Raw genomic sequence first — 57,671 nt, forward strand, 5'->3', positions numbered from 1 at the left:
GGCGTCCCATAGGGGGTTCGAACCCCTGTTACCGCCGTGAAAGGGCGGTGTCCTAGACCTCTAGACGAATGGGACGCAACAAGCTTCACCAGCTCATTAAAGCGGGGGAAATAATACTGATCTAACATTAAAAATACAAGTATTTTATTTGATTATTTACCTATAAAATCAGAGCTGTTTCCGATAGTGTAAAGTGATTAGAAATAGGACACTTTCATGAGCCCAACTTACATAGCAGTTATTATTCTTTGTGGCGTTGCTCTCATGGCCTGTATAGCCTTTGTCATACAGGATATTGAAAACAAAAAGCGTGAACGTAAGCTTCGCTTAATCAGTTTAAAGTCTGGCATTCGTAGGGCATCTCATCTACTGGATGCCTTCCCCCCCATTCTAATGACTACCGAAATCCGTTCCCTACTTTGCAAATATTTAGAAGCTCGCTGGACAGCAGTTGTCGAATTAGATTCGAGCGAAAGCAATAAACAACAAAGAGCCACCTTTCAAGCTCAAGCAGCTATTTTGCCAGAACCAGTAGCTCATCCATCCGGCTCCATGACCATATTTAAAAGCCATACAGAAGCAGCCAGAGCAATGGGAATCATAAAAGAGCTCGCTCAATTCATTACCGACATAAAAAATAAAGGCGAAATCAACCACGACATTGCTGATAACTTAACAAAAGGTGCGAAACAGACCTATGCACGTATAGAGGTCGATGTAGAACTACTAAATGCAATGGAAACGGAGAAGTCTAGAGGCCCTGAAGTTGTTATACATCATTACCGTAGCTGTTTTAGCAAACTGCAAAATCTCAATCACCACCAAACACTCGATCGGCAGCTATACGAAATTCGCACACACGTCGGCCAACTGGCAGAAAAAATAGATGCGGCAACAGAAGAAAAAGCAAAAGAGAAAGCAGAGGAACAAGACTCAGGTAAAAAGTTTAACTTCTAACCACTGAAAGTTATTGCTTCCGATCAACAAAAGTATCGGTCAGACCTGCCCCAGCCCACATAGAAGCCAAAGCAATCCAAGCCGTAATAGAAAACGCAGAACCTCCAGTTAATCCTGCACCCACGGCACAGCCACCAGCCAGCATCCCTCCCATCCCCATTAGGCATGCACCCATAATGTAGCGCACCATACTACTACCATCTTTAAACCCCTCAAGCTTCAACGTACGGGAAAAGAAAGCAGCTAAGAACGAACCGATAAAAACACCAGGCACGAGCCCAACATCAAAATCCATTGGCGCCCCACCCGGCGTCAGAAAGTACATCAAGGTATCAGCAGAAGGTCCTGTAAACGTCATGCTCTCAACTTGTGTAGATTCGAATGTTTGATAAGACATATGATAAGTAAACCACCAGCCGCCTACGACCATAGATCCAACACCCATAGAACCAATCCAAGCCCACGGCGTCAGTTTATTTTTTATACCATAGATCACAGCCACTACAGCACAGGCGATACTGATATATATGCCGGCATAATCACCTAAGCCAAGAAAACCTAATAATTCCAGCCCCCCATCTTCATGTAGTAAAACAGAATGGGCAACAGCATCCCTAGCCGGTGCAAAAATACCCCGTAAACTCGCTTGCGCTATAGCAGCAAACAATAAGCCTGAAAACAGAGCACGAAGGTTTCCTGTGGCTGCTAGCACAAGCAAGCGTGCTCCGCAGCCTCTCGCCAAAATCATACCCGCACCAAACATGAGTCCGCCAAGCACTGCACCCGATAAACTTCCATAAGATGCCAGCATTCTAGAATCAGTAATATCCAGCTCACCCATCAGAATAAGCGCTTGAGTCCCGCCTACCGCAGCAGAAAAAGTTAACAGCCAAATAGCCACCTTAGGCCCCATATTTCCACGCACAAATTCAACAACCGCGGCTCGTAAACAGAACTGACTTCGCTGGGCAAACACACCAAACATTAGCCCTAACATCAGTCCACCTAAGGCTGTTGCGCCATCTTCACCTAAGCTATCAATTAAAAAATCGAAATCCATAATGGCTAAACCTATACATAAACGTTAAAGCTAATAGGTACGGTAATCCTCCCATTTTTAACTGGCGCTAAAAGTAGAAGTTATGCCACCATTAACGGTGATTTACCGCCATTGGCTTTGTGCGGCCGCTCATGATTGTAAAACCATAACCAGCGTGTTGCATAGTCCTGTACTTCCTCCAGTGTTTCGAATAGGTGCTTGCTAACCCAGCTATATCTGAGTGTGCGGTTGTGACGCTCAATATAGGCATTTTGTTGTGGGTTGCCTGGCTGAATATATTCGATGCGTATTTTGTACTTCAGCGCCCACTCTGTGAATTCATGACTGATAAACTCTGGGCCATTATCACAGCGAATAATCTGTGGCTTACCTCGCCATTCAATCAACTGATTAAGCGATCGTATGACTCGTATTGAGGGTAATGAGAAGCCTGCGTCTATCGCTAACCCTTCGCGCTTGAAGTCGTCTATCACATTAAACAGGCGGTATTTCCGGCCGTCAGATAACTGATCATGCATGAAGTCGATGGACCACACCTGATTTCTGCGTAAGGGCTGTTTCAAGGGTTCTGGTTTATGTCTCTTCAGTCGCCTACGTGGCCGTATCCTGAGATTGAGCGACAACGCGCAGTAAATACGGTAGACCCGCTTATGGTTCCAATGAAAACCTTTCACGTTACGCAGATACTCAAAGCACAGACCAAAGCCCCAATCAGACTCTTTATCTGTCAGCTTGATTAGCCAATCAGCGATTTCGGCATTCTCTGAATCCAGCTGCGGCTGATAACGATAACAGCTTTCGCTGATGCCAAAGGCTACGCATGCCAATCTGATGCTAGATCCTTGGGTGGCAACGGCCTGTTGCGCCATCTCTTTTCGCTGAGACGGCTTTACCACTTTTTTTGTAAAGCCTCTTGGACAATCTCAGCCTTGAGGCGTTCTTCGGCATACATCTTTTTGAGACGCCGGTTCTCTTCTTCCAGCTCTTTCATACGGGCCATTAATGAAGCATCCATGCCGCCGTACTTTGCACGCCATTTGTAGAATGTTGCTGAACTCATGCCGTGTTCACGGCACAACTCAGGCACTGGCGTGCCTGCTTCAGCTTGCTTAAGGATTGCCATGATCTGGCTGTCGGTATAACGTGATTTTTTCATGAGAATCTCCTGTGTCTAGATTACGAGAAAATTCTACTTTTGAGGACCGTTAATTTTCGGGGGGATTACCGCACCGCGCACAAAAAAAGAGACTCACAATCTCACGCTCAATTGAGAAAGGAATGACCACTGAGGGCTATTAGATTATTTCTGGATGGAATAATAACAAAACAAATTAGTATATAAATTGACCTATACCAACAGGCGAGCAACTTTATTAACATTAACTAATAAAGACAATTGTCGGATGTAGTTGGTACTGGAACTGAGTTCCAACTTAGCTGGATTGCCTAGACCTCTTGTATAGCAAGGCGTTCAAGTGATTTCATATCCTCTTATCTAGCATACATAATCCAGTTGAAGATGGAACTCGTAAAACTAGATCTTGCAATTCCACTATCTAGGAATGATTACCGAGCATTGGGGTAAATACATGAGATTATTTTTTACTATAGACAGCTAGTCACAAGAAGCCGTAATCAGCGGAAAGCTCGATTGCCCTCCCTTTTGCTTTAAAAGCCCCCTTAAAGCTCTCATCCTTTAATAGAGAAATATTCATAGGTTCGTTTACATCTAATATTTCAGTCTGAATGAGTATTAGTGCATCTACATCTAAGAGTGCTAAAACAGAACTATCTACACCATACTCTGGGGTATTAATCATCTCTGTAGCAGTAGCAATGGGAAGCCTTTTGTACCATTCTTTGAAAAAATCGGGCACTTTATCTAACAGCCTCTGTACTCTTTGACCGCCTATTGGCTCTCTCACAATATCGAATCTTATTCTGTCTTCGTAAACATCGAGATCTGTATAAATTGTTTTACCAAGCAGTCCCTCATCAAGCCGAAGAAACACACAGTTTTTGGACCGCATATCTATAGCGAATGTTTCGCTTACAGGGTAACACCCAGAAAGAATCTCTCTTCTGTCATCATCTATTACGTTTCGAATAAAGATATAAGTTCTTAGCTGCGGAGAACCAGGCATAGCTCAGGTCAATAGCTTGAAAGTGCAAGCTAATCGATTTATGTAATGATTGGTAACTGAAAAGGCCAATAACCCCTAAAGCCAAACCAAAGACAAAGGTTTTTAATTTTTTCACTTTAACAAACACCTCCACACTTAATAAATCAATAGTTTACTAGTGAAAGACTAACCATTAGTATTGCCTTGTTGCCACTTAGGCATTTCTCCAGTCTTATACACTCGACGTAGCTTATTACATTGGGTAATGAGGCTACCTGTGGCGGGCACAGGTACAATATGGAGATTGCTCATGTTGAAAGTTGTTGATGTACGTCAGTACACTCGCTTCAGACTAGGCAAGCTTGAGATAGTGTGTAAGCACCGTCGAAGGCTACCTAAGCGATAAACCCCAATGCCTTTGTGGTGACAACCTCATTCCAACATTCTCTGGTAATGGTTTAGATCATCCATTTTGTCAAATACCATCTTGAACCTTTCTAAGTAAATTTCTGGCTGAACATCCATCATAAAGCCCATATTAGTAGGATCAGAATGTGACTCCCTGTTCACATAGCGATAGAAAGACTTAAACCCCTGATTAGGCTCTTCGTCAGCTAATTCATTAAGGATGATACCCAGTTTTTCTTTCTTATGAACAAAACCAAAGTAATGCTCAAGTATATTTCTCATTACATTAGGTAAAACCACGGGATCAGTGTTCGAATCCCTGACATCCTTCAGTATCTGCCAAAGCGACTGATAGTCATTTTTTATATCACCAGACTCAATAGGGCTTATCTTTGAAAATTTATTCTTGCTAATTCTGAATAAAGAATAGTTATTATTAAACCTTTCTTTATTGTTCGGAGATAGCTTTATAAGCTCGTGATAGAAAAATAAGCTATGCGTAAGAACAAGCACTCTTTTAAATCTAGCTCCTCTAATCAACTCATTATGAATTAGGGAAGCAACATCGTAGACATAATTCTGCGATAGACTAGAAATAGGGTCATCAATCACTATGAACTTTTCAGAATCATTAACATCCCCGTCTTTTCTATCACTACCATTACACAGCTCAATAAAGTACAAAAATGCAATTAAAGTTTTCTCCCCCTCACTCAAGCTTCTAAACACATTATCTTCGCCTATTTCTCTACTAATTTTAAAAAAGTTATCTTCCTCACCTTTCTTATATTTTTCTATTTGAAAACCAACCAAACCAAGGGATAATAAGTTAGCATTTATACGTTCAATCGTTTCATCAATATTAGACGACTTCTTTCTCAATAAAAGAATTCTATCTCTAACCTTCCTACCAACCTTTTCAACCCTATCTAAATGAGCAACCTTTTCATCTATTTTAACACCTAGCTTTCTTTTCCCCTCAATCTCAAGGCGAATTATATCGTCAACCTGACCTCTTAAAACGCCCCACATTCTTTCTTTTAAATCTTCTTTGCTTTCTTTTATTTTAGCCGTCTTAGAATTAACAGCTCGAACTTCCTTATTGATCTCAATCGCTACCGAGGCTAGATCAGAAACTTTATCATTACAAAATCCAGCCTCTACAATTCTATTAAGATCTTTGCTCTTCAAAGAAATCTCTTTTAAATTATCATTCAGATAAGATTCAACAAGTTCAATCAACGGTGATACTTTATGTACACCATCATTAAAAAGAGCACAATCTAAAAATGCGGAATTCAATCCATCAATATAAGTCTTTATGCTATTCTTGTACTTATATTCAATTTGAATTATTCTTTCTAACCTCTGTTCATATGATTTGTCAAAAAGTTTTCTAAGCTCATCATGAAAGTCTATAGAGATAGTATTACTCTGACAGAAAGGGCATTTTTCCTGACCTTCTCTCAAGTACAAATCTCTTCCTTCTTTAACCCAGCTCAAACCATCAATCTCTTCAATAAAACTGGAAAGCTGGCTATTATCAGATCCTACAATAGGCTCCTTCAATATCAACCTTTCTTCATCTGTTAGGTCTCCAAAAACAGGCAGCACAACTTCCTTTAAAGAAACACCATCAAATTCAATGAGCGAATCCATTTCACTGACCAAGTCAGACAGCATGGTTTCTTCTAGTGGCTGATAGCTTTTAACTTTATTATAGAAACTAGATTTAGGTCGAATAAAGCCCTTCAAGAATTGTTCTAAAGAGGTCCCCTCCACCCCTTTCTTTTTCTCATAAACTTCAGAAATTCCCTTCTCATTAATTCGAGTTATCTCGAGTTCAAAATCAGTTTTCTCTCCCTTTAAACACTTATACTTTTCGCCAAGCCTTTTCCTTAGTTTTTCTTTGGAGGCAATCTGTCTTTCAATATCCCCATTATTCTTACTGAGTGTGAAAACTCCTTTCTGCTCCTCTCTATTAAAAAAGTTATCATCAATAAACTGATGATTATAAACTAGAGGAACACATTCGCCGTCTAATTCAAAGCCACACTCAGAGTATTCATGAGTCTCATTATAGATATACCTTGATATTGTGGACTTCCCTGTTCCATTAAGACCAAACACAAAGATATTATTCTTTGATAAGTCCAGCCGCTGTTCTTCGTCAGGGTGATAACTGGCCACTCCCTTAATACTTATATAATTACTCATAAAAATCCCTCTTAATAAATCAATTTTCTATGTATAGCTCTGTGATTTTCTGGAGAATAGATTTTTTAGAAGATTCAGAATTATTCAACAGATCAAAGGTCAAACTACTAAAGAAAAGTTTAGTCACTGGCTGCTCTAACGGAGCAAGCTTGTTACCTTCTCTATCAAACACTAGAACGTTCCTTGTCAGGCGCTGCTTATCCATCGTTTCCTGAGCGGGTTGCTGCTTCGTCACAAAGTACCTTGCACCATCAGTGCCACAATCCTGGATAAAGGTCCTGTATCTAGTTCCTTTTGAGCTGTAGGTCAGATAGTAAGGTAAGGGAGTCTCTTCTACTTTATTCGTCCTTGAGATCCCATCTGCAGATCGACTTCGCTCAACATTGTCGAATACTGTGTTACCAATGACGTTTGGCACTCTTGCTGAATGATAGGAATTAAGAATCTGTCCCGAATCTTTATCATGGATGAAGAAATGGTTATCCCTTAGACCTTCGAAAATTGAGTCCGCCCATGGCATAGTAACTGGCTGTAAGAAATCGTACTCAAAGCTGAAGCGACCTGCAGTCTTGTCGTCATACCTTTTATGAGAATTAATCTTTACTCCTGACTCCCCAGTGGTGACATCTACCACGGAGACGTAAGTACGATATCTGCGCCCCAAATTGAACCTACGAACATAGAACAACTCAAGATTCGCTTCAGGAAGAGAAAAGCCTGTAACCAGCTTCTTACGAAATACTGACTCTTTTAGCCATATCTCATTTCGTACTTTCTTGATGATATTCTTATTGAATTTCTTCAGTTCTAATGACGAATCAGCTACATCCCCACCAGCAGACTTTACTTTCTTTGATACCTTGAAGACATCAACACCCTGTATCACACAAGGAATCTCTTTGGATAGTCTCTCTAACTTTGCTTCAGTGTAATAATCCAATTCAATATCACATTGAGAAGCCTTCTTAGCAAGCGCTTTAGAGAATGACTTCAGTTCTTTACCATCTTTCTGGGTACGGATACTCGTACCCTTTGATCTATTTAGCTGATTCACCACTAAATAGTTCTTTTCATTCTTTCCTATAGTTTCAATACTTGGAGCATCCTTTAGCGGAATAACTGAAGAAGCACTGAATTCAGTCATCAGATGATCATGAAAAGCGTCTTTGATTTCATCTGTCTCATAGCAATTCAGCCCATCAACAATTACTAGTTCATCGCTATAAGATTGGTCAGGCTTAACAAACACCTCACAAACATGATCCGCACAGAACACTAATGGTTCGTATCTAATATGAGCTTCTATGAGGAGACTGATTATCTTGTTCTGGATATCTGTTTGGTGAAAGTTAATCGAGTTGTCATAGCGCGAAAGAAGCTTTTTCTCTTCTTCCTCACGTGACTTCAAGGTCAGTCCCATATAAACGCGCTGAGACTCTTTAGTGGAGTTTAAGGACTTGTTGACCCTGTATTTGCTCTTCTTGGAGCGAAAAACAATAGCCCCTTGATCACCTTCGGCCACAAAAGTATCTATAAGAGAGCAGTCAAAAACTTCTCGATGGAGAGACAGTGATATCTCATCAAAGTCTGAGTAATAGATCTCATAGCTAAGTGCTTCAATGATGACATTCCCATCAGGCTTTGTATCTCGAATGAATGCCCCCACGAACATCTCATCGTTATACAGCACAGGCTGAATATCATAAATTTCAGCAGCCTCTTCAAGGTAATCAAGCTTTATAAATAACGAAAGAAGAACCTGGGCTGCCTTTTGAGTTGAAATACTATTTTCTTCTAACTCAGTCAGCAGATCTTCTGATTTGGAAGATTTTGTCCCCAGATAAAAGAAAACCGCTTTCGAGTTTGAGATTCTTCCACGCGAATACTTAACTTCATCCTTGGAATTTAAACCTAGCTCATTTCGAATGTACTGTTTAATGGCACGATCAAAGCGCTGGAAGTACTTCTCTGTATCTTCTCCTGACGCTTTTTGGCAGATCATAATACCGTAACAAACTTTCCCCAGAGGGCGATCTATCAACATCAACCGATCAATTACACTATCAATTGATTCAATGACACTAAGCATGTTGGTCCGTGCTACAGGTGCGCCCTCAACCTTCTTAAAAATGCTTTCCATGGAAGTATTACCCTTTCAAAAGCTCAATAACAGTCTGGTTAATATTGATCATCTGCTTTACTACAGAATCATTAGTCCTCTGCCCATCTCTAGCCTTCTTGTCATAGTAGCGATGAACGATTTTAAAGAGATTCAAAAAGTACTGAGTACCCCCATCATGATCCTCTCTTCTTATAAACAACTCATTCTCATCATAGTGTGCATTCACATAGATGAAGACAGGAGTAATGCCCTTGGCCTTCAATGCCTGTGATACTTGGTCCATTTTTCTTTTTGATTTAGCAAATGCTTCTCTGGAGTTCGTTTCCTGATCAAATCTACTAGACCAGCTTTTCACATCTACGCACAACATTCGATCATCTGACTTGATGTAGAAATCAAATAGCTCATATGAAAATGATCCTATCTGCTCAAAGCTTTCTTCTACAGTGAGTGGTTCTAGCTCTAGCTTGTCTAGGCACTTCTGGAATATGTACTCACCCACATTACCCTTAAAGAGGGGAATAACCGCTGGATTTGGAAGCCAGCCCTGATCCTCGGTGTCACTGAGATCAAATAGATATCCCAATATGCTAGAAGCCGTACCATCTTCATTTTTGGAAGCTTTGTGATAACCAGGAATAATTGACTCATATGGTCGGTATACGACCGTTCCCCCCTTCATGTCTGAAAGATGGTTTTGGCCTTTATTAGTTCGACATATAACTATATCCGTTTCAGTATCTTCAGGCTTAATGTAGAGAGCATTGATGATCGAGGAGAGATAGCTATCCTTCTTAGCTTCAGGCAACGCTAGTAACCTATCGATATATCCCTTGGGGTTAACAACACAGTCAATATGTCTAAAAGCTTCGTTCAGCTTAACTGCAGTTAGATCTGAAGTACGTCTTACATCATTCAACCTGCGCCCTTTGAAATCACTCTTAAAGTACTCATCTATTGATCGAGCTTGCTTTCTTATATGCGCTTCAAACTGCTCTCGCGCTTTAACGTCACTGAAAGATCGTTGATCAATGAAGTTCATGCAAAAACTCATGAGTTTATGATTCAACAAAGACATACTTTCAATACTGAGCTCGTTGCCTTGCTTCTCCAGCTGCTGGAACTGAATTGCTATATCCTCAATAAGATCTTCTGGAAGATAAATCTCAGTACTGATCCTGGTATCTCTTCTTTCAACACGGCCTACAGCCTGCATAATTTGACTAAGGATAGCCATTCGATGCTCGTTCATGAGTATCTTGTAGTTATCCCCTTTAGTCAGATTCACATCGAACTCTTTGAGCTGTATAAGTTTGCCTGAGCTGGCATAGTGCTTAAGAAGCAGGACGTAATTTGAAATGCTGTTCAGTCCAGAATCAGTCTTTATAGATGAATAAAATGGACCGTTCGCAAGAACCAGCCTTTCAAAGTCTTCAGTAATCTCTGACCCCTTGTAACGAACAAACAAGTTAAGCCCTGTTCCTGCGCTCTTATATGAAGAAACAAAAGCGATTTTTAAGTTTGGATCATCTACTTCTAGCCACTCATCCATCTGGCTTGTTTTTGGCAAATCAGCATCAAACAAAACCAACCTGATTGCCGTCCTGTCTTTGAAAGGAGTAAGCTCAATTACCTTCTGCGTTTCATCAAGAACATTAATGGATGCAATCCTGTCTGCAGCAGAAGTTTTTAGATACTCTCTGAAAGCCTTAGAGAAGTTATTCGTAAGTGAAAGAGTAAGTGTATTTTTCCCTTCATAAGCAGCGAGAAGTACTGACTCTAACACTCTGGATAACTCTTTACGGTGGTACTTATTCTTACTGCGAAGGTGCTTCTGCAGCGGTGTATAAAAAGCTTTGAATACCTTTTTAAATAAAGCATCTTCTCTAGAGCCGTTTATGACATCATTTTCGGAATCTTCAAAAGCTCTGATATCTATATTTCTATACAGCTCTCTCTTTTCTCGAACTTCAACAAGCCTAGCTATATCCGAAGACGTTCTTGAGTACACTTTGTACCCCAGATTCCTTCTCGCATCTTCACCAAATAGAGCCATGGGCTTACGTGCGTAATTTCCGCTATAGATGTCACTAAATCCGCTCGTAGCACTGAGAGTAATCACCGAGTTTCGAGTGCCATACAGTACCCGCTGCAATGTCACTTCAGGTAACTCTTCAAATAGATCAAGCTTAAAGTTAACGAATATTTTGTCTTTTAATTCAGGAGCCTGGTACGGCAAAGAATCAATTTTAGTAATGGAGAAGACGATCTTAGGAGTAAAGTAGGTAAAGAACTCATCAATATAAAGACTGTCATCTTCCACTCGATCAAACAACGAAGAGAGGCTTACACGCGATTTCTTAGCCCTCATAATGAACTGCTTGAGAGGCGTATTCTGATTGTATTCGTTACCATCACTGATCATCGATTCAAAGTGTTCATCTTTGATCCTTGAACATGCGTAGAAACAACAAATAATCACCTGCATGATGTCATACATAGTGGGATTAGGATCGTGCTCTTCTCTCTCATAATAGATCTGACAAACAGTATCATTGTAGAGAGATTTTAAACGTATCTTCTTCAATGCCTGTTCATTAAAGAACCTTTTAGGTGTAAGGCTAAAGACGTTCTTACATATTTGGATAACCTGCTCAACCTCAGAGCTGTCGATGAAAATATGCTCGACACTACTGCGGAATAAACTGAGTATTTCAATCAGAGTGTTGTCAGATACGACATTGCACTTGGAACCAAAGGTGGAGATCAGATCATCCCTGAACTTCCTTTTGGTGTCATAAAACGTTATTTCATCAGTGCTTTCTTTGGTGCCTTCAATGGTGGACACAATCCTGTATACGGCAGAGAGGATATGGTCCATTTTGAAGTTGTTATCAAAAAGCTGCTTGTCACAACTATTGAAGAAGAGCTCGTAAGCTACATGCTCTTCATCCACAATCAGGGTGAAATCGATACTGTTCTTTCTGAAGAAGTTGTCAGGGTCTAAGACAAAATAATTATGCTTTATAAACTCCACTTGCTGCTCGAACGCCTGACCGTTCATATCTGCCAGCGTCTCTTCTTCTAGTTTCTTTTTTTGACCCAAGATGTAATCGAAAGGCCTAGAAGTAATTGCTACTTCATTGTCGTCGTTTGTTACAGCTATATGGATGTTGTAATCAAATTTACTTGAGGTAGCTAGTAGAATACAAGGAAAGTACTTCGCTCGTTCAAACGGAAGAACAAAGTCCAGAATCTCAGCATAGTAGGCATACACATTTTTAGGCTTACCATTTTTCAAAATTTCTTTTGAAAAAATAGCCTCGGATGTGAGTCGTTTGTCCTTTCCAGCTTCTATGTTAAGAATCTCTTTTGCTATATCTGATAGCGTCTTAACCATAATGTTGGAGTTTTTCTGGAAGCTTTCTCTAGCCTCCTTCAGGTCTTCAATTATGCCATAGCTTTCAAGTTTCTCAATCCTATCCGTCAAGTACTGAGCGTTATTCACCTGATACTTAAGGCTGCTGATCAACTTCTTAACTTTTGCTGCACCTGGTCCATCAGCACTAAAGAAGTTTATCCAGCGTTCAAAGACGTATCTGTTCTCTTCATTAGTAATCCAGTTTTTAAATTCCAGCCCAGACATATCAGGACGTGCCAGAAAGCTGAGAATATGTATACCCTTAGTACGAGCGTTCTCAATAAGCTCTGGATCAATATCAATCTGAGCCTTAAGGGGAGTAATAAAGAGAAGATTACGGTGCCCATCTTGTTCACATGAGGGATCTGTCTCATCAATGTACTGAGCTATAACGCTGTAAGACTTACCTGTTCCAGTACCATCATTAGAGTAGGTAATAGAAGGGTTGAGCTTGAAGTATGAGTCATAGAGCTTGCCTAACTTCGCTCTTGCACCGTTTATTTCTTTCTTCTCATCTTCAGGAATAAGCTTGTTTTCTAGTTGATTAGAGTCTGTTTGTTTAAAAGCCATTGTGTATGATCCGTCATGTTCAGGTCTGATCAAACGTTCATCTATAGCGACTTTCTTAACCAGCAAGAATGGGAGTTTAGATGAACAGGTAAGACGAATTGCTTGATCGATATCGCTGACACTTTCAGCATGCTTACGGAATGACTCTAAAAGGCGCTGTTTCTGATCATCAGATATAGCTGAAAAGTTTGGATTAACGGTCAAACGAGAAATTTCAGTTTCTGTAACACGCTTTATCCCAAACTTCTTCGTGCTGTGACTGTGTTGGTAGTGAAATAAAAAACCCATCTTTGCCATTTGATATAGAATGGCTGCTTCATCCCTTTCTAAACTTACAGATTCAGATGATGCAAACTCTTTATGAATCCTGATAAGGACTGGGGAATTGAGATCAATCTCCTTACCACAAGATCGCAAGCCATCCAGATTTTCACAAACAATCTTAAATAGCGTTTCTCGTTCTAAATTAGTCCATATAGCCACAAGTACATCCTTTAAACTTGTTTAGGCCTACTGGGAAAAGAGTTACAGGAATACTGAAGTATTCCGAGGTAAAAGAAGGGAAAAAGAGCTTTACAATAATCCCTGTAAAAACCTGACCACAATCCCAGTGCCAGTTTCGTAACGAATATATCTTTAATATCAGTTAATTGGGTAATAGTCTAATGACATCCCTCTGGGATGTAGTTGATCTGGAACAGGGTAGTAGTTGAATCCAATTCAACTTGTTGCCTAATGAGGAACTAAGATATTACTTCTGTTTGCTCAATCGGGCTAAAACTTCCCGATCAGACAGAATTCCATTTGATGCCAGAGAGATTAAGTCAACCGGCTCATCCTTCAGATCAAAACCTCAAAGGTTTATATTGCCCTTCACAATACTTAAAAGCGCATCGACAGGAAGGTCAGATGAAATCATGGGCGATAACCTTTAAAGGAGGGATAACTCTAAGCCCATATATCTAGCGACGTAACCGCTCCTTTCTGTATTCGGCTAAGAAAAACCTCAGAGCCAATCACTACCGATCAAAAAACTAGGCTAGGTCTTGTGATGTATTAATATTTTTTAATGCAGAGGACTTTGCATCCATTTCCACAAAATAGATAGGAAACTGCTTATACCATTTATAAACAGCTCGCTCACCGCTGGAAAGCCAATGGGTTAATTCAGTGCCAAATCTTATAGGTATAACCGCATGAAGAAACTGCGGTTGATCACCCGTTTTTAACACCACAACCTTATCTCGATGCTCTTTGGCGGCCAGTAATAAACGCTCTATGACATTTTCATCCAACAGAGGCGTATCACAAGGTAACACCATTAAATGGGTATAAGCATCCAGTTGACGCATCGCCGCATGAATACCTGCCAGCGGCCCCTGATAACCATTGGTCTGGTCTTTTACTAAGGTACAGCCAAAAGACTCATACTGATCAAAATTACGGTTACAACTAATAACCACGGTTTCTAACAAAGGCTTTAAACAATCCAATGTCCAGCAAACCATAGGCTTCCCATCATAGAGCACTAAGCCTTTATCTTGATCTCCCATTCGACTCCCCTGCCCTCCAGCCAAAACGACCGCAGCAATCTTTAACGGGGAATGCTGTGTCAAAGTATGGGACATAAACAACCTAAATAGTAGATACGTTAAAAATCTACATACCGATAAAATGAAAGGATTACTCCGACACCGCAATATTATCTAAAGCAGTCACCAATTTTTCAAAATCAATCGGTTTCCAGAGAATCTCTTTAACATTCCCAGCATCAAGAATATTCTTAATCTCACGCCTTTCTGCTTGCCCAGTGATCACGATACAGGGTTGCTCTGGAAATTTCTGACTGATGTAATTAACCACCTGATCACCAGTCAAAAGTGGCATTTTCACATCGGTGATAAAAGCATAACAATCACCTTTTTCCAATTCAGCCAAAGCCGCTTTAATCGAACTAAAACAGTGCGGTTCATAGTCCAAGTTTTCTGACTTAATACGACGCTCCAAGCTTTTGAGCATCATCTTTTCATCATCAAGAATGATAATTTTACGCATCTCAACACCGCTCAGTTTTCAACAACCCCTTATATTAGGAGCTATACACTTTTATAACGCTTTAATTATAAACCACAAATTAAAAAACAGATCGACTCAATTTCTCTTTGCACTCACTATAGCCAACCAAGGTTGCTGTTGGCGCGGCATTCCCTCTGGACGGTAATAATGATGTAGCACCTCAAACCCAGCGTCACTCCAGAAACGTTGACTCACATCAAACTCCATATAATGGCCATAACGCTGCCCATTCCAACCCTCATCATTCCCTCGAGGATTAGAACTAAACAAAATACCACCCTCTCTAAGCGCTCGATGGCATGCATTTAAAACACTCGGTAATAACTGACTAGGCACATGAAACAGGGAAGCATTTGCGTAAATACCATCAAAACATTGCTCGCCTAAATCCAACTCAGCAAAACTTTGATTCAAAACATCGCAACCACTATGCTCCTGCGCCATCTTACAAAAAGTCTGACTACCATCTAAACCAACTGCTCGATGACCAAGCCCTTTAAAATAATGAAGATCGCGACCGGGTCCACAGCCTAAGTCCAAAAGGTCTAATCCTTCACGCTGCGGAAGCGCTTTTAAAAACGCCTCAATATTTTGACTAACATCATGATCACGTGTTCCCTGCCAAAACGCTTCTGCATTCGTTTCATAATGACCTAAAGTAATACGTTCAATCTCTTCAACTGCATCATCGGTGTGTTTCTTTGTCATACCTACCTTCCAATTTATATCTTTTACTAAATATTCGAACCGAGATTGAGGCCGTTTTATTTGATTTACATCCAAGCTTAAAACTAAATGACGGAGTAAAGTAGCTTTTTTCAACTAAGAGGTGGTTGTTATGAGTGAAATCTACGATGTCTTAATAATTGGTGCCGGCCCTGCAGGGCTGAGTTTTGCTCGTTCCTTAGCAGACCTGCCGCTTAATATCGCTATCGTAGAACGATCATCAGAAACAACACTGGCAGAACCTCCCGAAGATGGCCGAGAAATAGCTCTCACCCATCAATCCGTAGAGATCATGAAAGCTTGTGGCGCATGGCAAAGACTACCCGCGGAGTCGATCTCACCTATCAAAGCAGCCAAAGTGTTTGATGGTGAATCAAGCTACAGCTTAAATTTTGATAACTATATTCAAGATTTAGAAGCCTTAGGCTACCTAGTCCCCAACCACCAGATCCGTAAAGCTTACTACGCAGAACTCATATCTCACCCTCAGATAGACGTTTTAACTGAAACCCTTGTGGAAACAGTGACAACAGATGAATACAACGGCACAGCAATTCTCAGCAATGGCAAGGAACTAAAAGCTAAGCTAATTATTGCTGCGGATACGCGTTTTTCTGAGATGCGTCGTAAAATGGGGTTATCTGCAACCATGAAGGACTTTTCAAGAAGCGCAATCGTCTGCCGAATGGAACATGAAAAGTCACACCAGCAAACTGCATTTGAATGCTTTCATTATGGTCGTACAACCGCAATCTTACCCATGAACGGAAACCGCTCATCCATTGTAGTTACTGTTAATAGCCGTGAAGCACAGCACTATGCTGAAATGAAAGAAACTGACTTTAACCAGACGATAGAACAGCAGCTAACTGGCTTACTTGGTGGGATGCAACTGACCGGTATACGTCATATCTATCCATTAGTTGCTGTACACGCTAATCAATTTGTAGGATGTCGCTTCGCCTTAATCGGTGATGCCGCTGTAGGTATGCACCCCGTCACAGCTCACGGTTTTAATCTTGGACTTAAAGGACAAGCAACCTTAACTAAATTAATAGCACAAGCTGTGGCCGATGGAGAAGAGATTGCTAGTGAAACACTGTTAGCCAACTACGAATCAGAGATGATGCGCACTACTCGTATCCTCTACCACGGCACAAACTTAGTGGTAGGCCTATTCACAAACGACACTTTGGCAGCAAAAATAGCACGTAAAGCGACCCTACGTTTGGCAAATAATATTACCCCGATAAAGCAGCTTATTACCCAATCTCTGACTGAAAAAGAATTAGATCAAGCAAACCCACTACAGGTATTAAAAAATTACCTACCGCCCCAACCAGCTTCCCTACCTATAAATAAGGTAAAACAGAACTTAGAAAAGAAGATATTGAACAAATTTAATCCGGCGGCGTTCTTTAGTTCTAACTAAATTATCCCTTATAGGGGCAAATGAGTGTTGAAGATCATTCTGCCGAAATTGCAGCAGAGCGGTAATTTAAAACCAAAATTCATCAACAAGCGTTTGGCACGCCTACCTTAGACGTGCCCTTTTTCCAAAACCTTACCTAATTCAGCCTCACAGCTAGGTAATGAATCCCCTGACCTGATAGCTGAGGCAAAAAGTAAATATCTCTATATTGAAAATACTGCTGTCCATTGATGGTGACCGACGCTGCGCCTTGGGGCAAAGCGCTATAACTGTTACCCAACTGAAAGTTGCTACTCCGGGTAGGTAAAATAGTCGTACTACGGATAATCGTGCCACTCGGTGCTTCAACTACACGGTAATAGCCATTATCAAACACATAGTAAATGCCTTGAACAGCATAATAGGAGCGCCCCTTTACTATGACCTTTTCATGTCCATTGGGTAGATAACGAATTTTTAAACCCAACGGTGGACGAACAACCGTATAGCCTTGATGACCATAGCGATAATAGAACCCGTCATTAAAGACAAATGACACACCTCCAAAATTAATGGATATTCCCTTCGCTGGTGCTTTATGAACAACCGCACCGGTTTTATAAACCTTCCGCTGCGGAACGCTATGCTGGCGATATACAATTGTCTTGTGCGATACAACTTTAACCGGAGCACCCTTATGATGACCCGGACTCTTTTTCGTTTCCTTGCCCTTAGATTGTTTATTCTGATTCTTTTTATTTTGACCTTCTATAGATTTAGTCTCTTTATAGTGTGCATCTTTATACTGTGAGTCTTTTCCTTGAGCGGCACCCGTCGTTGGCAGCACAATCAAACTCATAACAAGGGGTAATAGGATAGTTAATTTCATCGCGTTACCTATCTAAACCAATTAAGTTAATAACCATACTACGCGGAAAAAATAACAAAAAACTCGACTTAGCATAGCTTTACACTACCTTTGCACTTCTTGACGGCCCTTAACATTTAACGATGAACTGGTGCACCTTCATAGACACATTGATTTCTTTCTAACCAAATAAGCCAGATAAAAAAGGCACAAATAATACGCGTACTAAGCTATACCAAGATAGAAATAGCATTCAGGGAATAGGCATAAAAACGTTAAGCTAGGATCTCTTTAGGGAAGGTAATCCGAAATCTGAACCTCATCAATCTGATCAGGGCTCATGTATTCTTGCGCATAAACCAGATAGGCCTTTGACTCTAAAAATAAGCGAAAGATATCAGGATCAATATGTTGGTTATCTACCATAAAAGACAGAATTTTAATGGATTCAGAGAGCATTTTTCCTTTTTTATAGGGTCGATCAATCGCAGTCAGCGCTTCAAATATATCAGCAACAGCCATCATTCGAGCGACAGGAGACATCTCTTCTCTCATTAAACGTTTAGGGTACCCTGTACCGTCCATCTTCTCATGATGCCCACCAGCAAGCTCGGGAACCATGCGTAAATGTTTAGGGAACGGGAGGTTATCAAGCATTTTTATGGTCTGAACAATATGTTCATTAATTTTATAACGGTCTTCTGGTGTTAGTGTTCCCCGTTGTATTGACAGATTATGTATCTCACCACGGTTATAGAGAAGTTCAGGAACATCCATTTTAAAGCCCCAAGGATTGCCTTCTGGAAGTTTTTCCGATTCTGGCCTCTCAAAAATATGCTCAAGCCTATCAGCGAGTAAAGGCTCTTTTACTGGTAGTTTAGGGGCAACAATCTTATTTTTCCTTTCTAGCTCCTCATGGGATATACCAATGCGATCATCCAGCGTTCGAGTCCAAGTTTTTTGAGCGATAGTATTCATACGATCTTGCTTGCTCTCGTCTAAATACTCCCCCCCTTGATTAAGCTTAGCGATAAAGGCGAAGTCATCATCAAGCTGGGAAAGCTCTTCATGCAATGCCATATCATCACAGGTAACACCGGCTGCACTAAGAGCACTGCGCAAGAAACGAATCTCTGCTTCGCGCTTCATCACCTCTACACGCATGCGAATCTCATGAATTCTATCGTAGAGGGTTTCGAGTTTTGTTGCCTTATCGACTATGAATTCCGGTGTTGTGATCTTGCCACAGTCATGCAACCAAGATGCAACATGAATCGCCTCCCAGTTATCACGAGACAAATTAAAATCTTTAAAGGGACCTTCATCTGCCTCATTCGCCGCTTTTGCGAGCAACTTAGTCAGCTCAGGTACCCTTGCACAATGCCCTCCTGTATAAGGACTTTTCGCATCAATAGCGCCCGCTATAAGCTGAATAAAACTCTCAAATAGATCACGCTGGGCCGCAATAAGTCGTCTCGCTTCAACTGAAACAGCAGCCGACCCCGAAAGAGCCTCAGTAAAACGCACTAAAGCGGGGTCAATATTTGTTTCTTCAAAAAGCAGTATTACCCCAACAAGTTCGTTACTTCTATTAAATAGAGGGGCTGCCAATAGGTGTGACGGCGTAACATCCAAAACCGTTCCGAACGTTTCCAATCCCATACGCTCGAGCTCTTCACTCGAAGCTTTCGCATTCTCTGCATTTTTGTTTTCAGCAACACGAACAACTAAAGCCTCATCTAGCGAAAGCGGCACCGAAGGTATACTAATGTCAAGTGTTTGCTCACTGTCGATACGCGAGACAAATGGAACTAACGCAGTTTCTTCATTATCAGTTAGATAAAGAACACCAGCTTGGGTCTCGGTGGTGGCGATTATTTCGTCCAAAAGCTTCACAAGCAGTGTATTGAAGTCTTCTTCTGCCGCAATCGTTCGATTGATCTCTAAGAAGCGAGAAACAGTAACGCGCAACCGATCAATCGTATCGGCTAATTCCGAAGCCTCCCTAACCCTAGAACCCACACTGACCGGCTGAGTGAAATCGAAAGATGCAAGTTTTTGAACGTCCTTAGAGAGTTGGCTCAAAGGCTTAGTGATTTGGCGAATTATAAAAATGCCAAAAGGAATTGAAAGGCACAAAATAATCAAAATCACTATGCTTTGATCTCGAATAATTTGTCGTGTTGAGGCAAATAAATTATCCGCAGGTACAGCCAACAAGAGACGTGCTTCGGCCCCCATTCCAAAATCTAGAGGCCGGCTAGATACTACCCACTCCCTTCCCTCTGATTCGATAACACCATGTTTATATGATCCAGACAGGCCCATTTCTACAGCAGCTTTACTTAAAATCGGTGATTCAAGGCCAGATATATTCTGACGCACAATTTTACCGGAATCCGCACGCCTAGCTATTTGAGTAAGGTCAGGGTGAGCAATCAATGTACCATCACTTTCTGTGATAGCAATTTCAGAATCTGATGATAACTGAAGGCTTTTAACTTCCGCCGCCAACTGACCAATAGTCGCATCAAATCCAACAACAGCAGAAGCGTTCACGGAACGCTGCGATATAGTCACGCCAATTTTATCCGTCGTAAAAAATGCATAGGGCGCACTCGTAACTGAACCAGACTTTCCCTCACTAGCCTGAAACCATGAACGATCACGAGGGTCATAAGTATAATCCGACTTTACCTTCACCGCTTGTAAACGAAGGTTTTCATCATATAACCGATACTCCCCAACTCGATTACCGTTCACATCGATAGTTATGCTTTGCACAAGAAATGATGTCGTTTTATCTAACTGAAATAACGACCTAAGCTCATCATTATCTATTTTTTTAGCAAGAAAAAACTCACCATTCACATAACCTACATAGATATTACGAATGGTCGGATTGTTTTTAAGCGCTTCGGCTAGTACCGGCAATCTAGAAAGCCGTGTACTTAAATCTGAAGCAACTGTAATTTGATCATAAATCAGTATGCTCAGTTGAGATTGCACAGGCTCGACTAGCCGACGAGCACGTTCTTGGATCATCATACCGAGTGTATCAAACTGCTCCTCCAAAGCGGCCCTTAATCCATTGTTCGCACCAGTATAGCCAAGCACTAAAACCGTACTACCGAGCGTCAATGCAAGCGCAAAACTCGCTGCAATAAGCAACGTTTGAACAGATATGAGATTTTTTTGGGGTCTAGCGTGTGGCATAAGAAAACAACTCCATTGCATACAAAACATTCCATTTATGCCACTTAGAAACCGGCGAGACTACACTCTCTTTTAGCTCAATATACACAAAATAATCAATAGCGTTTGACTATTTTTTCGAATAATCTGGCTTAAAATCATCTAGAAATTTTTAGACTTAGAGGTCTCATTTTGCAGCCAATCGTTTTAGCCCTAGCATTATTTATCACACTAACATTAGATGCTTCAGCTGACAGCATTGACCCATACGGCTGTAAGGACAAAGAAATTTCTGTTGGTATTACTAAGTCTGGTGTCATGTATCATGACGGGCATGGCATAGACCCTGATTTACTTGCACTCTTAAGTGACATAACCCATTGCCAATTCCATTTAATCCCTATTGCCAGGAATGACGCATTCAATTTGGTAGAGCAAGGTAAAATAGACTTTGTTCCCAGCGTAACTCGCGAGCCGCACCGCGAAGCATTTGCATGGTTTATTCCTTATTACCAAGTTAAATTTTTACTATTGGCAAATACAAATAAATTACCGCTTATCTCTGATTTAGAGCAGTTAAAGAAAAAACAAAACATCAGCATTGCTCGCTCAGAAGGCAGTGGATACGGCACTTATTATAACTACCACTTATCTGAAATGAACTCACTCGGGATGCTTAAACTTTATCCTGATTATGGCGCAACCGTCGCCGCACTATTAGACGGAGAAGTCGATGCAGCACTTAGCCTACCCCTTATTTACCGTTTATTCTTTGCAGAAGGCGAAGAACCGATCCCCCTAAGTTTTACAGACCTATCTCCCGCCAATCCAATAACTGTTTCACTTATGCTCGGAAAACACCGCTTTTCAAGCTCACACGCTGCTAACTGGCTACGCGTAATTGAAACCTTACGTTTAGATGGCCGCTTACAAACAATAATGGAACATTACGTATCCGAAGATGAAGCTAATGCGATGATGCTAGGCACCTCCGCCCATCACTCCAATTGAAATCGGCCAGTCGCCCAAATATACAGATTGCTGAATAGACTTAAAAAAGCTGCCCACAAAAAGCCAATAACAGTTTTATTTCAGATAGTGGCTATCAATCAGCCAATCAGCTGATCAAATTTACCCTAGGGAGTACTTCCTGTTCTGTTATTACAGGGAATAGATCTCTCTACGCATCTATTAAACAAGCCAACATTTTACGTTCAACCTTTTCCCAATCTAGCTCAAACGGGCTAATAATTTCGACTCGAGAATCGCGGCGGTAAGCGACCTTATCAAAATCAGATCCGTCCTGAACCCTATTGAACAAAACCCAATCACTACTAATTCGGATTACGCCCTTAATTCGATTAATGCCCCGAATACCATTAAGCACCTCTTCCAACTTCCAATAGTCGAAGCAATCACTCCGATGAAAAATCCAACCACAACTGTAAAAACCACTCCCATTACCTATTTTTTTGATAGGAGTTCTTGGTTCTGGCCATACGTCTGGATCGGAATGATTATGGTGATGATGAGGATGCCCATGGGAACCGGGCAATTGATTACAAAACTTACCCTCTCGCACTACATCAAGCAGCTTAAGATCAATCAGTCCCCGAGTCGTTCTACCAACATGTTGTTTTGGAGGGAACATATTGTTGAGACTTGTTTCAGCTATTTCTATAAACTCTTCAGCAGCAAGATCACATTTATTGATGAGAACAATATCCGACATGCTCAGCTGATCCTGGGATCCAGCAAACACACTGTCGCCCGTACATCCAGGATATCTTTAAAAGAACGATTCATAAGGGTATCCATAATACCTTCCGGATGCCCTAGACCTGTAGGTTCAATAATTAGACGGTCAGGGCTGGCATGCTCAATGAGCACTGAGAGCGTTTTTGACAATGAAGCTCCCATAGAACAACACATACATCCACCAGCAACCTCATTTTACATAAACGCCATCATTGTCAGGCAACATTTCCTGATCTATCCCGACCTGACCAAATTCATTAACTAAAATAGCCCAGGATTCACTTTCAGGTTTACTAGCTAACATTGCATTTATTGCTGTGGTTTTCCCGACACCCAAAAATCCAGTGATAATATTTGTAGGGATCTTTCGTTTCTGATCATTCATTAATTTTCTTCGCTATATTGTGAAGCAGGATACATCATCGAGGCTAAGTAACTTGAAACGCTTCAACGTGACACAAGATTCATAGATAACTGGTAGGTATGGCCGTTCTCAAAGGTAACGGCCATATTACAGGGCTATAACTTAAAAACTCATAGCGGAAGCGCAGCAAAGTTCTTAGCATCCGTTCTAGGAGTTTATTTTAATTTCTCTAGAGAGATAATAGCCTTTCCATAAAAACATCTTTTACACACAGGTAATAATAAAACCCCAGATAAAGCAGGTCTTTAATCCTTGCTGATGAAAAATGGACACCCCATGATTTACGCAGAACGGTGTCTAAAGCACCTAGAAGAAAATCAGGTGAAACGGACTTACCAACGGTATAGCTACCACAATGAAATGAAAGAAGCTTGGAAGTTACTGGAGGAACAGATTGAGCTATCAATACTTCAAGCTGCAAGCAAAGTAATAACAGCTGATTTATCACCTATGTGACTTTCGCTTTCAAGCGTCCCTGATTATTACTTACTCCGAGCCTTAATTGTCCCACCAACTCCCTTAAATTTCTCAACAAAAACCGATATTTTCTGAAATACAGACTGCTTTTTCGTTTTGTATTGTGGGTTCAATGGGCTCATCTTCGGCAGAGCCTCATTGAGCGCTGTGCCGTTTTCACTGGCGTATTCGCGCTTTAATGATGAAACGATATAGCGCTTAGCAGCATCTTCGTTTAAACCTTCTGACTCAATCAGCTCTTTGGCTTCTCTCTGCAACTCTGCTTGAGCAAAAGTGAAGAAAGCATCAATAATACTGGCTTTATCATTTATTTCGTCAAGGTTTGTCTGATTGATAAAATCGACCACTAAGCCCTCTTTTGCTCTATTACCTAAACTAGCGCGTATTAAACGGCGGACTTCTTCGATCAAGGCCTCTTTGCTCTTGTTCTTCTTATTGTGATCAAAAATCAGCTCAAGAATGTAATCGAGGTTTATTTCTTGTGATTTAAGCAAATCAACTTCAAAGACCACATCGTCCCAGTCTACCGTTGACTTATCTTTGTTCTGACCTTCCTTATCGCGTCGTAACCAGTCGCGGGTATCGTTGTAAGTAGAGCGATAATCTTGGATAGCACGTTCGCTTGGCATATCGATGGTTTGCATTGCCTCGATGTCAGCATCGTCCAGATAGTGCTTTGACTTAAACTCTTCGACGGCTTGTTCATCACTGGTATCTAAGCTTTGCAGTGCTTTTAATCCAGCAAACTCATCGTAGTTTTGTAAAATATTTTCTACTTTTAGGTATTCACCAAACAGCTTTGCAAATTCTTTTTTATCTTGTTCTTTTTCAATATTTTCTGGGTTTGGAAAGCGTTCTTGCAGTTCTTTTACGATATCAACAAAACCTCGACGCGCTTGGCCAGTGGCAATATCGTTAAAGCCTTCCATGTATTCTTTGTAGCTCTTCTCCAACACCACGTTTTTGGTGTTTTTGTCACCAAACAAGGTGATGGCATCAATGGTTGCCTGTTCCAAGTCCCGGAAGGTAACAATATTGCCAAAGGTCTTCGTCGCATCATAAATGCGATTAGTTCGAGAAAACGCCTGCATCAAGCCGTGATAGCGCAAATTCTTATCGACAAACAAGGTGTTAAGCGTAGGCGCATCAAAGCCCGTTAAAAACATACCGACTACGATAAGCAGGTCTATTTCTTGATTCTTCACGCGCTGGGCAAGGTCACGGTAGTAGTTCTGAAAGCCATTACTGTCCACGCCATAGTTAGATTTAAACATAGCGTTGTAATCAGTGATCGCGGCGCTCAAAAACTCTTTTGCGCTGCTGTTCATGGCACTGACTTCAAAGCTCTCATCTACAATATCACCAATGGCGTCCTGCTCTTCATTGGCCGCAAATGAGAAGATAGTCGCAATACGCAACTGCTTTTTATACTCGTTCCCACGCTCCTGCGTGGGAACGCCGACGCCATTTTGTATCTGCTTAAAGCTTTCATAATACGCTTTAGCTGCATCAACACTACTGACCGCAAACATGGCGTTAAACCCTTTGGCACCAGAATAGGCTCGATGCGTTTTCTGGTTAAAATGGTTCAGAATATACTGCGAGATTTCACCAATGCGCATTGGATGTAAGAACGCTTTCTTGTTCTCCGCCGCACTAAGCTTCTTATCATCCTGCTCAGTCTCAATGCTCTTAAATTGCGGACGAACATCGTTATAGTCCACTTTGAACTTGAGTACTTTTTCATCACGAATGGCATCAGTTATCACATAAGTGTGCAACTGCTGGCCAAACACGCTGCCCGTGGTTTCAGCACCCAAGGCGTTTTCAGGGAAAATTGGAGTACCGGTAAATCCAAACTGGTAGTACTTTTTGAATTTCTTCTTCAGGTTTTTCTGCGCTTCACCGAACTGGCTTCGATGACACTCATCAAAAATAAACACGACTTGCTTGTTGTATATTGCTAAATCGCTTTCGCTTTTGATTAAGTTGTTGAGCTTTTGGATAGTGGTGACGACAATCTTGTTATCGTCTTTATCCAGGTTACTCTTCAGCCCTGCGGTACTGTCTGAACCGTTCACACTATCAGGTGAGAACCGCTGATACTCTTTCATCGTCTGATAGTCGAGGTCTTTTCGGTCCACCACAAAGAAGACTTTATCTATACAGTCTAAATCGGTGGCCAAACGTGCCGCTTTAAAGCTAGTGAGTGTTTTTCCTGAACCTGTGGTGTGCCAAATGTACCCGCCGCTTTCGGTGTTGCTCCAGTTCTTAGCGTTAAACGCGCTCTTTATCTTCCATAAAATGCGCTCAGTGGCCGCAATCTGGTAGGGGCGCATTACAAGTAAGGTATTGCTGACGTCAAACACCGAGTAACGCAAGATCACTTCAAGCAGCGTCTCTTTCTGGAAAAAAGTTGCGGTAAAGTCTTTTAAATCCTTGATCAGCGTATTGTCTGACTTCGCCCAGTTCATCGTAAAGTCGAAGCTATTTTTGTCGCGCTTAGTGGTATTGGCAAAATAGCGCGTGTCGGTGCCATTCGAGATCACAAACAGCTGCAAGAACTTGTACAACGAGTTCTCAGCATTAAAGCTCTCTTTGCTGTACCTATGAATTTGATTAAATGCCTCACGGATAGCCACACCACGCTTTTTCAGTTCAATTTGCACCAAAGGCAAACCATTGACCAAAATCGTCACATCATAACGGTTAGCATGACTTCCCGTTTGCTCAAACTGCTTAATGACCTGCACTTTGTTACGAGCAATGGTCTTCTTGTCGAACAGGTATATGTTTTCTATATGGCCATCATCAAAGACAAAATCGAAGATATAGTCACTGTGCACCTTGCGAGTTTTATCAAGAATATTATCGCTTGGGGTGTTTAAGTATTGCTCGCAAAAGCGAGCCCACTCGGCATCGGTAAACTCGACCTTATTAAGGGCTTGTAGCTGCTTGCGCACATTCGCCAGCATAGCGTCTGGCGTCGTTAGCGCAGGTAAATACTCATAACCCTGGTTGCTTAGGTCTTGAATCAGCTCACGTTCTAAATCTGCTTCGCTTTGAAAGCTTTCTGCGACTTGCCAATTTTTGACGTATTTATCTAACACAATAAAGTTATTAGATTCTGCCACCGTTTTATACGTTGTCATTCGTTTACATCCTTTTTTGTTAGCCGTGGTGTTTTCCAAAATGGAACCAGCCACTGCATCGCATTATTCAATGACTTGCCAATGGCCGGTTTTATCTGAACCTACCCGAGTTAACCTGCCTTCTTTTTGTAGTTTGCTAATGGCGCGACCAATGGTTCTAACGTCTTTATTCAAGGTATCAGCGAGTTGTTGTCGGGTTAGCTCGGGCGTGCTAGTAAGCAAGGCTAAAATAGCCTCAGGCGTTTTAAGGCCCGTTACATTGATAAGGGTATTTACAGGGGCGTTTTTACCTTCTCTTAGAGGGGCATTTACAGAGACGTTTTGTGCTAGCGTTTGCTGAATAACCGACAACATAAAATGAATAAACGGCGTGCTATCCGCTTGGTTATCGGCCTGCTCAAGGGCGTGATAATAGGCTTGCTGATGGTCTTTAATCACACTTTCTAGTGGCAAAGATAAAAACAACGGATGCCACTTGGACAAAATCAGCGTTTGCCATAACCGCCCCATTCGGCCGTTACCATCGGCAAAGGGGTGAATAAACTCAAATTCATAATGAAATACACAACTGGCGATCAATGGGTGATCTTTTGTTTGCTTAAGCCATTGGATTAAATCAGCCATTAAACCGGATACCTGATGCGCAGGCGGCGCAACATGGTGCACTACACCAGCTTTATGGATACCCACGCCTTTACTGCGAAACTCACCGGCATTCACAAGAATATCTGACAGCATTAAACCGTGAGCCGTGAGTAAATCGGAAATCTCGCTGGGTGTGAATGCAGGCAGTGCATCATAAGCGGCAATCGCGCCTTTTACCTCGGCCAGCTCGCGCACGCTACCCAGCACGGGCTTACCTTCAACAATGGCGGTAATTTGCTCTTCGGTTAAGCTATTACCCTCAATCGCCAGCGTACCCGTAATGGTTTTAATGCGGTTTTGTTTGCGCAGTTGCGGCGAGGTATTGAGCTGGCTGGCGTTTAACTCACCCACCTGCTGGCTGATTTGTGCCACCAAATTGAGAATCTCGGTGGTGATGGTAAAAGGTGGTTGGTAGGCCATTAAGCCGCCTCATCTGAATGAGGTTTAGGGAAGCTCAGCAGCAAATCTCGGTAATATTCGTATTGCTTTTGGCGGAGTTCTATTTCGCGGGGCAGACCTTCGGTAATGGAGCTCGTTAGAGTGTCAAATTTGTCGAGAATAGTAACGATGCGTTCTTGTTCCGAAAGAGATTTCTCTCTATTGCTAGCAAATGGAATAGGAACCAAATACTCCATGATTTTTGGCTTATTTCCTCGTGGCATTTTTGCGCCTTTTGCATGTTGCATGTTGTATTCAAAAAACTTGTCATCAGCTAAAACTTGATACAAATATCGTGGATTTATAGCTGTATCAGTAGGGTGAACCACAAGAACATCACCATTCGTGCCGCCAACTCGATCTGCATACCATATCTTCTTCAAATAGGGACGTATATTCCCTATTAAGATATCATCAGGATTGTATTGTGTAAGATTTCCACAATCTGGGGTTCGAGTGGAGTCTATCTTACCAGCTCGATTCTGAAGTAAGCTTTCAACACCAACGTAATTGCTGTCATCTAGTTCTGTGTAACTAATACGAGCCTTTGAATACTCGGCCATTTCACTCAAAGCCCTCCACTCAACGTCACCTTGCGTTCCCACGCTGGAGCATGGGAACGAGAGCAACTGGTCGCGGTAGTAGTTGTATTGTTTTTTCCGCATGTTAAGCTCGGCGGTCAGCTCGGCGGTCATGGCGGTAAATGCGTCCAGAATACGCACTATTTCAGCTTGTATTGCCAGCGATTTTTCTGGGTTATTTGGGCATGGGATGGGGATTTGAATCTTTGCCATATCGGTCGCAGAAACATCAATAACTTTAGTTCCTTTTGCAAGTTTTCTCTTCGCGGAAAAAAAAGTAGATGTTTGCGTGAAATACGCAAAGTATTTGCCGATTATAAGCTTGCTGGGCTTAAAGATGGTTGCGTGACCACCGGTAACGGCTTGCTGCTCACCCAAATATACTAAAGCCTTTCCCACGTCATCAAGATTTTCGCTTGTATTCGTTATTACAACATCACCGGTGTCCACCTTTTTTAGTTTTTTGGCTGTTTCAGGCGAAACGAAAGATAGGGTTGTCTCGGTAGAAAGCCCATAGTGAGTGTAAATCTGTCCGTAATGAATGGCTGGCACACCCGTGTCCGTAAAATCGGTTTTGGGTAAGCCATTTCCACGGACTAACTCGCCTAGCTCAGCGAGCACTTTCCACTCTACCTCAACTCCATCTAACAGTTTCTCCATATAGTTCAAATGACTCATGCCTCATGCTCCTCACCTTCAATCTCCGCCCCTTCTATTTCTAAAACGATGGCATCAATATCACTGCGAAGTGCATCAATTTTAGCAACAGTGGTTTTAAGCTCGGCATTAAGCTCTGTAATGTCCACTAGCTCGCGGTTGTCTTTGGCTTCCACATAACTGCTCACCGATAGGTTATAGCTATTGGCTGCGATAACATCCAAATCAACGGATTTGGCAAAGTGATCCACGTTCTCTTTGCTGGCAAACACCTTGATGATCTGCTCAATGTGCTCATTGCTTAGGGTGTTGTTATTGGTTTCTTTTTTAAACAGGCCACTGGCGTCAATAAACTGGGTGGTGGTGTCGGTTTTGTGTTTAGACAGCACTAAGATATTCACCGCAATGGTGGTGCCAAAGAACAGGTTAGGTGCCAGTGAAATCACGGTTTCAACATAGTTGTTATCAACCAAGTACTGGCGAATTTTTTGCTCAGCACCGCCACGGTAAAAAATACCCGGAAAGCAAACAATGGCTGCACGGCCTTTGCTTGATAGGTAACTGAGCGCATGTAATACAAAAGCAAAGTCGGCTTTTGATTTAGGCGCAAGTACGCCAGCGGGCGCAAAGCGGTCGTCGTTGATTAGGGTTGGATCGTCGCTACCCATCCATTTCACCGAATAAGGCGGGTTTGAGACAATGGCATCAAAGGGTTTGTCATCTAAAAAGTGCGGTTCGGTTAAGGTATCACCCAACTGAATATTGAACTTGTCGTAGTTAATGTTGTGCAAAAACATGTTCATACGCGCCAAGTTGTAGGTGGTGTGGTTGAGCTCTTGACCAAAAAAACCATCTTCAATGATATGCGCATCAAAGTGCTTTTTAGCTTGTAAGAGCAACGAGCCCGAACCCGCCGCAGGGTCATAGATTTTATTCACACTGGTTTGACCGTGCATGGCCAGCTGCGCGATCAATTTTGAAACGTGCTGAGGGGTGAAAAATTCGCCACCGGATTTACCCGCATTAGCCGCGTAGTTAGAGATAAGGAACTCGTAAGCATCACCAAATAAGTCGATTTGGTTATCTTCAAAATTACCGAAGGTTAAACCTGCCACGCCTTTTAACACAGCTGCTAGCCGTTTGTTTTTTGCCTCTACCGTATTACCTAAGCGATTACTGGTGGTATCAAAATCCGCAAATAAGCCTTTGATATCTTTTTCTGAATCATAGCCATTGGCTGAGTTTTCGATTGCAGCAAAAATAGCGGCCAAATCAGTATTTAAATTTTCATTCTTGTGCGCATTGGCCGCCACATTGCTGAACAACTGGCTAGGGTAAAGAAAATAGCCTTTGGTTTTAATGGCATCTTCTTTGGCAAAACCGATGTTTTCGTCATCGTCAGACATGGCAGCATAATTAACGCTCTCATCTCCGCCTGTGATGTAGTTGACAAAGTTTTCACTGATAAAACGGTAGAACAGCGTACCCAGTACATATTGCTTAAAATCCCAGCCATCCACTGAACCGCGCACATCGTTGGCAATTGCCCATATTTGGCGTTGAAGTTCGGCGCGTTGTTGGGTGCTTGTCATGTAATTGTCCTTGTTGAAATATGAATCAAAATATCCACTATCGAACCTTGAAGAGACCAAGCGCATTATATCGTAGTTAGCGCTTTATAAACCAAAACTCCTTAGGCAGAGATACTTTATCTAACTGCACGAAATTATGTAATAACTCATCAGTCAACTCCGTGTATGTATGTATCACATCATATGCGCTCGAACATCAACAGACACCCCTTTGCTCAATCTTTCCCAAAACCCAATCATCCACTTCACTCACTATCCAAGCAACTGCAGGCTCGCCCAATGATACAGGTTTAGGGAACTCTCCTTCTGCCACATACTTATGGATAGTGGAGCGCCCCAATCTGGTATTGCTCATTACTTCTTTCAGTTTGATTAATCTCATGACGTATTCCTCATCAGCGTTCATAAGATCAATCCCTCTTACTCGGCGTTATCGCAGGGTATAACTGAACTAAAAACCAAGAGACTTAATGCTTCGACTAACATATAGAAGAAAGAGATAACTTAAAGGAAAAGTACGATCAATTAACACATACACTAGATCAACTTCGTAACTTCAGATAAAGAAATGTGAACTGAAAAGCAGCCTCTATTAATACGGCTAGTAAGTTGTAAATAGCAACGAGAATCGAGCTTCCATCTAAACTAGAAAGAAGAGAGACCGAAAACAATCAGAACTTATTGATTTTATTGGTCGGGATGAGAGGATTTGAACCTCCGACCCCTTGCACCCCATGCAAGTGCGCTACCAAGCTGCGCTACATCCCGACTAAGAACTTGAGAGCGAGCGCTCTTCAAGAGGGCGGTATATTAACTTAACCGCCTGAATCTGTGAAGAATTTTTAAGAATTTATTGTGTAATAACCTCTTCCGCTATCACCATTACAGTAGCGGTTTGATTATAGTGACCAATGGAGCCACCTTGTGTTGAGCCCTGCTCGCCAAATGTATTAAATCCAATTAAAGGCACCTCTTCTCCGCAGACCTCTTGCAGCAAACTGAGGTCATCGACTTTTAGACGGCATTTAAGTTCGTGGCGCAGGATACAGTTAAAGACGATTACAGCAGCGATTTTTTTAGGGCTGCCCGCATCAATAATCGCTTTTTCCAAGGTTTCTTTAAAACGTTGCTTGGCGATTTCCGCATCGGTTTTCATCTCCCGAAGAAAAGCGCCTTTAGGGATCTCCGCATAAAAGCTGACGCTACCATCTTCATGTACCTGTTGCGCACTTTTGATTGTGTATTCTGCAAACACATCGGAAGATTTAATCCCAAAGGGGTTTTGTATAAAAAGTTCAGGCGTTAGGTCGTCACTTTCTAGCAACTTTTCAAGCACCTCTTTTGCTGGTTTACCATTGAGGCTTATCACTCTACGACCAGAAGACTTTGTAACTACAGCACCTTTACTGGCAGGTGTGTAAGGATGCCCCATCGCTGTACCAATTTTTAACCCGCTACTAAAACTAGCAATGGCGGCAGCATCTTGATAAATCCCATTACAGATCTGATAGCTTTTACTGTCAGAGAAATCGGTAGCGGTCGACCCCCCGATAATTTGCGATACAGTTCCAGTTTCAAGAATAAGGCTACGTAAAAACGCTTCCTCTTGTGCCGATGTACCATCCGGTAACACCATGTTAATACAAGGCTTAATACGAGAGACTTCATTTGCCCCTTTACTGTCTAGCGCAATCGCCATAAGGGACATAACAGCAGGGTTTGATAATAAGTTAGAGTAGGCATTACGAATAGCGTCTTTAGCCGCCTGTTCTGGCTGAGCGGTTAAGTTTTCACCTATGCCTAAACCAACGCTGAAGTAGGAACTTTGCAGGGTCAGAATAACAACCGTACCTGTTTGGGGCTCATCCATTAAACTGGAAAACTCTCCCCAAGCACTACCGCCAATAATTGGGGTATTTTCACCTACGATTGATCTTACATCTGCGTAAGCTTGATGAATGTCTAATGAGAAACTAATAAAACAGATTACTAGATCTGGTTTAGGTGTTTTCTCCATTGCTTGGTTCGCAGCAGTTGCTGCATCAGTCGCGTGACCTAACCCGACTCTAACAATAGCCATATCCATATCTCGCCGTTATTATTTTTGTTACATAATAGTAACTGAACAGCGATATCTAAACCAATAGTCTAAGAAAGAAACAGTGCCAAAGAGGGAGGGTATTGAAACTATGTATGTAAAACAGTTGTTTTAATAGATCCAAATATATAGAACTAAAGACGTATAACTAGTTCCGTTTAGACGAAGCTAGAATTGCTTCCAGTTCGGTAATTGTTTGCCGAAGCAACTGTTTATATTGATTTTGATCATCTTCGTTATTCTCGCCAGATAAATACTGCTTAGCCCCGCTCAAGGTATAACCTTGATCGTGTAATAAGCTTTTAATTTGGCGAATTAGCAGAACATCCTGCCGTTGATAATAACGACGATTATTACGTTTTACAGGCGATATTTGGCTAAACTCTTTCTCCCAATAACGCAGTACATGCGCTTTGAGATCACAAAGTTTAGCCACTTCACCAATAGTAAAATAACGCTTACCCGGAATAGGGTTAGGGTCGTTACTCTGCTCCGTCTCCAGCATAAGTTTCGACACGATCCTTCAATTTTTGACCAGGTCGGAAAGTCACTACGCGGCGAGCCGCTATAGGTACCTCTTCCCCCGTTTTGGGATTGCGGCCCGGTCTTTGACGCTTATCGCGCAGATCAAAGTTACCAAAGCCGGACAGTTTCACCTGCTCGTTATCAGCCAGACATGCACGGATTTCATCAAAAAACGACTCCACCATCTCTTTGGCTTCGCGTTTATTTAACCCAAGCTCTTCATTTAGGCGTTCAGCCATTTCAGCTTTTGTTAACGAACTCATGATAAATCACCTTTCGCTGCTTACTCTCGCAATGTGGCACTCAACTTAGAAGCTAGTGCTGAAACAACTGCGTCAATTGCGCTGTTTATTTCTTCGTCATTAAGAGTGCGCGAAGGATGCTGCCACGTCAAGCCCACAGCAAGACTTTTTCGTCCTGATTCAATACCTTGGCCCTGATAAACATCGAAAAGAGTGACTTCTTTAATAAATTCGCCTGCATGTTTCTCTGTAATCTGACGAATTGATTCAAATGCTACAGACTCATCCACAATCAATGCTAAGTCACGACGCGACTCTGGAAATTTAGAAATCTCATCATAACGAGGTAATTTACCTTGGCATAATGCAGCTTGGTTAAGCTCAAACAGATATACAGTGCCATTCAAACCCAGCTCTTTAATCAAGTTAGGATGTAAAGCACCGATAAAGCCAATCGCGTTACCGTTACGCTCGATACGTGCGGTCTGCCCAGGATGCAAAGCGATATGACGGTCAGCAACAAAACTGAATTCATCCGCAGCACCACCAAGAGCTAGCAAGCTCTCCAAGTCACCTTTAATATCGAAGAAATCAACAGCGTCTTTACCTGCGTTCCAGCCTTCAGGGTCACGAGGGCCGGTGATCACACCCGCTATCACGTTTTCTTGAATAATCTCATCGCCGTCCGTAGGTAAAAAGCGCTGTCCGCTTTCAAACATGCGTACACGGTTTTGTTGACGGTTCTGGTTGTATTGAACGGCTTTAACAAGACCGGGCCAAATACTTGTACGCATTACAGCCATCTCAGCGGAAATTGGGTTAGCTAACGCAATCGCTTCGTATTGATCATCAAACTTTTTCTGCAAACCCGCTTCAATAAAGCTGTAAGTAATCGCTTCTTGATAACCTAAGGCGGTCAGAGCACGGCGCACATTGTGAATCGTTACAATGGTTTCATCATTCGCTTTGATCGGCATAGACGCCATTGGTGTGCGTACAGGTAGATTGTTATAACCATAAACACGGGCCAACTCTTCAATAAGATCAACTTCGATAGCGATATCAAAACGATAAGAGGGTACAGATACGCTCCATTCGCCTTCTGTGGAAGTCTTCTCAACACCTAAACCTAAGCGTGTCAAAATCTCTTCAATTTCAGCAGCAGGCATCTCAAACGCTAACATACTGTTCACTTTGCTTTGACGCAGAGTAACTTGACGAGCCGATGGCAACTCATCTTGGTCAACAGTTTCAATAACGGGACCTGTTTCGCCACCCACAATCTCGAGCAATAATGCCGTTGCGCGATTCATCGCTTTAGTTTGTAGCTGCCAATCTACCCCACGCTCAAAACGGTGAGATGAATCTGTATGCAGACCATAAGAACGCGCACGACCCGCAATAGTAATCGGATTAAAGAAGGCGCTTTCTAGGAAAATATTTTTAGTATCGGCGGTTACGCTAGTCGGTTCACCACCCATAATGCCGGCCATAGCAACAGGCCCTTTAGCATCAGAGATAGTCAGCGTATCAGTATTAAGCTCAACCTCTTGCCCATCAAGCAGTACAAGCTTTTCACCCTGCTCTGCACGACGAACAACGATGCCGCCTTCTAACTTATCTAAGTCAAAGGCATGCATCGGCTGACCTAATTCCAAAAGAATGAAGTTAGTGACATCAACGACTGGGTCGATACTACGCACACCAGAACGCTCAAGCTTCTGTTTCATCCACAATGGCGTTTCGGCCTGTGGATTAATATTACGAATCACACGGCTAACATAACGCGGGCAATCAGCACTGTCTTTTAAACCAACCGTAAATTGGTCATCAATGGTTGCAGCAACCTCAGGTGCGTCTATAAAGGTAACCGGTGCTTTATTAAGTACACCCACTTCACGAGCAAGGCCGGTAATACTTAAACAGTCTCCTCGGTTAGGCGTAAGGTCAACATCAATAATATTATCATCAAGACCTAAGTAATCACGGATACAGGCACCTATAGGTGCTTCAGCCGGTAGCTCCATAATGCCGCCATGGTCTTCAGAAATACCTAGTTCATCATCCGCACATAACATACCGAAAGATTCAACTTGGCGTAGCTTAGCCTTCTTAATCTTAAAAGTTTTACCATCAGGCGTTGGGAGTACAGCCCCCACTGTCGCAAAGGCTGTTTTTAAGCCTGCACGTGCATTAGGTGCACCACATACAACTTGGAACTCTTCGCTACCACTTGATACAGTACAAACCTGTAATTTATCAGCATTAGGATGCTGTTCAGCTGTTAGAATCTCACCGACAACAACACCACTAAAATCTTTAGCTGCCGCTTCTACTTCGTCTACTTCAAGACCTGCCATTGTGACCTGATCAACAAGACCCTGCGTATCAATTGCAGGGTTTACCAGTTCACGTAACCACTTTTCACTGAATTTCATTTTGCTTTCCCGAAAATCCTGTTAATAACCACTAAACGTTTATTGATCAGTTAAACTGACCTAAGAAACGCAGGTCGTTTTCAAAGAACAAGCGCAGGTCATTTACGCCATAACGTAGCATTGCCAAACGTTCCACACCCATGCCGAAAGCAAAGCCAGTGTACTCTTCAGGGTCGATACCCGATGCTTCAAATACTTTTGGATGCACCATGCCGCAACCAAGAACTTCCAACCATTTGCCATCACCACGATCAATATCAACTTCGATAGATGGTTCTGTAAATGGGAAATAAGATGGACGGAAACGTACACGTACATCTTCTTCAAAAAACTCACGAAGGAACTGCTCTAACGTGCCTTTCAAATCAGCAAAACTAATATTTTTATCTACAATCAAACCTTCAACCTGATGGAACATCGGTGAATGAGTTTGGTCGTAATCACAGCGATAAACTCGGCCGGGACAGATAATACGTAGAGGTGGCTGCTGTGTTTCCATAGTACGTACTTGCACACCTGAAGTATGTGTACGCAATAAGGTATTGGCATTAAAATAGAACGTATCATGCATCGCCCGCGCAGGATGGTGCGACGGTATATTTAGAGCTTCGAAATTGTGATAATCATCTTCAATCTCAGGCCCCTCTTCAACGCTGTAACCAATGCCAGCAAAGAACGCTTCTATACGTTCCATTGTTTTAGTTACAGGGTGTAAACCACCAAGTTCCTGACCACGACCGGGCAAAGTAACATCAATTGTCTCGTCTGCCAGTTTAGCTTCCAATGCCGCAGATTCTAACGAGGCTTTACGCTCGTTAATCTTATCTTGCAGTGCCTGTTTAGCTTCATTGATTTTGGCACCCGCCTGTGGACGCTCTTCAGCAGACAGCTTACCCAACCCTTTTAGCAGGGCTGTCAGCTCACCTTTTTTACCCAAGTACTGAACTCGTACATCGTCCAACGCTTGCGTAGTCGTTGCCTTAGCAACAGCTTCAGTACCTGCTGCCAACAGGCTTTGAATGTTTTCCATTATCCGGCTCCAATAATCAGGAGAAAAAGACCATAACCTTTATCTATATGAGAAAAGTAGGTCCCTACATAAAATCAGTTTCTTTGCGCAAATTTCATCAATAAATCTGTGCAAAAAAACCGAAAAAATAGGGGAAGAGCTTGCACCCTTCCCCTATTTCAATCGAGTCGTTCACACGACACTGGGTGCTTACTTACGCTAGAGAAGCTTTCGCTTTCTCAACGATCGCAGCAAATGCGCCAGCTTCGTGAACAGCTAGATCAGCTAGAACCTTACGGTCGATTTCAATGTTAGCCTTTTTCAGACCAGCAATGAAACGGCTGTAAGACAAACCATTGATACGTGCACCAGCGTTGATACGTGCAATCCACAATGCGCGGAATTGACGTTTTCTCTGGCGACGGTCACGGTATGCATACTGACCAGCTTTAATAACAGCCTGTTTAGCAACGCGGAATACACGGCTACGAGCACCGTAATAACCTTTTGCTTTTTTCAGGATTTTTTTGTGACGACGACGGGCAACAACACCACGTTTAACGCGAGCCATAACTTTCCTTCCTTTCTAAATTCTATTAACTAAAAAAATCGTTTAAATATAAGGCAACATACGACGAACTAGAGCCTTATCAGCAGCATGAATCTGCATCATCGGGCGTAGCTGACGCTTACGCTTAGTCGATTTTTTAGTCAGAATATGACTAGTGAAGGATTGCTTGTGCTTGAAGCCGTTAGCGGTTTTCTTAAAACGCTTAGCCGCACCACTATTAGATTTCATTTTAGGCATTACTAAAATCTCCACGCATTCGTTAATTTTTTTTCACTCAGAACAAACGACAAAACCCGCAGCTAACTTTTTAACGAGTTAGTCACGGGTTAAGGTAAGTAACGAGTTACTTTTTCTTCTTCGGAGCTAAGACCATGACCAATTGACGGCCTTCCATCTTAGGACGCTGTTCAACTACGGTTGTCTCTTCCAAATCTTTTTCGATTCGTTGGAGCAACTGCATGCCCAGTTCCTGATGAGCCATCTCACGGCCACGATAACGTAGTGTTATCTTGGCTTTATCTCCTGCTTCAAGGAAACGTATCAGGTTGCGTAGTTTTACCTGATAATCACCCTCTTCCGTATTTGGACGGAATTTTACTTCTTTAATCTGAACCTGGTGCTGTTTCTTCTTGGCTTCATTTTTTTGCTTTTTCAGCTCATATAAATGTTTGCCATAATCCATCACCTTACAGACGATAGGATCCGCTTCAGAAATCTTCACCAGATCAAGACCCGCTTCTTGAGATGCCTCAATAGCGTCTTTAATCGGTACGACGCCTATCTGCGTTCCGTCTGGACCAATCAACCTGCATTCTTTAGTTACTTTAAGCAGGTTCTCATTGATCATGGGCTCCTCTCTGCGAGCGCCCCTTTTATTATCACGCCTGATAGCTGTATCTCCTGACCATTATTTAGTCTAATTATTCCTGACGACCTTTCTTGGCGACATCGCTACCAAGAAGGTTTATAAATTCATCTTGAGACATGGAACCAAGGTCTACACCTGTTCTCGTACGTACCGCAACGGTACCTGCCTCAACTTCTTTATCGCCTATTACAAGAAGGTAAGGAACCTTCTGTAAAGTACGCTCGCGAATTTTAAAGCCGATCTTCTCATTTCTCAAGTCCGACTCGGCCCTGAATCCGTTATTTTCAAGATTTTGGACAACTTTTTCACAATATTCTGCTTGTTTGTCCGTAATATTCATCACAACAGCCTGTACAGGCGATAACCATGTCGGTAATGCACCGGCAAAGTTCTCGATCAGAATACCAATAAATCTTTCAAAAGAGCCCAAAATTGCTCGATGGAGCATGACTGGAGTCTCACGTTCGCCCTGCTCATTTACAAATTGAGCACCTAAACGACCGGGCATTGAGAAATCTACTTGAATAGTACCACACTGCCAAACACGACCAAGACAATCTTTCAAAGAAAATTCAATTTTAGGGCCATAAAAGGCGCCTTCGCCTGGAAGTTCACCCCATTCAAGGCCAGCAGCATCTAATGCATCCGCCAGAGCCTTCTCGGCTTTATCCCAAACTTCATCTGAACCTACACGCTGTTCTGGGCGTGTAGACAGTTTGTATATAACTTCGGTAAAACCAAAATCATCATATACTTCATCAAGAAATTCGATAAAGCGTGCAACTTCTTCTTGAATCGAGTCTTCAGCACAAAAAATATGCGCATCATCTTGCACAAAGCCGCGCACACGCATAATACCGTGTAAGGCACCTGATGGCTCATTACGGTGACAACAGCCAAACTCAGCCAAACGTAAAGGCAGATCTCGGTACGAGCGCAACCCTTGGTTAAACACTTGAACATGACAAGGGCAGTTCATTGGCTTAATTGCAAAATCGTGGTTTTCAGAGTGTGTTGTAAACATCTCTTCTGAGAACTTATCCCAGTGACCTGATTTCTCCCACAAGGAGCGTTCAACCACTTGTGGTGTTTTAATCTCGTTATAACCATGCTGGCGCTGCTTAGTACGCATGTACTGTTCGATCTGCTGATAAAGCGTCCAACCATTTGGATGCCAAAACACCATGCCCGGTGCTTCTTCTTGCAGATGGAACATATTAAGCTGTTTACCCAGCTTACGGTGATCACGTTTTTCAGCTTCTTCTAAGCGGTGCAAGTACGCTTTAAGTGCTTTTTTATCACCCCAAGCAGTACCGTAAATGCGCTGTAGCATTTCATTATTAGAGTCGCCACGCCAGTATGCACCGGCAACCTTCATCAATTTGAATGCTTTAATATGACCCGTAGATGGCACGTGTGGGCCACGACAAAGATCAATAAAATCACCTTGAGAGTAGAATGAAAGATCTTCAGCATCCGGAACAGCCTGTAGCAGCTCTACTTTGTACTTCTCACCCATCTCATCAAACATTTTAGTCGCTTCATCACGACTCATAATTGAACGGGTAACCGGTAGATTCTGCTTTGTTAGTTCAGCCATTTTCTTTTCGATCTTTTCTAGATCTTCTGGCGTAAACGGGCGTTCGTAAGCAAAGTCGTAATAGAAACCATCTTCAATAACAGGCCCGATGGTTACCTGAACACCTGGAAAAAGTGCTTGAACTGCCATTGCCATCAGATGCGCGCAAGAGTGACGAATCACTTCTAAACCTTCTTCATCACGGGAAGTTATAATCGCGAGGTCTGCATCATCTGCAATGGTAAAAGAAGTATCAACTGGCTGACCATTCACTTTACCAGCAAGGGCAGCTTTCGCTAAACCTGCACCAATATCAGCAGCAACTTCGAAAACAGTAACCGGATTAGCAAACTCACGTTTGCTACCGTCAGGTAGGGTAATTACAGGCATGTTATTTCCTTAGTTTCAGTGGTGACCCATACGGAAGGCCACATAGAATAATGGTTAAACTCGCATATCATACAAACCAAGTACGCTGCGGCGCGCCATTATATTCTATTGCAGAGCAGGTAGCTATAACGCACTTAAGAAACACTCGACAAGGCATTGCATTTAAGTTTATTCACGAAAAACCCAAACTTATTCGTATTATTTAACAACTTACCCTATATCTATGTCGCCTTAATTATTTCCTATGTACTGTATGAAAGTACCTTTCTTTGCTTCACTTCAGCAACACGTAACATAAATCCATCGATACTCGCCACACCGGCACCATAAACAATAAGCTGAACCAGTAAAATACCCCATATATAGTGAAGATATAGTGCTGCAGGTGCTATTTCGACCAAACTAATGACAGCCACATAGTTGACAATAAACAAGCCTAACGCCGTAAACCGTGTAAAAAAGCCTAATACCAACAGCACAGGTAAAACTAGTTCACCAACCGTGCCTAAATAAGCGGCAAGTTCAAATGGTATCAACGGCACTTGGTACTCCTCTTCAAAGAGAAACAACGTTGTATCCCAATCTTGTACCTTTGTAAGCCCAGCTAAAAAGAAAATCTTTGCTATATATAATCTTGCTAATAGAGCAACCCAGCTATGGGCGGTAACAATCTTATCTACCTTTGTAAGATAGCCTTGATAAAATTTACTCATGATAATAATCACTCTTAAAATCTTTTAAAAAATCAAATTCACAATGGAAACGGACGAGATCTGTTTCAACGTAAACCTTCTAACCACTGTTCTTCAATTGCAACACTTAACCAACCTGATAGATCAAAGGTTACATATTTTTCCAATAACTGGTCTAAACTCAAACCTGCCAACACGTCTATTAACCAAGCCTGTTCTTGTTCGGTTAATCGCTCTACGCAAGGCACAGCTTCGCGCTGATAAATAACAATACGATGCAGTTCTATAGGTTCCTTTAAAAGCACGGCTAATTCATTAGTGTCAATTTGGTTTTCATCTAATTGATGCAACATCCAAATTTCATCCACTGGATAGTGAAAACTCAGAACCTTCAACGTTTTGGATAGTTGAATAAATACACTCTTCAAATTCTGCTCGGATAAGCGAGCCAGTGAATTAACATTGAGTTCGGTCCCTACGCCTCGAGCGGTTTCATGTAAGAACCACTCAAATGATGCAATTTCTGCTAAATAAGGGTGCTGATCATACAATTCAGTTGTCATAATTAGTGATGAAAGCTGCTCACCCCAATCAGCCCAATCACCTGAAGCTGGAAGCTCTATATGCAGTAATTTCCGCGTTAAACCGCTTAATGCCTCACGCCCAATCATTTTATCAATTACGGGGTATTTTAATGATAAGGCTCGAACTGCGGTCATCAATAAGTTGTTCTGGTAGATTTTTAAGCCTTTGCTCATCTGATCCTCTTCTTTATTTTCGAGCATTGATTGTTCGGAAAAGATTAGGGCTATTAAAGCTTCTTGGCGGCGACATAAAATATCGAGTTCAGATTGCATTTAAAAAGCCCTCTTCACTCATCGGTACGTTTTTCATAATGGTTATCCCACTCATAATAGAGCGCGCCTTGGTCGCCTGATCTAATAAAACAGGCCAACTTGGCAAGTTATTATCCCATTCAATCAACGTTGTTACCGCCCCAAACTGCTTTAGTGCCGTGCGGTATAGCGACCAGCACTCATCAGAAACAGGCTGACTATGATCATCAATAATCAGTTCATTCTCAGCAACCGGTGTATAACCTGCTAAATGAATCTCTCCCACTGCACCAGTAGGTAATTGCTGCAACCACTGTGACGCAGTTTGGAGTGAACTCTCATCACTAAAATTATGCGCGTTCACAATTAAGTTATTCAGATCCACCAGCAATCCACATCCTGTGCGATTTACAAGTTCAGTTAAAAACTCTGTTTCGCTCATATTTGAAAACCGAAATTCAACATAAGAAGATAAGTTTTCAACTAGAATTTTACGCCCTAACACTTGCTGAACTTTATCTACATTTTCAGTCATAACTTGCAGGTTTTGCTGGCTAAACTCTAGAGGCAGAAGATCTCCCGCATGTACAGCATTTCCATTAAGGTTACTCCAAGTGAAGCAGGCATGATCAGAGATCAATATCGGGGTAACTTTCTGTGATAAGCGCTTTAAACGCTGCAGATAATCTCTGTTTATACCTACAGCCGAGCCTAGCCCCATGGAGGTTGAATGTAAGCTAATGGGATATTGCTGCGCGATATCATCTAAAATCGCAGGTACAATCCCACCTTCAGCAAAGAAGTTCTCGGCATGCACCTCGACAAAATCAATGGAAGATGACCCAAGCAGCGCTTCCTTATAATGAGGGTGGCGCAGCCCGACCCCAACCATTGATGAAAGAGTCTCACCTCTAGTATGAGCTGTATTTAAACAGGACATCTTCTTTCTCCTAGTGTTTTACTTTGCAGTAACCGAACAGCTATTTCTGCGCTTGATAGCGCTCTTTCGCTTCAGCCTTTAACATGCCACCCATATCTTCACAGGTACCTTTTGCTACGAGCTTCCATTCACCAGGATCGTTATCTACCTTTGCTTGACCTGCACACGAGTGCGTCCCAGCCAGATTGCCACAATCATTTTGGCCGGCTAATGCCACGCCGTAACACTTTTCTTTACCTGCGGCATTAGCTGCAGGAAGGGTTGCTACTGATGCCAGCGCTACGGCTAGCGCTGCAGTGGCTATACGTTGTTTACTGTCCATAACTTTTCTCCACTTTATTTAAAGTTAGCTAGATGCTGCTCGGCCATATGGCTAATCTGTTGATAGGCTATAGACCCCATCTGCCGATCCAGCTCTGCGTCTTTACTTAGAAAAACTAAGGTTGGAACCGCACGAATATTGAACTTATTTGAGAGTTCCGGCTGTTGATCAACATCGACTTTCAATACGCGAAGTTGACCTGCATATTTTTCAGCAAGCTTTTTCATAATGGGCACCATTTGCTGACAAGGTCCGCACCAATTAGCGCTGAAACAGATCAACGCTAAAGGTTCAGAGTAGTCGTGCCCAGTCGCTGAAAATGTCAATTCAGACTTAGACATCAGGAATTAATCTTCTGCGTTTGTGACAGCCACTGAAAGATCTTCAATACCCGCCCAAATACGATCAGCCGATTTCACATGGCCCGGTACATCTGTTAACCATTTTTTCTGTACATCTTTATTCAAATTAAGATAAAGCTTACCTTCCTGAATGTAGAACGCCTGAGGATCCACATCTAACTTTTTATTAAGCGCAACACCCATTGCACAATAACCACCAAACTGTGGTGCATATCGATCAGCATCGGCATTAAACAGGTCGCGATTTTTAGCACTTGCGAAACGATAAATTGCGCCATCATGTGTAGCCGTATATTTAGCGGAGCCTTCCACAGCTTTATCTTTTGTGAAATATGCAACAGGATCGTAACCGTGAATCGCTACATCGTTTGTGCCAATATTCACAGAAGCTGCAAAACTCATGCTGCTTAGTAAAAGCGCACCAGCTGCTGTTGCTAACTTTAGTGTTTTAGAAACTTTCATACCTTTTTCCTCATTTAATGGTTAAATAAACAAACTAGACAAAAGAAATCTGTCCCGTTGTTGTTGAGGTATAGATTACGGACAATTAAGAATGGAAAGGCCTCCATTCATCTGCAAAAAAGCGCCAATCGTCCAAAAGGGGGTGTTCATGGATAAATTAAGTCACTTACTGCAAAACTTAGAGATCAATGCGGAAGTTTTTTTTAGTGGCAATTTATGCGGAATTCAACGCTTTGACGATAATGAAGAATCGGGCTTTCTACATTTAGTACAATCGGGATCATTAACGCTCAAGACTGAACAAGAACATAGCCTTAAGATGCATGCAGGTTCAGTGATCTTTTTCCCTAATGGAATCAGCCACCAAATCGAAATAGCTAAATCAGAAGATGCTCAGATGATTTGTGCTGCGATCAAGCTGCCCTCCTCCCAACACAAACAGTTGATTAGTCATCTCCCTAAATTTCTCTATTTTAATAAACTAGAGGAACAAGAAACCACTGACACAGTCGAGAAAATTTTTATGGAAGGCTTTGCTGAAAAACAAGGGCGTAAAATAATGATTGATCGCCTGTGCGATATTTTTATGGTCCAAACATTACGCAAGGTTGTTGAACAAGGGACCATAGAGTTAGGCCTTATTGCAGCGCAATCTCACCCTCAACTTGCCCGTTTGATCGAGGCGATTCAAAAGCAACCTGAACGAGAGTGGAGTCTTGAAGAGATGGCGGAGTCTGCCGCTATGTCTCGCTCAAAGTTTGCCTTAGTGTTTAAAGAAACCGTCGGGCAAGCACCCATGGGTTATGTAACCAGCTTACGCATGGCTATGGCAAAAGGCTTACTGCAACAAAATAAACCCGTAAGCCTCATTGCTAACGAAGTAGGCTATGAAAACTCTTCCTCTTTAGCCAAAGTATTTAAAAAACATTTTGGAATTACGCCAAAAAAATGGCTGCAAGAACATCTAAAGTCGCGCTAACAGCTTAATAAGGAGTGGGGTTGTAACAATTAAATAAAGTGGAGTCCTCTGTAAAAGGAAGGCGTTACACCGTTATCATTAAGTAGGGCTTTAGAGGTCACCCAGCGACCTAAACGCAAAGCGGTATCTTCGGTAAAGGCTGCGTCAACTTATATCTGTCCCTGCTTGGCGTAACCATTACTAACACTAGTTAAGGTGCCAATGCTTTGGTCATCGTCACTATCATCAAGCTTCACGTTAGCAAAAGCTGACGCACCCAATGTAATCATATCTGTTGCGAGGACCCGCGAGTCAATACGCAAGGCTTGCGTTAGGATGTTCGATCCGTGTTCCCATCTTTGAAATCACAATAGAATGTTCTCAGGCTCAGGTCCGCTTCCCGCCGCCACACTGACTGTTGCGAATGAAGTAATGCTTAACATGGCAGCAGCTAGAGGCTAAACCTTTTTTCCGAAATAAGGCATAGTGTCAGAATCCAACGTTATTTATTATGGGTGGGATACTAAATTCTAGTAAAGAACCATTGGTTTATTTCGCTATATTGTAATAATTTGCAGTGCATACCATTCGTATCGCGCACTCAAAAAACACCGTTCAAGCTGTCGACTTATAATACAAATACATAGTCCCCACGTTACTTAACTATAAGTACCCGTGCAAAAAAAAGAGAATCAACATGATTCTCTTTTTTTTAATGCTTAAACAGAATTATCTGTGCTTAAGACTTTTATACCTATTGGTCTTCAATAATGACGATATGTAAAACCTCAGGGCCGTGCGCCCCTTGAATAAGTACACCTTCAATATCCGTAGTCCCACTCACACCAGAAATAAGACACATATTACGTGGCGTTCCCCCCTTTCTAGCTATCTCACCTGCAATTAGAGCATAGTCATCCATATAAGGGAGTATTTTCGATTTCGGGATAACAGCAAGAAGATACAAAGGCAAAAAATTAAGAAGAATAGGCATATCCGGCCCAGAATGAACGACAAACGTACCCGTTTCCGCTATACCATACTCCGCCCAACATAGCCCAACAGTATTATCGTTTTTAATATCGACTTCTGTTGTAATACCCTGCCAATTTAGTGCTTTTAATCGCTCTATCTCCTGAACCTTAAGCTCCGCAGGTAAAGCATATTTAGCTAAAAACTGATTAACAGAATCAGGTAACTGATCAAGGGAAGCAATCTTTTCGCAGCTGGTGCCTATAACTAGACCCGCTTCAATTCTTAGCGTCAATGCTTCAGCTGCATCTTCAGCTAATAGGGCAGGACGTGCAAACTCACTTTCACCTAAAATTTCAAGCGCTTCATTCTGAATGGTATTTACATCCATTGAAGTAGTGGGTGCTGCGGCTTTGATCGCACTAAAGATATTAGCTCGACTCATTTCACTTTTTTGTTTATTCATTATTTACGCACCATCACTTTTGGCTTTTTTCATTGCTTTATATTGCTGCATAAAGGTTTTTGATTCTGGCTCAATCAAATCACGATTACGCGTCCAACCACCTGCTAATGGCATTGATTTAATCCACCCCTGACGACTACATAACCTCATAAAGATCACGCCACAAGAGGAAACCAATTGAAAGAGCTTAGGGCGTTTAGCTAAAGCGGCGAAAGCTTTTACAACAAAACGGTTTGTTAACGGTTCGTACTTCTTATCCCACGACTGGGCGCGTAGCGAACGTAATAATTTAGGGAGAGGAATATTAACCGGACAGACCTCTTCACAACGTCCGTTTAAGGTACAGGCATGGGTCTGTTTATTCGCCACTTCCAGGCTATTTAAATGGGGTGTTAACACTGACCCCATCGGACCTGGGTAAACAGAGCCATAGGCATGACCGCCAATATGTTTATAAACCACGCAATGGTTCATACAAGCGCCACAACGTATACAACGCAGCATCTCTTCCATACCGTCAGCCAACATTTTGGTACGGCCATTATCGACTAAAACTATATGGCACTCTTCAGGCCCATCCGCATCATTCTGGCGCTTAGGTCCGTTATGAAAAGTAATATACTGGGTAATTTCCCCCCCAGTCGCCGAACGGGTCAGCAATCGCAATAAAGGTACCGCATGAGCCATTGATGGTACTAATTTTTCAATACCCGCCGTCACAATATGGACCTTAGGCGGCGTAATCGTTAGCTCCGCATTACCTTCGTTAGTAACGGTACAAGATGAACCGCTATCCGCCAGTAAAAAGTTAGAACCACTGATACCAATATCTGCGGTTAAAAACTTAGTGCGAAGATCTCGACGCGCGCTGCGCACTAGATCAATAATCTCTTCAGAATAAGTAGGGTCTTTATGGTATTCGCGGAAGAGTTTAATAACATCTTCCCGACTACGGTGCATCGCAGGCCAGACAATATGCGAAGGGGGATCACCCGCCAACTGAATAATATGTTCAGCCAGATCCGTTTCAACTCGCTCTATCCCTGAGTTATCTAACGCATGGGACAAACCGATCTCTTCACCTAGCATCGATTTACTACGTGTCACTTTCTTCGCTTCATGCTGACGGCAAATATCTAAAACAATCTTTGACGCTTCTTCTGCGGTACTGGCCCAATGAATGATAGTCCCTTGTGCCAACGCATTTTTCTCGAACTCAGCCAAATAGTGATCCATATACTTAATCGTATGGTCTTTGACTTTCTGCCCCTGTTTACGGGCATTTTCAAACCCTGGGAAGTTAGCAATCGCCTCCGCACGTTTTGCTTCTGCTTTATCGGTCGTGCGCCGAATGATCATTTTCAGATCCGGTTGTGCAAGCGCATCTTTAACGTTCTGGTAGAAATTTTCCGGTTTATTTGCTTGCATTTTCATCTCCCAAAATCTGTGGAGCTAAGCCTGCTAGCACTTCCGCCGTATGTAGCGCTTTTATCTCTTTATGGCCTTCTCGATTCAGCTTTCCCGCCATATTCATTAAGCAACCCATATCACCACCCAGCAAGTAATCCGCTTCAGTCGCTAGAATATTTTCAGTTTTCTCTGCAACAATCTCATTAGAGATATCGGAATACTTCACACAAAATGTTCCACCAAAGCCACAGCATTCAGAGTGGCCATTCAGCGGGTTATGCTCTAAGCCTTTAACATTAGCCAACATCTTTCGAGGCTGCTCATAAACATGGAGCGTTCGATAACCTGAGCAGCTATCGTGGTACGTGTATGATCCTTCAAGCTCAATACCGCTGGATTCAAATTCACAAACATCCACTAAAAATGAAAGCAGCTCATGAGTTATGTCAGCCAAATGCTGTGCTCGTGCAAGCCATTCTGGTTGATCTTTAAAAACCTCAATAAAATTCTTTTTGATCATTGCAGCACATGAGCCTGAAGGCACAACAACATAATCAAAATTCTCAAACTGTTTAATCGTCTGATAGGCTATCTGACGTGTTCCCTCATCATCACCCGAATTAAAAGCAGGCTGACCGCAACATGACTGCTGCTCCGGAACTTCAACGGTACATCCAGCCTCCTCCAGTAATTTTAGAGAAGCAAAACCTACCGATGGTCGCATAGTGTTGACTAAGCAGGTGACAAATAAACCTACTTTCTTTTCAGATATATTCAGGCATTTAATCGTATTGGATTGTGCGCCCTTAACATCGGCATTAATAATTTCTTGAGACATTTACCCGCCCTTGTTAATGAAGGTGACGTTCTTTTTATTGTTATACGAATCAACCAATAAGCAGTTTCAGGCAATGCTTGGCTAATCCACTAATCGGACCAACGTTTCGGGATAAATTATCATCGAATACAGGCCACCATTAAAACTTATGCAAGACACACTAAACTCTATTTCAAAGCAAAAATAGACAGACACGCCAACTGGTCTGACCAGATAAATCAAGAAAGCTAAGATTGATTGAAAAAAACATAATGTGAATAAGTATAGGGCAATAAAACAGTACTGGATGGGAAAAACAGGCACACCTAGATTAACCAGCGCCTTCCAACTGACTACGTGTATAGTTGATATGCTCTGTGGCTATTTTTTTTGCAAGCGGCGCATCTCTATTCATTAGAGCTTGATAGATCTGTGTATGCTGGGCACCAATGCGATCAGGGTATCGCCCAAATTTTTTCAGTGTGAGATCAAGTACGCCATAAATAGCATTAAAATAGCGATCATAAAAAATCTGGCTAAAGGACATTACTAAAACATTATGACTTGCTTCAGCGATCATCATATGGAAACGAAGATCTGCTTTCGCTTTAGCTAAGGTGGTCACGCCACTCGAACGCGCATGTACAATTTGGTATTCCTGCTCTATTTTTTCTAGCTGCTCATCTGTTGCTCTTAAAGCTGCATAAAATGCAGCCTCTCCTTCCAAAGCAGCCCGCATCTCCATCACTTGTAATTGAAACTCCAAGCTATGTCCTAATCCTCCCAACGGCATATCTAAGTGAGGTTCAAGTAAATTGAGACAAACAGATCCTCCACCCGGATAGGTCTTCACCATTCCTTTCAGCTCAAGATCTTGTATTGCCTCTCGCACTGTAGACCTAGAAACTTGATAAGTAGAAGCAAGCTCTCGCTGAGAGGTCAGCTTATGGCCGGGGCAAATATCGCCGTATAAGATATCTTGTTGCAGCTTTAGACTTAACTGCTGACTAAGACCCTTAACATCCGAACCTGTTTTTTTAATAGACATAATAGATGATACGAATAGCCTTCTGGACAGACCCGTTATCAGTTTAACATTTCTCTTAATTTTATCCTGAACTACTTTTTGAATTGAATGCATCCGCTATTTATAAGCTAAGCCTTGAACGGCTTGTAATAATCTAAATGGGAAATAACAAGTCAGTGAATTTTAGGTCATATTCAGGTAAACAGTGTTCGTGTGATCTCGGTGCTTTAGGCTATCTAGCAGATAATAGACATAAAAAAAGAGCGATCCCTTTTTCAGAAATCGCTCTTTTTAAATAGGAAAATGTTTAATTAGTTATAAAGTTTTTCCAGATTTCCTACACCAGCTTGAAGCACACCGCGCATAACATCTTCCGCTTCTTTATCTGATAGGCCCGCAGCATTAAAGCTTGTTTTCCAAGTCATTACAGAGCCGCCTTTGCCATTTGGCTTAACGGTGATTTGCGCTTCATAATCAGAAACAGGCAATGGAGAGTCGGTGATCGCATAGCGATAAGAGTGATTTACATTATCTTCTTCTAGAAGAATTTCAGTAACTTTGCCGCCATCACCTAATGTCAATACACGAGTATCACCTGTGCGATCGCTGGCAACAATACCTGGAAGCCAACGGTTCAGGCTATTAAAATCACCCACTAAAGCCCATACACCAGCAGGCTTAACATTAAGGTTTGCAGTTTCTTCGATATTAATATTACCCGCCGCAAAAGCAGTACTAGACAACATGCCTGATGCTGCAATTAATCCAATTAGAACTTTGCGAGTAACGCTTTGTTTCTGTTTCATTATCCCTGACCCTTTTAATTTTAATTTTTAGTAAAGCAAAATGAAGTTAATTTAAAGCCTAAAAAATCCAGATAAGCATGAACTGTATATTCTGGTTTTTAAATCATTCTTGAGGCTTAGTTCCAAAATAGTGTTTCCTGCCCAAAAAGTCACCCTTTGAATCGATTTCCTAAGGTTTAAACACAGTGAAACCTAAAGCAGCACTCAAGTATCTACACTTTCAGCCGATAATTTTATTACCTCTTTTTAAACAGAAAGAAAAAACTTCGCAGAGGAATGACAACCTAATCCCACGATCAAGGCAAAAGGTTAGAAATGGAAATAAATGAAATCAGTAGCAGTGCAGCGGTCGCTAGTGAGCATACAGTACCCACTAACCACTCGATAAAATCTGCAGAAATGGCTAACAACCAAATTGAGAAAACGGGCGAGCAAGTGATGCAACTGTTAGAAGTCACTGCACCCGGAAAGTTACGTACCGACCCTCTAAGCCCATTAGGTTCACTGCTAGATGTCACCGCATAAAAGCGGGCGAAAGCTGCCTATTTTTCCGCAAAAAGATTAAAACAGTTTAATTTGCGGTGCGACTAAGTCATCAAAATCCTCACCTAAAAACTGCATAATTGCCTCAGCTACCGGCCGAATCTGTTTCTCTAGGTAATGCTGGTAATCCAATGAAGACCTCACAAACTCGACTGGTTCTGGGCCATTAACCGTTATTACATATTCGATGTAACTTCCCGAACGGTACGGACTTGGCTGATCAAGCTGTTCATATTCGCGCTCAGCTTTTAAGCCTGCTTGAACGTGGGGCGGTTTATTTTTGACATATTGATCTAGGCGCTGCCTGATCCGTTTTCGATACACAAGCTTTGCATCAACCTCTCCCTGTTTCAGCTGCTCCACTATATGTTTTAAAAGTGACTTCCACTCCTGCCCTTTAAATACGCGTTCATACAAGTTCTCTTGCAACTCTCTAGCAAGCGGAGTCCAATCTGTTCGTACATTTTCCAACCCTTTAAAAACCATCCGCTCAGAACCATCAGACAGACGCTTTAATCCCGCATAACGCTTCTTTGAACCTTTTTCAGAGTGTCTTATGGTCGGCATTAAAAAGCGGCTATAGTGTGTCTCGTACTCTATCTCCAATTGAGTATCTAACTGAAAGCGCTGCTGTAAGTTTTCTCGCCACCAGCCGTTTAAAAATTCAGCTAACAACTCACCTTTTTTATCTGCATTTTCAGTAGAAAAGTCATCGCCTAACCACACAAAGACAGAGTCGGTGTCGCCATAGATTACTTTGAAACCAAAGTTATCCTCTATGCACTCAGCAGTTTTTGTCAGTATTTCATGTCCTCTCAGTGTAATAGAACTTGATAACCTTTGATCATAAAACCGGCAAACATTTGAACCAAGCACGCCATAAAACGAGTTCATAATTATTTTTATTGCCTGAGAGAGTGCGGCATTTTTCGACCGTTTAGCCTGATCTCTAGCGGCCCACAAGGTTTCAATTAACTCAGGGAGAATCGTCTTGCTACGCGAAAAAATAGCATGATTGAATCCAGGTAATAGATCTTCTGGGAGGCTATCCTCTTTTAGTCCTTCAGCTAAACCATAGGGATCTACTTTAAACGTACGAATAATACTCGGGTATAGGCTTTTAAAATCCAGAACAAGTACATGGCTGTATAGTCCTGGACGGGAATCCATAACATATCCACCAGGTGCACTTAGCCCTGAAACTCCCGATGCGTATTCCGGCGCAACATAGCCTTTGCGATGAAGATGAGGTAAATACTGGTTATCAAAAGCGGCCGCTGAGCCTCCTACTTTATCTAAAGACAATCCAGTCAAACGGGCTCGCTCAATAAGATAATTGATCAGATCTGCTTTCTCAAAAATATCCCAAACCAACTTACAATCTTCGAGGTTATAGCGGGCTAAAGCTTCTTTATCATCACGAAAAAGCCGTTGAATTTCATCCCCTCGAACCTCGACATGGTCAATCAACTTGCCACGATCCAACATCTGACGGGAAACATTTTCTAAGGAGAAGCTTTCAAATTGGTAGGTCGCACCTTTAAGAGTGTCTATACCATCCAACACCATGCGCCCCGCCATACGGATAAATAACTTCCCTTGACCTGACTCATGTAACTGTATTGGCTGCTTATCACGACCTAAACGTAAAGCAATATGCAATGCATCAGCTCTATTTTTAAGGACCCTAAAATCAAAACCAACAACATTCCAACCTATAAAAATATCCGGATCATATCGTTCAACTACATCAATAAAAGCAAGTAAAAGTGATTTTTCACTAGGATAGTATTTTATTTCTGCCTTATCTTCCCCTTCCCCAAGCATTAACACTAAGCGAAAGTCATCTGCATAAAAGGCTGCCGATAATATTTTATCGGCGCGCATAGTGGTTTCTAAGTCGATAGAGAGAATTCGAAAACGAGGGAATACTTCTGCAGGTTTAAGCTTAAATTGGGAGGCGCATTGCGTAATGGCAACACCACCTTGAATAAACCGCTCCATTAAAAAGCGATCAGTAAGGCGAATATCTTCCTCCATCATCACAATGCCTGACAATCGCAAAAGATCCACGATTTGCCGCATGACTTTAAGGCTACGGCAATAGAGGCCGTGCACCCCTTTATAATTAAGGTCAGTTAATTCAAGCTTAACTATTCGCCAACCTGAAAAACGCATTAATATGCGTTCGACCTCTTCAACCTGCTCATCTAAGACAAAGAAAATCGTCTCTTGATTAGGAATCGTAACAGGAAAAACTTGATCTATTGTGCGAACCCAGTAGGTAAGCACAATCCCAGTAGGACTATCCTGTTGCTGACGCGTTAATATAAACCCCGTTGTCGATTCCAACGCTAACAAATCTCGATTAGGCATCAGGGATCACAGATAACTTATCCAAACGGCGCAACAATATCTACGTCCATTAACTCAGGAAAAGCATCTCTTACTTGAGCTTCAGACTCACTATGGAAAATCAACTTTAAGTTGGGACCCGCATCCATAGTTAAGTAAACCTGAACACCCGATGCTCTTAATTCCCATAATCTATGCATTGCTGCAACAGACTCGGGCTGCCAATAAAGTAAGGGCGGCCAAGAACCTATCATAGTGGCATGCATAGATAAGGCATTCTGCTCCGCAGTTTGACCTAATAATTCTAGATCCCGATTCTTAATAGCCTCTTTAATCACCCTCAAATCATTGGCAGCTTGCTTCGGCCATGAGTTATAAAGTGGTGCGGATTCAACTGTGCGCTGCATACCTGAACGGGAATCTATTTTTTTCTCGCCGGTTGCAACTTTTAACAGACCAATCCTAAATCCAGGCCATTGTGCAGCTAAAGGCTCAGCACAACTATCCATACCATCTGTTCGAACACCTAAATGCCACTCAACAAAACCTTGGTAAATGGAACGAGAAGCACTGCCACTCCCCATGCGAGCAAAAGCTGATAGATGTTCTTTCTTCAACCCAAAACGATAAAAGTCATTTACCGCTAAAGTCAAAGCAGCAAAGCCCGATGCAGATGATGCCAAACCTGCCGCTGTAGGAATATTATTTACAGTCCTCACAGTAATAGGCTGATCTAGATCTCGCCGAAACAGCTCAATAAACCTAATCACTTTACTGGCAAACTTACTATCTGGTTCAAGCAACTCATCGTTTAAATAAACCTGATCCTCTCCTGTGTCAGACTCATTTATTGATGTATGACTGCCCAGCTCACCTAACGAAATAGACAAAGATCCATTAATAGGCAGATTAAGCTCTACGTCTCGTTTCCCCCAATATTTGCATAACGCAATATTACTAGGCGCAAATGCCTCAGCTTTTAGCCCTGCCTCTGTTCTTTTCGGCAGGTAATTTGCGATCACATCCTTTTTAGAGATACTCAAGACTCACTCCTTGTTCTGATACTGCAACCTCTATCTGTTCATAAGGCATAGTTACATCTGTCACCTGCCCTAAAGCTAATACGCAATCACCTAAACCAGAACCTGATATTTTAACGCCTTGCACATCTGTACCGGATCGTAATCGATAAACCATATCTGAAATAACGCGATCAGATACGCCTAACGCATCCATTAAGCCTTGATAATGGTTCATCAGACAGCCAAGGTTCTGCCAATCTTGGTCTACAACAGCTTGTTCTGCTTTCAGTGTCACTTGCCCCATTAGCTGATAAATCTGTTGATATATCTCAGGATTAGCACGACTTAATTGCTCAACTTTACATAATACATCTGGGGTTTTTGTCTTATAACCTGCATAAAATAGAGAGATTGCAGGACATGCGGGCAGCTTTTTAATTGAACAAGGGTTAACACTATAAGCGACAATAGAGCCGTATATGCTAGCAACTAAATCTGTACCTGAACCACGTCCATCTTGCACTTTGTGCACGACAGCTAACGCTTTTTCAAATAAGGATTTATTATCTACCTTAAGCTCAGCATAGGCGGACAAAACAGCTACAACACCCGCTGTTACCGCCGCCGAAGAGCCCAATCCCACCTTATGGGAAAACTCTGACTCAATAGTTAACCGGAAGCCATTTGGCAGCTGACTCGCAAACAATTCAATCGCAGCTAACACAAAAGTTAAATTTGGATTAGCGGTAAGCTGAGCTAAATCAGATCGGTAATACGCTAAAGCAGAATCAATTACCACTTCAGGTTCTGACAGAGGCGTTAATTCAACAACAATATATTTATCTACAGCACAGGCCAATGCTCTCTCGCCAAAGAGCACTGAATGTTCACCCATCAGCATAATGCTACCGGGTATTTTTGCACGAATCTTACGCACGATGGGCGCCCCTTAATTGTTGCTGTAAAGGTGTTAACTGAATGCCGAGCTGTGCACTTAAGAGCTCAGTATTTTGTTCAGGAAAATACACTAGCACTTGCCCCGCCCCCTCACCTCGATGAGCTCCTGCACCACAAATTTTAGCTGCGCCGCCTAGCGCTTCAATACGCTCGATTAGCTGCGATACCGATAAAGGTACAACACCAATTTCTTGTAATAAACGATGATTTAATCGAATTGCGGAAAGCATCTCTGTAGGTTGATTGACACTCATCTCAACCCTTTGAGTTACTTCAGAAAATTGATCCCAAAGATGAGACTGATTTGAAAAACGTTCCCGTACTTCCGCAACTGTTTCTCCCGTTGAACAACAAGGCTCTCCCGAGTGAAAATGATACCATCCCTCTCCAAGCTCTACAGATAAAGGCGTTACATGATGATCTTGTACTTTAATTAGCCCGCCATAAGTCACCGCAGCAGCATCTATAGCACTACCTCTACCATGCTGTAAACGCTCACAATATTTTACTTTCTGGAAAAATATCTGCTGGTCAGCAGTCTCTTTTTGCATAGAGGAAGAGGGGTCAAATAGTTGAAGCAAACTCGCTATGACAGCAGCCGATGACCCCATACCTGCACCGCTAGGTATCTCACTATTTATGATTATGTTTCCAGCACGTAATCTATTTGACTGTAACGCCGTATAATAAAGAAGATCATGGGGGGTAGTTAAAATATCTTGAACCGCAAGTTCGCCAGACAAAAAACGCTCAAAACGCTGATCTATATGCTCAACTAAGGTTGCTAGTTGCTCAAAAGTACGTCTATCCTGCCCCAACACAGTGGAAGTAATAGCTAACGTATCGGAATCCGAAGGAGTATAGCTAGCTGTGACAAAATGGTTCACAGCTAGCGCAATGGCAGGCGCCCCATAGACAACTGAATGTTCACCACTCAGTATCAATTTTCCAGGAGCTTTAGCAGATAACATATTCTCGTTTATGACCACTGATTGCAGCTAAACGATAGCGTCCTGTCGTGGACTCAGAAATATCATGATGCCCACCATCTCTGGGGTCAGGATAATGATAGAGCGTGAGATACTCGTCATAGGTTACTTCTCGACGCGCGTCCAACATACTTTTATGTGTCAATGTATGTAGACATTGTTCATAACCTGACACAACAGTGCCCGAGAAAAACTCAGCTACGCACCCTGAACCATAACTAAAAAAGCCAACTTTGTGGCCCGCAAGGTTTTCCTTACAGTTTTCTAGCAGCGAGGTTAGGCCAATATACATTGATGCCGTATAGCTGTTACCAATCACTCGATTGTAGTGCAGCGTATCTTCAACCTGCTGCTCTATTTGGTCTAGTGACAAGCCCGCTTTATTCACTTTAGCTAAATGCTTATGTGCCTTCTCAGCCATTCGACTAAAGGGCAGGTGATAACAAAAGTGAGAAAAGTCATTAAATGCTAACGAACTCACTTCAACAAAATTTTCCCAAGCCTTTTTAAGCGATTTTAAATAAATCTTGGTGGAGTACTTACCATCCACAATAGCTGTAGTACGATAGTTAGGACGCCAAAAATCCATTACATCTTCGGTGTAATTTCCAACTTCAGGGTCAATTTCAACTAACCGAGGGTTCGTTGAGATGAGCATGGCTACAGCACCACAGCCTTGGGTCGCTTCACCTGAAGTATCCAGGTCATAACGGGCAACATCAGACGCGATAACCAGTACTTTTTTATTCGGCTGACGAGCAACTAAAGCGCACGCCATCTGAACCGCAGCGGTTGCGCTGTAGCAAGCCTGCTTTAATTCAACGACACGACAATTTGAATTTAGCCCTAATAAACGATGAACATAAACGCCAGCAGCTTTAGACTGATCGATCCCTGTTTCTGTAGCGAACAACAAGGTACCGATCGTATCTGCACCGACACGATCAATTAATGGATTGGCTGCATTTGCAGCCATAGTCACAACATCTTCATCTGGAGCGGCCATTGACATTTTTTCTTGCCAAATGCCTTGATAATACTTCCCAGACTCAATCTTTTGAACGTCTGCAAGAGTTCTCAGGTCTAAAAAATAATTAGATGTATAGAAACTAATTTCGTCAATACCAACTGACATTA

General features: G+C 42.1%; 50 protein-coding genes and 2 tRNA genes. 6 read left to right on the plus strand and 46 right to left on the minus strand.

Annotated elements, in window-relative coordinates; all coding sequences use genetic code 11:
• Positions 1–2: 2 nt before the first annotated feature.
• Positions 3–75, minus strand: a tRNA-Glu gene (locus tag A3774_RS08670).
• Between the two features lie 141 nt (positions 76–216).
• Here A3774_RS08670 and A3774_RS08675 point away from each other — a divergent pair.
• On the plus strand, positions 217–957 hold the full coding sequence (locus A3774_RS08675) for a hypothetical protein (protein ID WP_067866256.1): 741 nt from the start codon (positions 217–219) through the stop codon (positions 955–957).
• Between the two features lie 10 nt (positions 958–967).
• Here A3774_RS08675 and A3774_RS08680 read toward each other — a convergent pair whose 3' ends face one another.
• The 9 genes from A3774_RS08680 to A3774_RS08725 form a co-directional block, all read right to left on the minus strand.
• Positions 968–2,017: a YeeE/YedE family protein gene (locus A3774_RS08680; RefSeq protein WP_067866258.1), complete on the minus strand. Its 1,050-nt coding sequence runs from the start codon at positions 2,015–2,017 to the stop codon at positions 968–970.
• Positions 2,018–2,097: 80 nt separating this feature from the next.
• A protein-coding gene (locus A3774_RS08685) for an IS3 family transposase (RefSeq protein WP_156473688.1) occupies positions 2,098–3,173 on the minus strand; the annotation gives its coding sequence in 2 pieces (ribosomal slippage) (positions 2,098–2,921 and positions 2,921–3,173; 1,077 coding nt in all).
• A gap of 463 nt (positions 3,174–3,636) precedes the next feature.
• Positions 3,637–4,161 (minus strand): hypothetical protein, encoded by a 525-nt coding sequence (locus A3774_RS08695; protein WP_067866263.1) that lies wholly within the window; start codon positions 4,159–4,161, stop codon positions 3,637–3,639.
• Between the two features lie 411 nt (positions 4,162–4,572).
• Positions 4,573–6,765, minus strand: a complete 2,193-nt coding sequence (locus tag A3774_RS08700) for an AAA family ATPase (RefSeq protein ID WP_067866265.1) — start codon at positions 6,763–6,765, stop codon at positions 4,573–4,575.
• Between the two features lie 19 nt (positions 6,766–6,784).
• Positions 6,785–8,905: a hypothetical protein gene (locus A3774_RS08705; RefSeq protein WP_067866267.1), complete on the minus strand. Its 2,121-nt coding sequence runs from the start codon at positions 8,903–8,905 to the stop codon at positions 6,785–6,787.
• 7 nt (positions 8,906–8,912) lie between these two features.
• Positions 8,913–13,361, minus strand: a complete 4,449-nt coding sequence (locus tag A3774_RS08710; RefSeq protein ID WP_067866269.1) for a hypothetical protein — start codon at positions 13,359–13,361, stop codon at positions 8,913–8,915.
• Between the two features lie 551 nt (positions 13,362–13,912).
• On the minus strand, positions 13,913–14,506 hold the full coding sequence (mobA, locus tag A3774_RS08715; protein WP_075107940.1) for a molybdenum cofactor guanylyltransferase MobA: 594 nt from the start codon (positions 14,504–14,506) through the stop codon (positions 13,913–13,915).
• A 55-nt stretch (positions 14,507–14,561) separates the two neighbouring features.
• The gene (locus A3774_RS08720; protein ID WP_067866273.1) at positions 14,562–14,933 is read right to left on the minus strand and encodes a response regulator; all 372 of its coding nucleotides are present in this window, start codon (positions 14,931–14,933) and stop codon (positions 14,562–14,564) included.
• 96 nt (positions 14,934–15,029) lie between these two features.
• Positions 15,030–15,662 carry a class I SAM-dependent methyltransferase gene (locus A3774_RS08725; RefSeq protein WP_067866275.1) on the minus strand — a complete coding sequence of 211 codons (633 nt, stop codon included), beginning with the start codon at positions 15,660–15,662 and terminating at the stop codon, positions 15,030–15,032.
• A gap of 130 nt (positions 15,663–15,792) precedes the next feature.
• Here A3774_RS08725 and ubiM point away from each other — a divergent pair, with 130 nt between their 5' ends.
• Complete coding sequence (gene ubiM / locus A3774_RS08730; RefSeq protein ID WP_067866277.1) at positions 15,793–17,112, plus strand: 5-demethoxyubiquinol-8 5-hydroxylase UbiM; 1,320 nt, start codon at positions 15,793–15,795, stop codon at positions 17,110–17,112.
• A 136-nt stretch (positions 17,113–17,248) separates the two neighbouring features.
• Here ubiM and A3774_RS08735 read toward each other — a convergent pair whose 3' ends face one another.
• Both A3774_RS08735 and A3774_RS08740 read right to left on the minus strand, forming a co-directional pair.
• Positions 17,249–17,980, minus strand: coding sequence for a DUF6515 family protein (locus tag A3774_RS08735; RefSeq protein WP_067866279.1), 732 nt, complete (start codon positions 17,978–17,980; stop codon positions 17,249–17,251).
• Between the two features lie 270 nt (positions 17,981–18,250).
• Positions 18,251–21,175: an HD domain-containing phosphohydrolase gene (locus tag A3774_RS08740; protein ID WP_075107944.1), complete on the minus strand. Its 2,925-nt coding sequence runs from the start codon at positions 21,173–21,175 to the stop codon at positions 18,251–18,253.
• A 171-nt stretch (positions 21,176–21,346) separates the two neighbouring features.
• Between A3774_RS08740 and A3774_RS08745 the strand changes: the two genes are divergently transcribed.
• A complete protein-coding gene (locus tag A3774_RS08745; protein ID WP_067866282.1) occupies positions 21,347–22,165 on the plus strand; it encodes a substrate-binding periplasmic protein in 819 nt (272 codons plus the stop codon).
• Positions 22,166–22,334: 169 nt separating this feature from the next.
• Here A3774_RS08745 and A3774_RS16515 read toward each other — a convergent pair whose 3' ends face one another.
• Genes A3774_RS16515 through A3774_RS17185 form a run of 3 tightly spaced genes read right to left on the minus strand, consistent with a single transcriptional unit; the run spans position 22,335 to position 23,297 of the window.
• The gene (locus A3774_RS16515) at positions 22,335–22,886 is read right to left on the minus strand and encodes a GTP-binding protein (RefSeq protein WP_067866284.1); all 552 of its coding nucleotides are present in this window, start codon (positions 22,884–22,886) and stop codon (positions 22,335–22,337) included.
• Between the two features lie 2 nt (positions 22,887–22,888).
• Complete coding sequence (locus tag A3774_RS17180; RefSeq protein ID WP_269454616.1) at positions 22,889–23,062, minus strand: GTP-binding protein; 174 nt, start codon at positions 23,060–23,062, stop codon at positions 22,889–22,891.
• A 40-nt stretch (positions 23,063–23,102) separates the two neighbouring features.
• Entirely contained in the window at positions 23,103–23,297 is a 195-nt protein-coding gene (locus tag A3774_RS17185; protein WP_067866289.1) for a GTP-binding protein, read from the minus strand.
• Between the two features lie 315 nt (positions 23,298–23,612).
• Between A3774_RS17185 and A3774_RS16780 the strand changes: the two genes are divergently transcribed.
• Entirely contained in the window at positions 23,613–23,792 is a 180-nt protein-coding gene (locus A3774_RS16780) for a hypothetical protein (protein ID WP_067866290.1), read from the plus strand.
• Positions 23,793–23,818: 26 nt separating this feature from the next.
• Here A3774_RS16780 and A3774_RS08770 read toward each other — a convergent pair whose 3' ends face one another.
• The 21 genes from A3774_RS08770 to A3774_RS08870 all read right to left on the minus strand — a co-directional run bounded on the left by A3774_RS08770 (position 23,819) and on the right by A3774_RS08870 (position 44,212).
• On the minus strand, positions 23,819–26,965 hold the full coding sequence (locus A3774_RS08770) for an HsdR family type I site-specific deoxyribonuclease (protein ID WP_067866292.1): 3,147 nt from the start codon (positions 26,963–26,965) through the stop codon (positions 23,819–23,821).
• A gap of 63 nt (positions 26,966–27,028) precedes the next feature.
• Entirely contained in the window at positions 27,029–28,030 is a 1,002-nt protein-coding gene (locus A3774_RS08775; protein WP_067866294.1) for a Fic family protein, read from the minus strand.
• Positions 28,030–29,307 (minus strand): restriction endonuclease subunit S, encoded by a 1,278-nt coding sequence (locus A3774_RS08780; protein ID WP_067866296.1) that lies wholly within the window; start codon positions 29,305–29,307, stop codon positions 28,030–28,032. Before A3774_RS08780 ends, A3774_RS08775 begins: the two co-directional genes overlap by 1 nt.
• The gene (locus tag A3774_RS08785) at positions 29,304–30,944 is read right to left on the minus strand and encodes a type I restriction-modification system subunit M (protein ID WP_197468039.1); all 1,641 of its coding nucleotides are present in this window, start codon (positions 30,942–30,944) and stop codon (positions 29,304–29,306) included. Before A3774_RS08785 ends, A3774_RS08780 begins: the two co-directional genes overlap by 4 nt.
• Before the next feature lie 130 nt (positions 30,945–31,074).
• Positions 31,075–31,260: an AlpA family transcriptional regulator gene (locus A3774_RS08790; RefSeq protein WP_067866435.1), complete on the minus strand. Its 186-nt coding sequence runs from the start codon at positions 31,258–31,260 to the stop codon at positions 31,075–31,077.
• Positions 31,261–31,569: 309 nt separating this feature from the next.
• Positions 31,570–31,646, minus strand: a tRNA-Pro gene (locus A3774_RS08795).
• An 82-nt stretch (positions 31,647–31,728) separates the two neighbouring features.
• Positions 31,729–32,958 carry an FIST signal transduction protein gene (locus A3774_RS08800; RefSeq protein ID WP_197468040.1) on the minus strand — a complete coding sequence of 410 codons (1,230 nt, stop codon included), beginning with the start codon at positions 32,956–32,958 and terminating at the stop codon, positions 31,729–31,731.
• Between the two features lie 166 nt (positions 32,959–33,124).
• Positions 33,125–33,481, minus strand: a complete 357-nt coding sequence (locus A3774_RS08805) for a MerR family transcriptional regulator (protein ID WP_067866303.1) — start codon at positions 33,479–33,481, stop codon at positions 33,125–33,127.
• A complete protein-coding gene (ihfA, locus tag A3774_RS08810) occupies positions 33,459–33,764 on the minus strand; it encodes an integration host factor subunit alpha (RefSeq protein ID WP_067866305.1) in 306 nt (101 codons plus the stop codon). Before ihfA ends, A3774_RS08805 begins: the two co-directional genes overlap by 23 nt.
• A gap of 20 nt (positions 33,765–33,784) precedes the next feature.
• On the minus strand, positions 33,785–36,181 hold the full coding sequence (pheT, locus tag A3774_RS08815) for a phenylalanine--tRNA ligase subunit beta (protein WP_067866308.1): 2,397 nt from the start codon (positions 36,179–36,181) through the stop codon (positions 33,785–33,787).
• A gap of 46 nt (positions 36,182–36,227) precedes the next feature.
• Positions 36,228–37,211, minus strand: coding sequence for a phenylalanine--tRNA ligase subunit alpha (gene pheS / locus A3774_RS08820; protein WP_067866310.1), 984 nt, complete (start codon positions 37,209–37,211; stop codon positions 36,228–36,230).
• Between the two features lie 193 nt (positions 37,212–37,404).
• On the minus strand, positions 37,405–37,761 hold the full coding sequence (gene rplT / locus A3774_RS08825) for a 50S ribosomal protein L20 (RefSeq protein ID WP_067866312.1): 357 nt from the start codon (positions 37,759–37,761) through the stop codon (positions 37,405–37,407).
• 42 nt (positions 37,762–37,803) lie between these two features.
• The gene (gene rpmI / locus A3774_RS08830; protein WP_067866314.1) at positions 37,804–37,998 is read right to left on the minus strand and encodes a 50S ribosomal protein L35; all 195 of its coding nucleotides are present in this window, start codon (positions 37,996–37,998) and stop codon (positions 37,804–37,806) included.
• A 106-nt stretch (positions 37,999–38,104) separates the two neighbouring features.
• A complete protein-coding gene (gene infC, locus A3774_RS08835) occupies positions 38,105–38,608 on the minus strand; it encodes a translation initiation factor IF-3 (protein WP_067866316.1) in 504 nt (167 codons plus the stop codon).
• A gap of 73 nt (positions 38,609–38,681) precedes the next feature.
• A complete protein-coding gene (gene thrS, locus A3774_RS08840) occupies positions 38,682–40,598 on the minus strand; it encodes a threonine--tRNA ligase (RefSeq protein ID WP_067866318.1) in 1,917 nt (638 codons plus the stop codon).
• Between the two features lie 242 nt (positions 40,599–40,840).
• Entirely contained in the window at positions 40,841–41,311 is a 471-nt protein-coding gene (locus A3774_RS08845; RefSeq protein ID WP_067866320.1) for a DoxX family protein, read from the minus strand.
• A gap of 65 nt (positions 41,312–41,376) precedes the next feature.
• Positions 41,377–42,147, minus strand: a complete 771-nt coding sequence (locus A3774_RS08850) for an HvfC/BufC family peptide modification chaperone (protein ID WP_067866323.1) — start codon at positions 42,145–42,147, stop codon at positions 41,377–41,379.
• The gene (bufB, locus tag A3774_RS08855; protein ID WP_197468041.1) at positions 42,137–43,066 is read right to left on the minus strand and encodes an MNIO family bufferin maturase; all 930 of its coding nucleotides are present in this window, start codon (positions 43,064–43,066) and stop codon (positions 42,137–42,139) included. The genes A3774_RS08850 and bufB overlap by 11 nt, the downstream gene beginning before the upstream one ends.
• Positions 43,067–43,106: 40 nt before the next feature.
• On the minus strand, positions 43,107–43,388 hold the full coding sequence (locus A3774_RS08860; protein WP_067866328.1) for a BufA1 family periplasmic bufferin-type metallophore: 282 nt from the start codon (positions 43,386–43,388) through the stop codon (positions 43,107–43,109).
• 14 nt (positions 43,389–43,402) lie between these two features.
• Positions 43,403–43,729: a thioredoxin family protein gene (locus A3774_RS08865; RefSeq protein WP_067866330.1), complete on the minus strand. Its 327-nt coding sequence runs from the start codon at positions 43,727–43,729 to the stop codon at positions 43,403–43,405.
• Between the two features lie 6 nt (positions 43,730–43,735).
• Positions 43,736–44,212: a YHS domain-containing (seleno)protein gene (locus A3774_RS08870; protein WP_067866332.1), complete on the minus strand. Its 477-nt coding sequence runs from the start codon at positions 44,210–44,212 to the stop codon at positions 43,736–43,738.
• A 148-nt stretch (positions 44,213–44,360) separates the two neighbouring features.
• Here A3774_RS08870 and A3774_RS08875 point away from each other — a divergent pair, with 148 nt between their 5' ends.
• A complete protein-coding gene (locus A3774_RS08875; RefSeq protein ID WP_067866334.1) occupies positions 44,361–45,191 on the plus strand; it encodes an AraC family transcriptional regulator in 831 nt (276 codons plus the stop codon).
• A gap of 733 nt (positions 45,192–45,924) precedes the next feature.
• On the opposite strand, the gene A3774_RS08880 is transcribed toward A3774_RS08875, so the two are convergent.
• The 5 genes from A3774_RS08880 to A3774_RS08900 all read right to left on the minus strand — a co-directional run bounded on the left by A3774_RS08880 (position 45,925) and on the right by A3774_RS08900 (position 50,668).
• A complete protein-coding gene (locus A3774_RS08880) occupies positions 45,925–46,608 on the minus strand; it encodes a LutC/YkgG family protein (RefSeq protein WP_067866336.1) in 684 nt (227 codons plus the stop codon).
• Positions 46,609–46,611: 3 nt separating this feature from the next.
• Positions 46,612–48,036, minus strand: coding sequence for a lactate utilization protein B (locus A3774_RS08885; RefSeq protein ID WP_067866338.1), 1,425 nt, complete (start codon positions 48,034–48,036; stop codon positions 46,612–46,614).
• Entirely contained in the window at positions 48,023–48,856 is an 834-nt protein-coding gene (locus A3774_RS08890; RefSeq protein ID WP_075107941.1) for a (Fe-S)-binding protein, read from the minus strand. The genes A3774_RS08885 and A3774_RS08890 overlap by 14 nt, the downstream gene beginning before the upstream one ends.
• Positions 48,857–49,166: 310 nt before the next feature.
• Positions 49,167–49,883 (minus strand): FadR/GntR family transcriptional regulator, encoded by a 717-nt coding sequence (locus A3774_RS08895; protein ID WP_067866340.1) that lies wholly within the window; start codon positions 49,881–49,883, stop codon positions 49,167–49,169.
• A gap of 290 nt (positions 49,884–50,173) precedes the next feature.
• Positions 50,174–50,668, minus strand: coding sequence for an SRPBCC family protein (locus A3774_RS08900; protein WP_067866342.1), 495 nt, complete (start codon positions 50,666–50,668; stop codon positions 50,174–50,176).
• Positions 50,669–50,983: 315 nt separating this feature from the next.
• Between A3774_RS08900 and A3774_RS08905 the strand changes: the two genes are divergently transcribed.
• Positions 50,984–51,193 (plus strand): hypothetical protein, encoded by a 210-nt coding sequence (locus tag A3774_RS08905; protein WP_067866344.1) that lies wholly within the window; start codon positions 50,984–50,986, stop codon positions 51,191–51,193.
• A gap of 36 nt (positions 51,194–51,229) precedes the next feature.
• Here A3774_RS08905 and A3774_RS08910 read toward each other — a convergent pair whose 3' ends face one another.
• The 5 genes from A3774_RS08910 to A3774_RS08930 are packed head-to-tail and all read right to left on the minus strand — an operon-like array spanning position 51,230 to position 57,669.
• Entirely contained in the window at positions 51,230–53,587 is a 2,358-nt protein-coding gene (locus tag A3774_RS08910) for a DNA polymerase II (protein ID WP_067866346.1), read from the minus strand.
• Between the two features lie 17 nt (positions 53,588–53,604).
• Positions 53,605–54,609 carry a diphosphomevalonate decarboxylase gene (mvaD, locus tag A3774_RS08915; RefSeq protein WP_067866349.1) on the minus strand — a complete coding sequence of 335 codons (1,005 nt, stop codon included), beginning with the start codon at positions 54,607–54,609 and terminating at the stop codon, positions 53,605–53,607.
• Positions 54,596–55,525 (minus strand): mevalonate kinase, encoded by a 930-nt coding sequence (mvk, locus tag A3774_RS08920; RefSeq protein WP_231867964.1) that lies wholly within the window; start codon positions 55,523–55,525, stop codon positions 54,596–54,598. Before mvk ends, mvaD begins: the two co-directional genes overlap by 14 nt.
• Positions 55,518–56,516: a mevalonate kinase family protein gene (locus A3774_RS08925; protein ID WP_067866351.1), complete on the minus strand. Its 999-nt coding sequence runs from the start codon at positions 56,514–56,516 to the stop codon at positions 55,518–55,520. The genes mvk and A3774_RS08925 overlap by 8 nt, the downstream gene beginning before the upstream one ends.
• Positions 56,503–57,669, minus strand: a complete 1,167-nt coding sequence (locus tag A3774_RS08930) for a hydroxymethylglutaryl-CoA synthase (RefSeq protein WP_067866353.1) — start codon at positions 57,667–57,669, stop codon at positions 56,503–56,505. Before A3774_RS08930 ends, A3774_RS08925 begins: the two co-directional genes overlap by 14 nt.
• Positions 57,670–57,671: the final 2 nt, after the last annotated feature.

The sequence above is a fragment of the Neptuniibacter marinus genome (genome assembly GCF_001597725.1).
Lineage (GTDB): Bacteria > Pseudomonadota > Gammaproteobacteria > Pseudomonadales > Balneatricaceae > Neptuniibacter > Neptuniibacter marinus.

Bases quoted from the DNA above. Each gene is read 5' to 3' on its own strand.
- A3774_RS08680 (WP_067866258.1), bottom strand. From the start codon at position 2,017: ATGGATTTCGATTTTTTAATTGATAGCTTAGGTGAAGATGGCGCAACA.
- A3774_RS08850 (WP_067866323.1), bottom strand. From the start codon at position 42,147: ATGCAATCTGAACTCGATATTTTATGTCGCCGCCAAGAAGCTTTAATA.
- A3774_RS08705 (WP_067866267.1), bottom strand. From the start codon at position 8,905: ATGGAAAGCATTTTTAAGAAGGTTGAGGGCGCACCTGTAGCACGGACC.
- A3774_RS08700 (WP_067866265.1), bottom strand. From the start codon at position 6,765: ATGAGTAATTATATAAGTATTAAGGGAGTGGCCAGTTATCACCCTGAC.
- A3774_RS08845 (WP_067866320.1), bottom strand. From the start codon at position 41,311: ATGAGTAAATTTTATCAAGGCTATCTTACAAAGGTAGATAAGATTGTT.
- mobA (WP_075107940.1), bottom strand. From the start codon at position 14,506: ATGTCCCATACTTTGACACAGCATTCCCCGTTAAAGATTGCTGCGGTC.
- thrS (WP_067866318.1), bottom strand. From the start codon at position 40,598: ATGCCTGTAATTACCCTACCTGACGGTAGCAAACGTGAGTTTGCTAAT.
- A3774_RS08880 (WP_067866336.1), bottom strand. From the start codon at position 46,608: ATGAATAAACAAAAAAGTGAAATGAGTCGAGCTAATATCTTTAGTGCG.
- rpmI (WP_067866314.1), bottom strand. From the start codon at position 37,998: ATGCCTAAAATGAAATCTAATAGTGGTGCGGCTAAGCGTTTTAAGAAA.
- A3774_RS08675 (WP_067866256.1), top strand. From the start codon at position 217: ATGAGCCCAACTTACATAGCAGTTATTATTCTTTGTGGCGTTGCTCTC.
- A3774_RS08720 (WP_067866273.1), bottom strand. From the start codon at position 14,933: ATGCGTAAAATTATCATTCTTGATGATGAAAAGATGATGCTCAAAAGC.
- A3774_RS08870 (WP_067866332.1), bottom strand. From the start codon at position 44,212: ATGAAAGTTTCTAAAACACTAAAGTTAGCAACAGCAGCTGGTGCGCTT.
- A3774_RS08780 (WP_067866296.1), bottom strand. From the start codon at position 29,307: ATGAGTCATTTGAACTATATGGAGAAACTGTTAGATGGAGTTGAGGTA.
- A3774_RS08860 (WP_067866328.1), bottom strand. From the start codon at position 43,388: ATGGACAGTAAACAACGTATAGCCACTGCAGCGCTAGCCGTAGCGCTG.
- infC (WP_067866316.1), bottom strand. From the start codon at position 38,608: ATGATCAATGAGAACCTGCTTAAAGTAACTAAAGAATGCAGGTTGATT.
- A3774_RS08695 (WP_067866263.1), bottom strand. From the start codon at position 4,161: ATGCCTGGTTCTCCGCAGCTAAGAACTTATATCTTTATTCGAAACGTA.
- A3774_RS17185 (WP_067866289.1), bottom strand. From the start codon at position 23,297: ATGAATGATCAGAAACGAAAGATCCCTACAAATATTATCACTGGATTT.
- A3774_RS08770 (WP_067866292.1), bottom strand. From the start codon at position 26,965: ATGACAACGTATAAAACGGTGGCAGAATCTAATAACTTTATTGTGTTA.
- A3774_RS08930 (WP_067866353.1), bottom strand. From the start codon at position 57,669: ATGTCAGTTGGTATTGACGAAATTAGTTTCTATACATCTAATTATTTT.
- A3774_RS08735 (WP_067866279.1), bottom strand. From the start codon at position 17,980: ATGAAATTAACTATCCTATTACCCCTTGTTATGAGTTTGATTGTGCTG.
- A3774_RS08905 (WP_067866344.1), top strand. From the start codon at position 50,984: ATGGAAATAAATGAAATCAGTAGCAGTGCAGCGGTCGCTAGTGAGCAT.
- A3774_RS08725 (WP_067866275.1), bottom strand. From the start codon at position 15,662: ATGACAAAGAAACACACCGATGATGCAGTTGAAGAGATTGAACGTATT.
- A3774_RS08805 (WP_067866303.1), bottom strand. From the start codon at position 33,481: ATGCTGGAGACGGAGCAGAGTAACGACCCTAACCCTATTCCGGGTAAG.
- A3774_RS08775 (WP_067866294.1), bottom strand. From the start codon at position 28,030: ATGGCCTACCAACCACCTTTTACCATCACCACCGAGATTCTCAATTTG.
- A3774_RS08900 (WP_067866342.1), bottom strand. From the start codon at position 50,668: ATGAAACAGAAACAAAGCGTTACTCGCAAAGTTCTAATTGGATTAATT.
- A3774_RS08910 (WP_067866346.1), bottom strand. From the start codon at position 53,587: ATGCCTAATCGAGATTTGTTAGCGTTGGAATCGACAACGGGGTTTATA.
- A3774_RS08800 (WP_197468040.1), bottom strand. From the start codon at position 32,958: ATGGCTATTGTTAGAGTCGGGTTAGGTCACGCGACTGATGCAGCAACT.
- A3774_RS16515 (WP_067866284.1), bottom strand. From the start codon at position 22,886: ATGTCGGATATTGTTCTCATCAATAAATGTGATCTTGCTGCTGAAGAG.
- pheS (WP_067866310.1), bottom strand. From the start codon at position 37,211: ATGGAAAACATTCAAAGCCTGTTGGCAGCAGGTACTGAAGCTGTTGCT.
- A3774_RS08890 (WP_075107941.1), bottom strand. From the start codon at position 48,856: ATGTCTCAAGAAATTATTAATGCCGATGTTAAGGGCGCACAATCCAAT.
- bufB (WP_197468041.1), bottom strand. From the start codon at position 43,066: ATGTCCTGTTTAAATACAGCTCATACTAGAGGTGAGACTCTTTCATCA.
- A3774_RS08885 (WP_067866338.1), bottom strand. From the start codon at position 48,036: ATGCAAGCAAATAAACCGGAAAATTTCTACCAGAACGTTAAAGATGCG.
- A3774_RS08925 (WP_067866351.1), bottom strand. From the start codon at position 56,516: ATGTTATCTGCTAAAGCTCCTGGAAAATTGATACTGAGTGGTGAACAT.
- A3774_RS08785 (WP_197468039.1), bottom strand. From the start codon at position 30,944: ATGCGCTTGGTCTCTTCAAGGTTCGATAGTGGATATTTTGATTCATAT.
- A3774_RS08790 (WP_067866435.1), bottom strand. From the start codon at position 31,260: ATGAGATTAATCAAACTGAAAGAAGTAATGAGCAATACCAGATTGGGG.
- ubiM (WP_067866277.1), top strand. From the start codon at position 15,793: ATGAGTGAAATCTACGATGTCTTAATAATTGGTGCCGGCCCTGCAGGG.
- ihfA (WP_067866305.1), bottom strand. From the start codon at position 33,764: ATGAGTTCGTTAACAAAAGCTGAAATGGCTGAACGCCTAAATGAAGAG.
- A3774_RS08865 (WP_067866330.1), bottom strand. From the start codon at position 43,729: ATGTCTAAGTCTGAATTGACATTTTCAGCGACTGGGCACGACTACTCT.
- A3774_RS08740 (WP_075107944.1), bottom strand. From the start codon at position 21,175: ATGCCACACGCTAGACCCCAAAAAAATCTCATATCTGTTCAAACGTTG.
- A3774_RS08875 (WP_067866334.1), top strand. From the start codon at position 44,361: ATGGATAAATTAAGTCACTTACTGCAAAACTTAGAGATCAATGCGGAA.
- A3774_RS08895 (WP_067866340.1), bottom strand. From the start codon at position 49,883: ATGTCTATTAAAAAAACAGGTTCGGATGTTAAGGGTCTTAGTCAGCAG.
- pheT (WP_067866308.1), bottom strand. From the start codon at position 36,181: ATGAAATTCAGTGAAAAGTGGTTACGTGAACTGGTAAACCCTGCAATT.
- A3774_RS16780 (WP_067866290.1), top strand. From the start codon at position 23,613: ATGATTTACGCAGAACGGTGTCTAAAGCACCTAGAAGAAAATCAGGTG.
- rplT (WP_067866312.1), bottom strand. From the start codon at position 37,761: ATGGCTCGCGTTAAACGTGGTGTTGTTGCCCGTCGTCGTCACAAAAAA.